Origin of the sequence: Bradyrhizobium genosp. L, from assembly GCF_015624485.1 — a bacterium.
GTDB lineage: Bacteria > Pseudomonadota > Alphaproteobacteria > Rhizobiales > Xanthobacteraceae > Bradyrhizobium.
Window position 1 is genome coordinate 4,686,141 of record NZ_CP061378.1, and the last position, 53,364, is coordinate 4,739,504.

The following is a 53,364-nucleotide window of genomic DNA, read 5'->3' on the forward strand; positions in this document are numbered from 1 at the left end:
TTTATCGCATTCCCTGCCCAGTCGGACCCGCTCGGGGGGCCTTAACAGCGGCGGATTCGACGCCTATGTTAAGTGTCCCATCAACAAAGAAAGGAGGTGATCCAGTGTCTTGTCTCAAGCGCTGTCACCTCGCTGGGATCGCCCGCTAGGCCTTGAGTGATCGGCCTGGCATCGGGGCGCTCTCAGCCCTGGACCAGCGAGACAAAAAGTTGGGGCGCGGCGGAGAGCACCTCCGCCGCGCCTTTTTGCTGCGCGGCCTACCTGTTGGCGGCGATATCCGCGATCCGCGGCCGAAGACCGAAGAAGCTGAGCCATCGCACGAGCCAGCCGGGCTGCCTCCGCGCGCCGCCGGCGGGACGGTTGCCGGCCTGCGCGGTCGGCATCCGTTCGGCGTCACAGATGATTCGGGCCGGCTTTTCCGGCATGACGCTCTCCAAAGCTTTGAAGCAGGCTCGATGCGGCGCTTTGTGCTCTGCGGATGGGTCGTGCCGCCTCGTCGCCCCGTTCAAGGCCGTCGGCCGATATCGGGTTTCCGGACCGTTTCGCGTGATCTCGTCACGCGACGTAAAGTTCGTCCAATTCGGATGTCGGCGGGGCGAGGGCTGAAACGTCCTTGGGCGAGCCGCATCAACAAGGAGAGTGATCGATGCTTTATGCCATCCTGGCCTACCATGTCGAAGCCGAGGTCAAGTCGTGGACCGCGGAGGAAGACGCCTCCGTCATGACCGGCCTGCGCGGCGTCCATGACAAGCTGAAGGGCCGGCTCGGACCCGCGGTGCGGCTCGGTGATACCGCCAAGGCCCGCACCCTGCGCGGCCGCGGCCAGGGCACGGTGATCGACGGCCCGTTCGCCGAGACCAAGGAGCAGCTGCTCGGCCTCTATTTGATCGACTGTGCCGACGAGGACGCCGCAATCGCGGCCGCGCGCGATCTGCGCAACGTCAACCCGACGGCGGTCTACGAGATCCGCCCGATCAGGGTCTATATCCCCGGAACGCCCGTCGCGGAGACCAACGACAAATGCTGGGATTGAAAAGCGGCGCCGGACCGCGGCGCCTCATTCCCCGTCGATTTGCCGTCCCATGATCGCGATCGCCTTCTGATAGACCTGCGCGGCATTCCACGCCTCGATCGCCGCGAAGTTCGCTTCGCCCGGCTGATAGCCGGCGCCGGCGCGCCAGCCATGGGCGCGCAGGAAGTTCGCGGTCGAGCTCAGCGCATTGGCCGACACGTCGAGATTGCCGGTACCATAGGCCAGAATGTTCTTCGGCATGAACTGGGTCTGACCGACCTCGCCATGCATCGAGCCGCGCTGGCTCGGCGACAGCGAGCCGCGGTCGATCAGCTTCAACGCGGCATAGAGCTGGTCGGTGAAGAATTCCGGCCGGCGGCAGTCATAGGCCAGGGTCGCGATCGACGACAGCATGTTCTGGTTGCCGCGCTGGCTGCCGAAGCCGGTCTCCATGCCCCAGATCGCGATCAGCGGTCCCGGCGGCACGCCGTAGCGCTGCTGGATCGAGGCGAACATCGCGGCTTGCGAATGCTTCAGCGAACGCCCGCGCGAGACGATGGTCGCTGCCCCGCGCTTGGCCATGAAGGCGTCGAGCGACAGGCTAAAACTGTGCTGGCTGCGGTCGGCGGCAATGGTCGCGCTGGCGTAGTTGGTCTGCATCAGCGCGCCGAGCGCGGCCTGGCCGACGCCCTTGGCGCCCGCCTCCGCGGAAAACTCCCGCTTCCAGTTCTCGAAGCCGCCCGGACCGTTGCCGCACTGCGCGGCATCGGCCTGTGCCGCGAGCGTCGCAACGAGCGCGGCGCCCGCAAGTGCCGTCGCAATCAGCCTGCCCCTGGTCATCCGAAACCTCCTCCGCGTATTGTGGCGCCGACGATGGCCGGATGCAGATGACCCGGCGATGAACGAGCAACGACGATATGTCGGCGAGGCCGGGTTGGCTATCATCTTGCCGTAGTCCCGGCGAAAACCGGGACGACATCGAGAGAGAAACTGGCACATGACCAAACACCACGACGATCAGGCTCCTGCCCCGCAATCCGCCTTTGCCGGCGTCACGCGCAAAACCCTGCAACGCCTCGCATTGCCTGGCGACGATCGCGAGCTTGTCGTGGCAGAGGTGACCTATCCGCCCGGCGGCGTGGCGCCGCTGCACAGCCATCCGGTCGGTGGCGTGATCTACATCGTCGAGGGCACAGCCGAATCCGCCTACGGCAGCGAGGCGCCGCGGCAATATCGCGCCGGCGACACCTTGCAGGATCGCGCGGATCTTCCGCACACCCTGTTTCGCAATTGTGATCCCGATCGCCCGCTCCGCTTCCTGACCATCTACGCGCTCGAGCCCGGACGTTCCTATACAAAGGCATTGTGATCCCTTTTTCCCGGCTTTCGTGCGTGCATTTCAGGGAACGCCGGTCGCACCCGGCCCGTTGTCATCGGCAATTGCCGGGAATGAACCCCTGGGTGCCGGCGGCTGAGAGCGTTTCGAAGGTGCCTGATCTGCTCAGCCTTCCTGCCTCGCACGAGAGGAAGCAGCATATGGCTGGAACTCTGTCGAATGCGCTGCTGACCAAAATCACCGTGTCCAACAAGCTCGACGGCGACGACATCGAAACGATCAAGCGACTGCCGATCGAGCGACGCGACGTCGGACCACGCGAAATCGTCGTACATGACGGTTCCCGCCCAACGCAATGCTGCCTGGTCGCCGACGGCTTCATGTTTCGATCCAAGACGACATCGGAAGGACAGCGGCAGATCCTGTCGCTGCATATTCCCGGCGACATTCCCGACCTGCAAAGCCTCTATCTCGGCGTGATGGACCACGACCTCGTCACACTGACATCCTGCACGTTGGGCTTCATCCCACATCAGGCGCTGAAGCAGTTGACCAAGGCGCGTCCCGATGTCGCAGCGGCCATGTGGCGGGAAACATTGATCGACGCCGCGATGTTCCGGGAATGGATCGTCAATGTCGGACGGCGCAGCGGCGTGCAGCGGATGGCGCATCTGCTCTCGGAATTGCGCCGCCGGCTCGAGGCGATCGGCCGGACCGCCAATGGCACGTTCCGCCTGCCGATCACCCAGGCGGAGCTTGCCGACTGCCTCGCGCTTTCGACCGTACACGTCAATCGCGTGCTCCAGGAATTGCGCGGCGAAGGCTTGATCGAAGTCGATCGCTCGGCGTTCCATCTGCTCGATCAGAAGAAGCTGGAGGAACGCGGCCAATTCGAGCCGCATTACCTTCATCTCAGTCAAACATCCTAGGAGGGCCGCGTGGTGAAGTTTTTCTTCGACCTGCATGAAGGCGGCAACGTCTTGCGCGACGAGGACGGCCTCGACCTGCCCGACGGGCGGCGGGCCGAGGTCAAGGCCTGGCATACGGCATGCGACGTGGCCAAGGACAGCGCCGGCCACGGCGACGCGACGGTGAAAGTCCTGGTGCGCGATGAACGGGCGGCCGTGCTGACGGTGGAACTCAACGCAAGGGTGAGTTGGAAGGACTAGAGCCTTTCCCGTTCCGATGGAATCGGAACGGGGCTCTAGGTTTCTGTATTGACGCGTTTTCTTCACGCGAACCGGTTTCCACGTCGCTCGAAAACGCTCCAGGTTTGATATCGCCGATCGTCGATTGCTCGGCTGTCTGAGCCGACGCTCGCGCCTATTCGCGCCCGGTAAGAGGTCCGCGAGATGCGCAACACCGGAATCTCGCGGGGCTCGCAACCCAGTGAACAATGGGGAACCGCGCGTCACTGAACTTGTCTATCAAACTAGACAGGTTAAACTGCAGTCGATTCCATTTAAATCTACTGCAGAAATGACGAAATCCTCCAAGCTTGTGGCCGCGAAACGCGGCAGGGTACTTCTGGTTCGGCGCCGTTCAGACGGTTTGTGGATGTTTCCGGGCGGCCGGAGGCGCGGACGCGAGTCGGACAAGGACTGCCTGCGGCGAGAGATCGGGGAAGAGTTACCGAAACTCAAGCTCGGCAGGATCAGCCTCTGGAAGGAAGTGACGGCGCGCAACAAGCGCTCCGGACGCAAGATGAGCGACGCGATCTTCATCGCCAAGAGCGCCAGGGGCCGGCTCGCGATCGGCGACAAGAAGGAGATCGACCGCGCCGCTTGGCAGAAGCCGCGCGGCATTCGCCTGACGCCGACCTCGCGCTACATCCGCGACCGCCTGTTTCCGAGGAAGCAGCGGCGCCGGAGATAATGGTCCTGTTGGCCACTCAATCTCAACTGTCGTCCCGGCCTTCGGGACGACACCGAGATTGTAGCAGCCACAAAGGCCGCCTCACCGCACACGTTGCTCGCCAACGACCGCCGGCCGTTTCGCCGCGAGAACGAACGGCTTTGGCGCAGGCGAGCGGCGCGGCATGACGCTGCCGCTCACAACGATCGGCTCGTAGTCGCCGAGCACCGCCCGCTCTGCCACCAGCCGGCTCATGACCAGGCGCATCTTCAGGAGGTCGCCGGCGACGAAGGCGCAGTCCTCGGCTCGCCTGATCTGCTCGCGCATGATCGCTTCGGCCTCCGTCATGCTGACTCTCAGCGCCCTGATCTGTCTGCGAATTTGACTGATGCGGTTGTCCATGGCGGTCTCCTCTGATGGTCGGGCGACCATAAGAACAAAACATGAACAATAAGTCAATCCCGTAGCCAGACTTCGCCAATCGAATGATCGGACCGCTTGCGCAGCACGACGTCGGCGCGGGTCCGCGTCGGCAGGATATTTTCGCGCAGATTGGCGCGATGATGCTCGCGCCACAACCTGTCGGCAACCTCGCGCGCGTCCTTGGGTGGAAGGTCCCTGTAGTGGTGGAAGTATGAAGCGGGATTGCGGAAGGCGGTCGGCTGCAGTTTGAGGAAGCGCTCGACATACCAGGACTGGATGTCGGCCTCGTCGGCATCGAGGTAGATCGAGAAGTCGAAGAAGTCCGAGACCACCGCGGGCGCGGTGCCGCGCGCCTGCAGCACGTTGAGGCCCTCGAACACCAGGATATCGGGTGGCCGGATCACCTGCTGCGCGGACGGCACGATGTCGCCGATCAGATGCGAGTAAACCGGCAGTTCGAGGTCGCCTTCCGCCGTCTTGGCCGCCGCGAGGAAGCGCAGCATCCGCGGCAGATCATAGCTCTCCGGAAAGCCCTTGCGCCGCATCAGCCCGCGTTCCTCCAGCACGCCGTTGGCGTGCAGGAAGCCGTCGGTCGTCACCAGCTCGACCCGGGGATGATCGGCAGAGCGGGCCAGCAGCGCACAGAGCACCCGGGCAAGCGTGCTCTTCGACGCCGACACTGCCTGCCAGCGCGACGATGTAGGGCGACCGGCGCGCCGGCCGGCCGAGGAATTCTGCCTTGACCTGCATCAAATTGCGCGCCGCCGTGAAATGCAGGTTGAGGAGGCGGGCGAGCGGCAGGAAGACCTCGGCAACTTCAGCCGAATTGATCGGCTCGTTCAAGCCGCGAAGCGCCGCCAGATCGGCGTCCGAGAGCGTCGGCGACGTGCTGGCGCGCAATGCCGCCCAATCGCCGCGGCCGAAGCTCGTGTAGGCGGATAGCTCGTCGGGCTCTGTCATGCGCATCCGTTCTCGGCGGCCTGATGGATCTCCATCAATGTGCCGAGACGAATCCGGATGCGTCAATGCCTACTCTCCGTCTCGCTCAGGGGGAACGGCGGCCTTACGAGCCGGGCTGGATCCCGAAATAGCCCGTGTGCTGGATCAGATCCCATCGATTGCCGTAGAGGTCTTCAAACACGGCCACCATTCCGTAGTCCTCCTGTTGCGGCGGCCGGACGAAGCTCACCCCGCGCGCGGCATATTTGGCATAGTCGCGCGCGAGGTCGTCGGTGTCGATGAACAGGAAGACGCGCCCGCCGGATTGATCGCCGATCTGGTGGCGCTGACGATCGGTGTCGGCTCGGGCGAGCAGGATGCAGCCCTGGCCGCCTCCCGCCGGCGCCAGCACGACCCAGCGCTTCAGATCGCTCAGGCGCTGATCGATGCGCACCTCGAAATCGAGCACACGCACGAAATAGTCGATGGCTTCGTCATAGTCCCTGACCAGAAGGGCGGTGAGAAACAGCCGCTGCATGATTGCCTCTGCCCCGCCGCTTGCGTCACGTGCCCAGCCGGTCGATCTCGGCCTTGCCGGCCTTCATCACCAGCGGGATGTGCTCGCCCTGACCGAGCAGGCAGCTCACGTCGCGCAGCGGGTTGCCTTCGACCACCAGAATATCGGCAACGGCGTCGGCTGCGATGCGGCCGAGCTTGCCTTCCATGCGCAGCACCTCGGCGCCGACAATCGTTGCGCTCGCGATCACCGCCTGCGGGCCGAGCACCTCGGCGCGGATTCTGAACTCCTCGCTCTGCAAGCGCTGCGACGGGCCGAGCAAATCGGTGCCAAAACCCATTTTCACGCCGGCCTCGCGCAAGATCGACAGCGAGCGCAGCCCGGCGTCGCGGACATCGGCGACCTTGGCGACACTCGCGGCCGGGAGGCCGTATTTGGCGCCTTCGGTCGCGAGCGCCTCGTAGGTGACGAGCGTCGGCACGGCATAGGCGCCCTGCTCGGCCATCAGCCGCGCGGTCGGCAGATCGACCAGATTGCCGTGCTCGATGGTGCGCACGCCGCAGCGCACCGCGCGCTCGATCGCCTCGGCGGTGTAGGCGTGGGCGAGCACATAAGTCTGGCGCGCCCGCGCCTCAGCGACGATGGCGCGGATCTCGTCTTCGGAGTAGCCATAGGCGCCGATCGGGTCGGTCGGCGAGGCGACGCCGCCGGAGGCCATGATCTTGATCTGATCGGCGCCCATCTGCAGTTCCTCGCGCACCGCCTTGCGCACGGCATCGACGCCGTCGACCACACGCGACAGCGCGCCGACCCGCACGCAGCAGGAGCATGTCGGATCGCTCAGATAGTCGGAGCGCGCCCGTCCGTCGCCGTGGCCGCCGGTCTGGCTCAGCGCGCGGCCGGACACGAACAGCCGCGGACCGTCGGTCAGCCCGGTGTCGATCGCCTGCTTCAGCGCATAGCCTGCGCCGCCGGCATCGCGCACCGTGGTGAAGCCCCGCTTCAGCATGCCGCGCAACAGCATGGTCGAGCGCAAGGTCACCAGCACGTTCGCCATCCGGGCCTGCGCCGACAGATCGAGCTCGACGGCAACGGCATGGACATGCAGGTCGATCAGGCCGGGCATCAGGGTCTTGCCTCTCAGATCGATGGTGCGATCCGCGGAGGCCTGTATCGGCCGGTCGGAGACTTCCCTGATCAGGCGATCCTCGACCAGCACGTGATGCCCTTCGAGCAGATCGGGCCGCAGCGGATCGAGCAGCGCGGCATTTTGAAAGAGGATAGATGTCATGATGATCTCCAGTCAGGTCACGCGGCTTCGCTCGCTGCAATTTCCTCGAGCGAACGTCCGCGGGTCGGCACGCCCATCAGCACGACGGTGAGCGCGCCGATCAGCAGCACGCTCGTGGTGACGCCAAAAACGCCGGTGAAGCCGAATTTGGGATAGAGGTAGCCGACCAGGATCGGCGACACGATCGCGCCGATGCGGCCGATCGCCGACGCCAGCCCCGCCCCCGTGGTCCGAATCGGCGTCGGAAACACCTCGGCCGTGTAGGCATAGACGCCTGCGTAGGTGCCGTTCATGAAGAACGACAGCAGAATGCCGGCGGCCATGATCTCGCCGTCGCTCGACGCAACGGCGAGCCCGAGCGCGCTGACGCCGCCGAGCAGCATATAGGAGGCGATGGTGGCCTGGCGGCCGATCCGCTCGTTGAACCAGGCGGCGCTGAAATAGCCGGGCACCTGCGCGCAATACATCGTCAGCGAATAGCCAAAGCTCTTGGTGATGCTCATGCCGTTCTGCACCAAGAGGCCGGGGATCCAGACAAAGAAGGAGTAGTAGCTGAACGTGATCGACAGCCACATGATCCAGGTCATGGTGGTGATGCGCGCCTGCCGGCCGGCCAACAGCGCGGCGAGATTGCTCAGCAGTGTTCCTGCGGGCGCCTGCGGCGCAGTCGCCTCGACGACCGGCATCGGCAGCACGCGGCCCTCGCGCGCGAAGCCGGCCTCGATCCGGTCGAGCACCGCTTCGGCCTCCTTCACCCTGCCCCGGCTTTCCAGCCAGCGCGGAGATTCCGGCAGCGAGCGGCGCCACCACAGCAGCATGACGACAGGAACTGCCGTGATCACAAGCACGATGCGCCAGCCGTTCTCGTAGGCCGGCACGATGAAATAGCCGAGCAACGCCGCAGCCACGAAGCCGAACGAGAAGAAGCCGGCGAGCGCGCCGGTGAACGCGCCGCGGTAGCGCCGTGCCACGAACTCCGCGAGATACGGCGCGATGATCGCGCTCTCCGCGCCGGTGCCCATGCCGGCGACCACGCGCGCCGCGAAGAAGGACGGCCAGTTATCCACCGCCGCGCTGGCCAGCGATGCCGCGCAATACAGCGCCAGCGCCGACATCATCACCGCGCGGCGGCCGATCAAGTCGCCCAGCGTGCCGGCGAGCAGCGCGCCGAACAGGAAGCCGACGAAGGTGCTGCTGCCGAGCACGCCGGTCTCGACCGCCGAGAGGCTCCAGGTGGTGCGCAGCACCGGCAGGATGAAGGCCATCACGGCCGCATCCATCGCGTCGAACAGATAACCCAGCCCGCCCATCAGCAGCAGGTGCACATGGAAACGCGAGAACGGCAGCCGCTCGATCCGCGCCGATATCATCGACATGAAAGTCTCCCCCGGTGCCACGGCCCGGCGCGCCGTGATCCCGGGGATGATAGACAAACGTCAATTATCCCAATAATTTATAATTGTGATCCCCTATATCACCACGGTGAATATCGGCGATGTCGTTCCGCACCCTCGACCTCAATCTGCTGAAAGTCTTCGAGGCGCTGATGACCGAAGGCAGCGTCACCCGCGCCGCGAACGCGCTGAAGATGACGCAGCCCGCGGTGAGCAACGCGCTGGCGCGGTTGCGCGATGCACTCGGCGATCCCCTGTTCGTACGCTCCGGCACCGGCATCCGCCCGACCCAGCGCGCCGTGGCGTTGTGGGACCCGATCGGCGACGCGCTGGAACGCGTGCGCGGCGCGCTCGACGAGGACGTCTTCGATTCACGCCGGGCGCAAACCGAGTTCAGCCTGTCGATGTCGGATTACGTCGCCGCGCTGGTGATGCCGCGGCTGTTGAACCGGTTCGCCGAGATCGCGCCGCATGCGCGCATCCGCACCCTGCCGAATACCATCGTCGGCATCGCCGACCAGCTCGAGGACAACCGGGTCGATTGCGTGCTCTCGGTCTACGTCAACGAGGCCCAGCACGCGGCGCTGATCCGTTCGCGCTCGCTGTGGACCGTCGACTATGCCTGCTTCATGCGGCGGGGCCACCCGCTGGCCGACAAGACACGGCTCAGCGTCCGCAGCTTCCTCGGCGCCGGGCATGTCGATGTCAGCCTGGCCGGACGGACCGCGGCGACCTACGACCAGTTCCTCGCCTCGCGCGGGCTGTCGCGGAACCTGGTCGCGATCGTCAATCATTACGGCGCGGCCTACGAGATCGTGCGCCAGTCCGACCTGATCGGCGTGCTGCCGCGCGACCTCCGCGGCCAGTCCCGCCACGCGCCATTCCTGCATGCAGTTCCGCTGCCGCTTGAGGCGCCGCCGCGAATCGTCAGCCTGTTCTGGCACCAGCGCAACGACACCGTGCCGGCGCAACGCTGGCTGCGCGAGACACTGGTGGAGTTGTTTGCGAGGATGGAGTGAGAGTGTGTGATTCGATGGCCGAATCTGTCACATGTTCGGTATGGCTGGTGCAGTCACGCTGACCGCCGTGTCTGCTATTTTCTTTTCGGCCTGTAACAACCGAGCGAGGTTCGCGTAATGAGAGGGGAACCTTGGTGGAGCGAACCCGATGGATCTCCATTTTGCGTGCAACAGCTGCGGCAAGTGCTGCCACGGACATCACATTTCACTGACCCTGCACGAGGCCTTGCGTTGGGTCGACGACGGCGGCCTGTTGATCATCCTGATCGAAGCCTTCCTGGACAACGGCTACGGCGTTCCTCCGGTCCAGCGTAACCACGCGCAGAGCCGATCGCTGAAAGTGCGGTGTGGCGACGCCCATGCCCACGTTGCCATCACGTTCGCTGCGTACAATGTCGGAACCTGTCGCTTCCTCACCAGCGACCACCGTTGCGGGATCTATGATCATCGCCCGCTCGTGTGTCGGATCTATCCGGTCGAGATCAACCCGCATATTCAACTCCGTCCGGAGTACAAGGACTGCTCTCCCGAAACCTGGGACGTGACCGGTCCGCTGGTTTACCGCAACGGCCGCGTGGTCGACGGGCCACTTGCCGACTTGATCGAGCGATCGCGTCAAGCCGATCGCGACGAGATCGGATGCAAGGCCGATATCTGCCGGGAGCTCGGCATCGATGTCACAGCGCTGAAGGGCGATGGATTCGCGGTCTATCTTCCCGACAGCAGTCTGTTGCGCGACACGATCGACTCCGTCATGAGGTCGAGGTCCGCCGCTCGGCCAAGAGAGCAGGAATGGTCGTTCTATTCCACCCGCGCCGAGGTCGTTTCACAACTGACAGCGATGGATGCCGCGGTGAAGGACATGCCGGGGAGTGCGGCGTTCGTCGCCATCTAGAGCTCCGTTCGGGGAATCGGATCGGCTCCAGGTTTTTGTTTCACGCGAACCGGTATCCACCTCGCTCGAAAACGCTCTAACCGGCATACCCACAGCGGACGCGGCTGGGGATGACGCCGCGGTTTGCTCGACGGCGCGCGATCGGCTTGTTAAGCCGCCTGCGCAAGGACAGTTTGAGTCGGGGACATGACGGTCGCGATCGAGATGGGGCAGACGACGGCCGGCGCCCCGGCGGCCATCGACCTTGAGGAGCTGTTGGCCACGCGCCTGCTGGTGCAGGGCAATTCGGGCTCCGGTAAATCCCATTTGCTGCGCCGGCTGTTGGAACAGAGCGCCCGCTGGGTGCAGCAGACCATCATCGATCCCGAAGGCGACTTCGTGACGCTGGCCGAACGGTTCGGCCATCTCGTAATCGACGCCGAGGACCATACCGAACGCAGCCTGCAGGCCGCCGGCGAGCGCGTGCGCATCCACCGTGTTTCCACGGTGCTCAATCTCGAGGGGCTCGACGCCGAGAACCAGATGCGCCGCGCCGCGGCTTTCCTCGGCGGCATGTTCGAGGTGGCGCGCGACCACTGGTATCCGATGCTGGTGGTGGTGGACGAGGCGCAGCTGTTCGCGCCGGCGATCGCCGGCGAGGTGTCCGACGAGGCGCGCAAGCTGTCGCTCGGCGCGATGACCAACTTGATGTGCCGCGGCCGCAAGCGCGGGCTGGCCGGAATCATCGCGACCCAACGGCTGGCGAAGCTCGCCAAGAATGTCGCGGCAGAGGCCTCCAATTTCCTGATGGGCCGGACCTTCCTCGACATCGACATGGCGCGCGCCGCCGATCTGCTCGGCATGGAGCGGCGGCAGGCGGAAGCCTTCCGCGACCTCGAGCGCGGGCAATTCATGGCGCTGGGCCCCGCCCTCTCCCGCCGCCCGCTCGGCTTGCGCATCGGTCCGACCGATACCCAGCCGCGCAACGCAGCGCCGCGATTGCTGCCGCTGCCCGAGGCCGCATTGGAGGACGCACGCGCCATCATCCTCGCAGCCCCGCCGCCCGAGACGAACCGGCCGCAGCGCCGGCCGGCGCCGGATCTGCTCAACCAGCTGATGGCGGCAAGGCAAGCGGCACCGGCGATCGAATCCGAGCCCGAAGAGCAGCCGCTCAGCGCCGAGCAATTGGCGGAGCGGCGCGAGCGGCTGGATCGCATCCTGCGCGCGATCCTGGCGGAGCCCGACGCCGGCTTCCGCGCCATCGGCGTGCTCTATCAGGAATTCGTGGTGCGCTGCCGGATCGAGGGCCTCGGCGCCGTGGTGCCGGAGCTCGGAGAATTCCGCCGCATGCTGACGCGCGCCCGTGCCGGGCTCGGCGCCGACATGGCCGAGGATGATGCGTGGCAGGACGTGCTGCTGCGTGCCGCGATCCTGCCCGACGACATGCAGGGCGTCTTCATGATGATTGCGCGAGCCGCCAAGGAAGGCTGGCCCTGCCCCGGCGATGCGGCGATCGCCCGCGCCTACGGCACGCACTCGCTGCGCCGTGCACGGCATCTTTTGACCTATATCGAGGATCAGGGTCTGATCGTCTGCCAGCTCGATGGGACCGGACGGCGCACCGTGACGCTGGTCGAACTGGCCTGGGCCACGGCAGCCGGCGATCCGAATGCCGACGACCGGACGGCGGAGACGGCCTGCTCCAGCGCGCCTCTCTGATCCAGCAATCAGGACGGCTTCGTGCCGGATCCGGATTTTGATCCGGTCAAGCTGTTCGAAAGGGCATGACGATGCAATTGTTCAGAACGATCGTCGTCGCATTGATCGCAATCATGTCCGTGGGAGAACATGCAATGTCAGCAGATGGATTGATCACTCTCCGCAGCGCCTTCGGCCCGCAGGAGACGATGAACCGGCTCGAGGCGGAGGTGAAGGCCAAGGGCATGACGGTGTTCGCACATGTCGATCATGCCGCCGGCGCCGGCGCCGTCGGGCTGCCGCTGCGGCCGACCGATCTCTTGATCTTCGGCGCGGCCAAGGGCGGCACGCCGCTGATGCAAGCGGCGCAGACCATCGGCATCGACCTGCCGCTGAAGGCGCTGGTCTGGCAGGACGAGGCCGGTACGACGTTCCTGTCCTACAACGATCCGGCCTATCTCACCGGCCGGCACGGCATCGAGCCGTCGGGCAATCCCGTGGTCGCAGCGATGACCGGCGCGCTGAAGGCGATCGCGGCGAAGGCGACGGCGCCGTAACGCGAGAGGGCGCCGGCACAACCGGAGGCCGGCGCCACGCGTCTCGTCTTCAGCGGACAGCCGTCTGGCCGGCCATCTGCCGAATGCTGATGACGACGAACTCGGCCGGCTTGAGCGGTGCAAATCCGACCAGCACATTCACCATGCCTCGGTCGATGTCATCCTGCGTGGTGACCGTGTTATCGCATTTGACGAAGTATGCATCATTTGGCGACGTGCCCATGAAGGCCCCCTGCCGAAACAGAGTCTGCATGAAGGCGCCGACGTTGAGCCGTATCTGAGCCCATAGCCGCTCGTCGTTGGGTTCGAACGCGACCCACCGCAGACCTCGATAGAGGCTTTCCTCGATGAACAGCGCGGTGCGCCGGACGGGAATATACTTGTAGTCGTCGGCGAGTTGATCGGCGCCACGCAGCGTCCGGGCGCCCCACACCACGCACCCCGCGGCAGGAAAGGAACGCAAGCAATTGATGCCGAGCTGATTCAGCTGAGCATTCTCGGCATCGGTGATGACCGTCGTCAATTGGGAAACGCCGTTGAGCGTGGCATCCATTCCGGCGGGCGCTTTCCAGACTCCCGTTGCCGCATCGTTCCGCGCGAACACGCCGGCGACCGCGCCGCTCGGCGCAAAGTCCTCGACCTGATTGTTGTGCAGCGGGTCGAGTATCCTGAGCCGTGGAAAGAACAACGCGGCATTCCTGCTCCGGGTGCCGACGAAATCGTCGGCCGTCGACGTGAACTTCGCCTGCGCGATCGTCACGTCGATCCAGTCACTGGGGGAATCGACCAGCAACATCGCGCGCCGCTGCTCGCAATAGCTTGCGGCGATCGAGACCAGGCCGGTTTCGACATCGTCGGTCGCCGTGTATGGCGGAATGCACAGCAAATTGAACAGATCGGTTTTGTCGAGCGCGTAGAGACCATGCTTGGCGGCCTGCGCTTCAGCCGGGCTGAAGCTATCCTTCAGCGTCAGCAGAACGCCATCCGAGGCCTCGATCGCTGTCGTAGCCGTGGCGAGCGCCTGCCGGGCGTTGTCGATATCCTCCTGCACCGGAGGGATGGCTGCATTCGCTGCGGCCAACTGCCTTTCGGCCTTGGTGACGTCATCATCGGCGGCAGCGATCACGGGCAACGGGTCGGGAGGCCAAGGTCCACGCCAGCGCACCAGTTGCGACTGCGCCTGCAAGACCTTGTCGACGCGTTGCGGACCATCCTTGATCGTGAGATTTCGAAAATCCTCGCGCACGACGACGTTCTCCGACGCATCCACCTCCGTCACGGTCAAGTTGAACAGGTCCTGCGACGCGAGGTCCATCTGCGCAGCAACGTCGGCGGAAACATCAGTGTCCGTACTTGCCCGCAGGTTTGCGCCCCAAGCCCCCTTGTCTGCGGCTTCGAGATGGAGATTGCCGACATTCAGCGTGCTGTTGGCAGGCCTGGCGTCGGCACTCACATCATCGTTGTAAAGCCGCACAACGATCGCCTGAGTTCCGCCGTTCTGGAAAAAATCGCGGACTGCGTATCCAAGCGTGCTCCCCGTCCAGAGGCCGCCGAAAATCCGCTCAAAGTCGCCGTAGCTGCTGACCGCAATGGGTTCGTTGTCCGGACCACGGAGCGCGCGGCCGATGAATGCGGTCACCGACGTCGCGACGCCCGTTATCGCATGAACGCCGCTCGGAATTTCCTGAATGAAAACTCCGGGATCGCTGACCTTAGCGGCCATCGGACATTGTCCTTGTCGAGCTGACCTGCGACCATCAATGGCTTGCCAGGCTGAGTCAAGGCGAAGGCGCTTGCGACGTCCATGAAGACCTCCGACCTCCAAGACGTGCCGAAACTGTCAGTCGCTGGGCAAGGTCGAGTCCAACGTCTCGCTAGTCTGCATCCGGATCCTTGGTAAACGTCCTGCGCAGCCGGAGGCTGGCTGCGACGAGGTGAGCGCGCATCGCATTCCCCGCTCCATCGCAATCACGGGCGGCGATCGTGTCGGCGATCGCTCGATGTTCCGAAACGGTCCGCTCTTTTGTTTCGGGGATGTAATACGTTCTCGGGTACCAGATCCGCACGATCGACTGGATTGTCGATCCGATGTTTTCGAAGATCGGATTGCTGGCGGCACGGGCGATGGCCAGATGGAATCGTGTATCCGCGTCCATGAAGGTCCCGTGATCCATGGGTTCGGCGCCCATCTCGTCAATGCATCTGCGTAGCTGGCCCGACAGTTCGTCAGTGCAGTTCGCGGCAGCGCGACGGGCACATTCCACTTCGATATGAGCGCGCACGTCGACGAAGTCGTCGAGATTGCCCTCGCTCAGGAGCACGCCCCAGCGGAATGCGCCGGAGAGAAGTTCGGAGGTCGGCTCGCGCACAAACGATCCTTCCCCCGCCCGCGCCTCCAATACGCCGAGAACGACGAGGCTCTTCACCGCCTCGCGGATGGTCGACCGCCCGACGTCGAAGCGGATCGCCAGCTCCTTTTCGGACGGGATCAGGTCGCCGGGTTTCCACACCCGCTTCATGATCAGATCGGTGAGCGCCTTCACGATCTCCTGCGGCAGCGTGGCGCGGCTCACCGGCTTGATGAGCATCGTCGCGTCCGTCGTCGGCGCGTCCTGACCTGACCGTGCTGTCATCGTCAAACCGCCGCAAGCATGCGGGCTTTCGCGTGCCGTTGCCGCATCGAGCTCACGTCCTCAACAACTGGAGCGAGCATAGAGCCTCCTGAAACCGCCTTGACACATCATAATTCATAATATCAGATATTATGAATAACAAGAACTGGGATGAGATGTCCAAGCAGCCTCTGAATTGCGGAGCGCAGCAAGGAGGGCCGATCGGTCAGGTTGGCCTGAGAACGGGCTGCGTCATCGTCTCGGCTATCAGCACCGACCGCCCGGCGTCGGCGCTCAAGTTACGCCGCCATGGACGCTTGAGCGTCGTCGTCACCAAAAGCATTGCACCAACGCTAATCCAGACCCCGCGCGGGTCCCGGCAGGCCCCGCATGTTTGCGGCACGAGGGCCTCCCCGCCGCGGGTGAGATCCCGCGCTGCAGTCGACAGCTCACGCAACCAATGAAGCAATCAAAAAATCTATCGGGAGGAGTCCATGCTCAAGCGACTGCATAAACATGTTTTGGAAGCCAGGTTGGCGCGGCTGGCCGCGCTCGGCGCGGCGCTCATCCCGGCAACCTTCGCAGCAGGATCCGCGCTCGCCCAGACCCGCGCGGAACCGTATCCTGCATGGCCGGAGCCTGTCATCCAGGAGAAGCTCTCCGTCGATGAGGCAAAGGCAATCGTTGCCGAGCGCACCAAGCCGCAGACCGAATGGAAGGGACCGACGAGCGGTCCGAAGGCACCCGCGGGCGATGTCACCATCGCTTATGTGTCGCCGGACCAGTCCTATACGCCGCACGTGCTATGGGGCAAAGGCGTGGAGGAAGGCGCCAAGGCGCTTGGATGGAAGGTCATGACGTTCAACGGCCAGGGCACGGTGAGCGGTACGTTGTCCGCCATGCAGCAGGCCCTCGCCGCGAACCCGACCGCGATCGTCACTCCGGCGGACGCCAATGCGCTGCAGAAACCGATCAAGGATGCAGTCGCCCGGCACATCCCGGTGATCGGCATTCACGCGACCGCTTTCCCGGGCCCCAGCCCCGAACTCGGCCTCTATCACAACATCGTCTCGAACCCGGCCGAGATCGGCCAAACCGAGGCGGCCTACGTGATCGCGATGTCCGCGGGCAAGGCCCACAACATTCACATGGTGGACAACAACTACGCCATCGCCCGCTTCAAGGCCAAGGCGACGACAACACCGATCGCCAACTGTCCGGACTGCAAGATGCTCGAGACCATCAACATGCCGCTCGGCGATGCCTCCGCCCGCATGAACGCGGCGGTGTCCGGCCTCCTCGCCCGCTACGGCGACAGCTGGTGGATGACGACGTGCTGCGACGGCTATTACACCAACGTCGCGGCCGCCCTCAGGGCCGCGGGTGCCTCGACCGACAAGATCAAGCTTGTGGGCGCCGACGCGCCGCCCTCCGCTTACGACATGATCCGCAAAGGTGGTTTCGAGGTGGCAAGCGTTCCCGAGCCGAGCTCCCTGTTCGGATACATGGCAGTCGACGCCGTGGTCCGCGCCATGGCCGGTCAGGAGCCCGCGCACTTCCTGCAGCCTGTGTTCCTGATCGTGAAGGACAACGTGGACAGCGAGGGCGGCAAGAACAACGAGTTCGTGCCGAGCAACAACTTCGCCTGCCACTACGTCAACATCTGGAAGGGCAGCAACACCGCGTGCAAGTGACGGCGGCCGCGGTGGGGACGGAGCGGCACGTATGCCCTCCCCTCCACCGCCCCTCCAGGACATTCTCAGGCTAAGGCACAATGGCAACCGATCCGCAGCCCGCGATTGCGATCCGGGGCGTGACCAAACGTTTTCTGAGCACGCTCGCCCTTGATGGCGTCGACCTGACGATCGGCCGCGGCGAGATCCATGCGCTGGTCGGCGAGAACGGGGCCGGCAAGTCGACGTTGATCAAGATCCTCGCGGGCATCTACCCACCCGACGACGGCGAGATCGTCCTCGATGGCCGCAGTCTCAATCCGCACCTCGAGCCCGTACCGATCGCCTTCGTCCATCAGGACCTCGGTCTCGTGGACGAGCTCAGCATCGGGGAGAACGTGGCGCTGGTGGCCGGCTTTCCGCGGCGCGGCGGGCTGATCTCCTGGAAAGACGTCTGGCAGCAGACCGAGCGCATTTATGCCAGCATGGCGATCGATCCTCCCGATCCCCGGGCGCCCGTCGGATCACTGAGCGCTGCCGGCAAGGCCATCCTCGGCATCGTGCGCGCGCTTTCGCGCGATGCACGGATCGTGGTGCTCGACGAGCCCACCGCATCGCTGCCGGGACCCGACGCATTGCACCTTTTCGAGGTGTTGCGGCGCCTGCGCGCGTCGGGCACGAGCATCCTGTATGTCAGCCACCGGCTCAACGAACTGTTCGGCCTGGTCGACCGCGTCACAGTACTGCGCGATGGCCGGAATGTGAGTTCCAGCCCGATCGAGGGGCTGACCACCGAGACGATCGTGCGCGACATGCTCGGCCGCGACCTGCAGGTCGACCACGTCGCTGCCGCAAGGGCGCGCGAGGCGGTGCCGCTCCTCACCGTCGAAAACCTGTGCGCCGGCAATCAGGGACCGCTGTCGTTCACGGTCGGCAAGGGCGAGATCGTCGGCCTCGTGGGGCTGCGCGGCGCCGGACACGAAGTCATCGGCCGTGCGATCTTCGGAGCCCATCCTCACTCCGCCGGCACGATCCGGCTTGCGACAGATACCATTCCTGCCGATCTGCCGATCAGCGCACGCATCGGCAAGGGCATTGCCTTGCTCGCCGGCAACCGCCTCAGCGAAAGTACGCTTGGCGGCATGTCGGTGCGCGAAAATCTGTTTCCCAACGTTCGGGCCGTATCAGGCGCACTGTTGAGGCCCATCGATACGGGAGCAGAACTGAAGGCCGTGCGGGATCAACTCGAGCGCTTCGACGTTCGCCCGCGCAGCGCCGCCGCGCTGATCGACTGGTTGAGCGGCGGAAACCAGCAGAAGATCTTCGTGGGCCGCTGGCTGGCAACGGGCGCGAAGCTGTTCATCATGGAGGAGCCGACCGCCGGGGTCGACATCGGCGCAAAAGGCATCATCCATCGCACGCTGCGCAACATCGCAGACGATGGCGCGGCTGTACTGGTCGTTTCATCCGACTTCGAGGAAGTCGCCGCCCTTTGCGATCGCGCACTGGTGATGGGACGCGGCAAGATCACGTCCGAATTGACCGGCTCGACGCTGACGCTCGAAGGGCTTCTCACCCGTTCTTCCATGGCGGGCGGTCAGAGCGAGCGGGTGCATTGATGGCAGAGAGGGATATGACGGAGAGCACATTCCAGCACAGCGCGGCGCAGCCTCCGCGCCAGGCAGCGCCCTCAGGCATGCTATCCAATCTGGTGGCCACTTACGGCCTGGTCTTCGTCTTCGCGCTGGTCATGCTGGTGTTCGGCGTGCTGAGGCCTTCGAGCTTCTTCAGCGCCATCAACATCAACACGATCCTGGTCAGCCAGTCGGTGACGGCAATGCTGGCGCTCGCGGAAATGGTGCCGCTCGCCACAAAGCAATTCGACCTGTCGATCGGCTACCACCTTGGCATGGCGCAGGTGCTGGCCGTCGGCTTGCAGGTCAACGAGGGCCTGGGCTGGCCGGAAGCGGCGGCACTGATCCTTCTGCTGTCGATCATGGTCGGTCTCTGCAACGGCCTGCTGGTCAGCGTCTTCCACATCGACTCCTTCATCGCAACGATGGGAACGGGAACGCTGCTGTTTGGCGTGACCAACTGGTATTCCAACGGCGAGCAGATCAGCGGCTTGAATCTTTCGGTCACCTTCACCGACCTCACGCAGATCGTCGATGGCATCCCGTTGCCGGCGGTCTATGTCGCAATCATCTCCATCGCGCTGTGGATCGTGACCGAATACCTTCCGATCGGCCGCAATCTCTACGTGATCGGAGCCAACGTCCGGGCGGCCGAACTCACGGGCATCAACATTCGTCGCCACATCATCGGCGCCTTTGTCGTATCTGGCCTGCTCAGCGGCTTCGCCGGCATCGTGCTCGGCAGCATTCTGCAAACGGGGACCCCGAGCGTCGGCCCCGAATACCTGCTGCCTGCGTTTGCGGCGACGTTGCTCGGCGCGACCTCGATCAAGCTCGGACGCGTCAACGTGATCGGAACGCTGCTGTCGGTGCTGTTGCTGGCCTTTTCCTTCTCGGGAGTCCAGCAGCTCGGAGCGCCGTTCTATATCCAGTACTTCTTCAACGGCGGAATTCTCATCGTGGCGGTAGGCCTCTCGGTCTACGCCACGCGACGGCGTCAACGCGCCGCCACGACCACCCGTTCGCCCAACAACAAGACCTGACAACAGGACCTGACAAGGAGGACGCCCATGGATCCATTCGAGGTCTACGACAAGCGCTTCGCGCAGTACACGATACCAATCGTTTTCCTGGAGAAGCTGCATACCGGCCTGCGCTGGGCCGAAGGACCGGTCTATTTCGCCGACCAGCGCAGCCTCCTGTTCAGCGACCTGCCGAGCAACCGGATGCTGCGTTACGATGAGGAGACCGGGCAGGTCTCGGTGTTCCGCAGCGATTCCAACTTTTCCAACGGCAACACCCGCGACCGCGAAGGACGGCTGGTCACCTGCGAGCATCGCGGACGTCGGGTGACGCGGACCGAATATGACGGCACCATCACGGTGCTGGCCGATCGTTACGAAGGCAAGCGGCTCAACTCGCCCAACGATATCGTGGTGAAGTCGGATGGCACCGTATGGTTCACCGATCCCACCTACGGCATCAGCGCCGAGTATGAGGGCAGCAAAGCCGAAAGCGAGATCGGCAGTTGCAACGTCTATCGCTTCGATCCGCGCGACGGGAGCTTGCGTATCGTCGTCGACGATTTCAAGCGACCCAACGGACTTGCATTCTCGCCGGACGAGAAGATTCTCTATGTTGCGGATTCCGGCTTCTGGCCCAATCCCGACTGGCCTCATCACATCCGGGCCTTCGACGTGGCAGGTGACGGGCAACTACGCAACAGCCGCGTTCTCGCCGAAATCGCCCCCGGCATCCCGGATGGGTTCCGCGTCGACGTCGACGGGAACGTGTGGACCAGTTCCGGCGATGGCGTGCGTTGCGTCACGGCGGGCGGAGATATCATCGGCCGGATTCCCGTGCCGGAGAAGTGCGCCAACGTGTGCTTCGGCGGACCGAAGCGCAATCGCCTCTATATCTGCGGCCACACCTCACTCTACGCGATCCATGTGAACACCCGCGGCGCGCAGACGCCCTGAGCGCCTCCGCGTTACAATCAGGATAAATTCATGACACGGATTGCATTGATCGGGGCCGGCGTCGTCGGCTCCTCATGGTCGCTCGTCTTCGCAAGAGCCGGCTTCGAGGTCGTCGTCTACGACGCCGATTCCAACTCTGCTGCGCGCGTACCGGACTTCGTGCGGACGGCAGCGGCCGGCCTCGAGGCGCTTGGCCTCACTCTGCCCGATCCTGCCGAGACGATCGCCGCGCGGGTCAGGTCGACGAAGAGTATCGAGGAAGCGCTCGCTGGCGTGGACTACGTTCAGGAAAGCGTGCCCGAGCGGCTTCCGATCAAGATCGAGCTCTACAAGACGCTCGACGCGCTGGCCGGGCCACAGGTTGTTCTCGCGAGCTCCACGTCCGGTCTCCCCGCCTCCGCTTTCACCGAGACGATGGCAACGCGCGAGCGTTGCCTCGTCGTCCATCCGATCAATCCGCCCCACCTCATCCCACTGGTGGAGATCGTGCCGTCGCCCTGGACGAAACCCGATGTCGTGGAGCGCGCCCGAACGCTGATGCTGCGCATCGGCCAGTCCCCGATCCAGCTCAGGCGCGAGATCAGCGGCTTCGTGGTCAACCGCCTGCAGAGCGCGCTGCTCGGCGAAGCCTTCCGTTTGGTGGAAGACGGTATCGTGAACGCGGAAGAGGTCGACCGCGCCATTGCCGACGGCCTCGGCTTGCGCTGGAGCTTTATGGGTCCATTCCAGACCATCGATCTCAACGCCAAGACCGGCATCGCGGAATATTGCCGCAACCTGGGTCCGATGTATCACGGCCTTGCCAAGGAACAGGCGGATCCACGGCCCTGGTCCGACGCGCTGGTCGCAACGATCGAAGACACGCTGCGCAAGCAGACGTCAGCCGAGGACATTCCAGCGAAGCAGCGATGGCGCGACAATTTCCTCGCCAAACTGGTCGACTTCAAGAGCCGCTTGACCGTTGCAGCGGCCGGATCGTCCGACGCTTCGTGAGGCGCACGCTTCGCTGATTTCCCATACGCTTCAGGCACAACCGAGGCCGGCGCGACGAGCCTCGTCTTCATCGAACAGCAGTCTGGCCCGCCATCTGCTGAATGTTGATGACGACGAACTCGGCCAGCTTGAACGCTGCAAGTCCGACCTGCACATTCACCACGCCGCGATCGACGTCGTCCTGTGTCGTGACCGTGCGGTCGCATTTGACAAAGTAAGCATCGCTCGGTGACGCGCCCTGGAAGGCGCCCTGCCGAAACAGGATTTGCATGAGCGCGCCGACGTTGAGCCGGATCTGAGCCCACAGCGGCTCATCGTTGGGCTCGAACACGACCCATTGCAAACCCCGATAGAGGCTCTCCTCGATGAACAATGCGGTGCGCCGGACGGGGATATATTTGTAGTCGTCGGCGAGCTGATCGGCGCCGCGCAGCGTGCGGGCTCCCCACACCACGTACCCCGCGGTCGGAAAGAAACGCAGGCAATTGAGCCCGAGCTGATTCAACTGACCGTTCTCCGCGTCGGTCACGACCGTCGTCAATTGGGAAGCGCCGTTGAGCGTGGCATCGAGGCCCGCAGGCGCCTTCCAGACTCCCCGTGCCGCATCGGTCCGCGCGAAGACGCCGGCGATCGCGCCACTCGGCGCGAAGTCCTCGACCTCATCGTTGTGCAGCGGATTGGGCATCCTGGCTTTTTCGAGCGCATAGAGACCTTACTTGGCGGCCTGTGCCTGGGCCGGGTTGAAGCTGTCCTTCAAGGTCAGCGGCAGGCCATCGGAGGCTGCCATCGCGGTCTTTGCCGCAGCAAGCGCCTGCCGGGCGTTGTCGATGTCTGCCTGCACCGGCGGGGTGCCCGCATTGGCTGCGGCGAGCTGCTTTTCGCCCTTGGTGACGTCGTCATCGGCGGCAGCGACAACGGGCAACGGGTTGGGAGGCCAGGCGCCACGCCAGCGCACCAGTCGAGATTGCGCCTGCACGCGACCGCCCGTGATCGCATGAACGCCATCAGGTATTTCCTGAATGAAAACGCCGGGAGAGCTGACGTGATCAGGCATCGGACGCCGTCCACCTGTCGACCTGACCTCCGGCGTCTAACGCCGCATCGTCCCCTTTGTGCAACCGGAATATGTCTGCTCACAATCCGACTTGCACTGTTTCAATGTTTCTCCGGTCAATTGGCCATGTGCCGCGAATTCGTTGCAGTGGCGTTTGCACACACAAGAACCGTTAGACACGCGGTTCGTTGTACCCTGATCATAAGGCCTGGTTACCGATGTCGCGTTACCGGGAAACGTCGCCCCGAACGAAACGAGGAGCACGAACACGACAATCATCGCCCTGATCATTTCTTCACTCCGAAATGGATGTCGATGAAAGTCTGCCCGACCTCGAACGTAATCGTCAAGGTACGATTACAATCTACAGCTGCGTCAGCCACTGCGCCTGCCTTTTCACCCAGCGAGTTGCTTCAGCGTACTACTGCCGACCACAAACGTTTGGGGGCCTCCAACTTTTAGCGATTCCGGGGCTCCAACCGGCCCATGGGAAAAATTCGCGTATCCGCACGGGACCGATCCGACGCCGGGTCATCCAGATCGAAACACTTGAAGTACGGCTGACAGAGCAAGCAAAGGACTTGCGCGAACGCGCTTCGGCGCTTCCTGCCGGTGTCGAGAGACAGGCCCTCCTTCGACTGGCGCGGCAAGCCGATGCTGGCGCGCAAATGACTAAGTGGCTGACCGCAGAGCGGGATTGAGATTGGCGAACTGGCTGCGGCGCCCCTGTCTTAGGGCATGCCGATCACTCGAGGGGGTATCAGGTTCCCGTCAGCTTCAGTGCATATCCCTTTCCGAAGAATCATCGATTCCCTGCGGATGGTATGCTGCAGAGCTGAAAGAATTCGCGCTGGTCGGACGGCGACGATCTCGCATTGTTGACGCTGTGCGAGCAGCCAAATTCCACCTCTTCGAGATTGCGCGAGCGCTCGATCGAACCGAAGCTGCGGCGACCCTTCGCTTGGCGTCATTGATCAGCCGGCTGGCTAGCGCGGGGTTGTTGCTTCCGCCCGAACAATTGCATCATCAAGACCGCCCGCCCGCACTCTTCGGGCTTCGGCGAGGCAGCCTTCGCTCACTTTACTCCGATGGAGGTCTGCTGGCTTGCCAAGCCGTAGCTCGCGACGCGAGCGAAGGCTGGTGGGGGAAGAAGGAGTAGAATAGTAAAACAAATCCAAGGCCTTAGTTCAAAGGTGCGGGCGACAAATACATATTGATTTCTCAATGTTAATTTGCTCGCTCCCCGTACCGACGATTACGAGTTGTGGATTGCGGTAGTAACTCCGGATGCCCTCGCGAATCACGGGTATCTTCCTCCCCTCACTCGCAAAGGGGGAATCAATGACCACATCTAAGCGCGACGCGTCCAAAGCATCGAAATTGCTCCGCACGAGCAAGAGCCCGACCGTCAAATCCGTAGCCGGATCGGATCTGGCTCAAGCGAAGCACAAGCCGAAAAAGAAACCAAGCAAATGACAACAACTCATCGAATCATCTGCGCGGCCTGCAGAGTAGACTTGAACGGACCAGAGGATCCGAGCCCCGCCGATATCTGCTCATGTCCGCAATGCGGCGTCAGCGACACCTACGCCAATATAATCGAAGAAGTAAAAGCGTATGCAACGGAGCATGTTGCTCGAGGTCTTCAGTCGCAGATGAAAGATATCGTGGCCGGTTCCAAGTCGATGACCTACAAACCAGGGCACATCGAAACTCGAAACTATCGTTTCGTCCTGTCGGAGTGATGCTCTTATGGCAAGCGACAATAGTGAGACCGAAAAGCTGCGGAAGGAATTTGAGACTTACAAGCGCGAGGTGGAGAAAGCGTTCGTCAATCTCACGAAGCGAATTGAGACGCTGGAACGACGAGACCAGTTCAAAGGCCGATAGCGGAGCGCGACGATCCAATCCCGGCGGCGCGAGCGTGTGCCGCCGGAGTTATGTTATCGGCTTTTCCGTGGATACACGTCATGTCGAAAACCAAAATCGAGGAAAAGTACTGGGGTAAATACATCCCCATCGTTCTGTATTGGGATGACGTCTCCGATATTTTCGAGCTTCTACAGGCGAACACCAAGAACGTCGAACTAGAGACAACGACCTACAAGTTCGGGACCTTGGCGGCGGCCAAGGAGCATTTTGGCGAGGCGCCGCAGTTTGACGTAAAGCTTACGTCGACATCACCATATTGCTCAATCGAACCTGGAAGGCTGTACGTAGGATCAGGACCAACGTCCGCCGTTTTATTTTTGGGTATTGATCGCATCCTCAAGGACAGCCAGCGACGACCGCGCTGGCTTTACAACGCTTGGATCGTCGTTCCTCTTTTGACGATCATGGGCTTCGCAGGTTTTGCTCCGTTCGACGAAACCCTGAAGGTCGTCGTACTGGCCGTGCAACTCACACTCTTGCTGGCATACGCCTGTGCAACGTATATTTCCATCCGACGCTGCATTGTCGTGCACCCACAGCGGAGAGCAGATGTTCGCGGATTCTTCCAACGGAATAAGGATCAGCTCCTGATGTATGCCATAACGGGCGTGATTGGCGCTCTTGTAGGATTCGGCATCAGCCAGATCAAAGATCGATACTTCCCGGCTATCACCCAGTCGATGAAGCCCTAGCGCCCCGACTTCACACCGCCAAACAACGCATCGAAAAGTTGCGGTGAGAGTGGCCGGCTGCTGACCGCGGGTTTGTTGGGATCCTGTACTCTCTCCGCGCATTCCTTCAAAAACGCTTCATCGAGCGCGCGGATCACGTCTAGTTCGAACGGCCGCACCGGCTCACGTCGCATTAGTGACCAGGCTTCAATTTCCCCGTAACTGATCGGCGCTGGTCCCATCCCGCCGCCACGAGTGCGGTTGAGGTCCAGAAAGATGCCCCAAACGCGTCGGCCGGCCACAGGAATCTCAGGACCGTCTTTGGCGGCCATTGATGGCCAGCCCCTCCCCGGTGCTGCGTCGCGCATCCTGACCTCGTCGCTCGAATGGTTGTGGGACAGATACAGAGAATCCGGAGAGTGGGCTGCGCTTGCCCAGTCGACGAGACGGCAGCGTGAAAACATCATGCTGCATGTTCTCAAAGAAAACGGGACGAAGGCTTATGCAGCGCTTCGCAACGATCACATCGTAGCCGGCTTAGACCGCCGATCGAAGACGCCCTCTGCGGCGCGCAATTTTCTCGACACGATGAAGGGCCTTTTCGGCTGGGCACTCAAGCGTAAGCACGTCAAAATTGATCCCACGATCGGTGTCGATCCGCCCAAAAGGAAGAAGGGCCTCGGATTTCCGAAATGGACTCGCGAGGACGTGGCTGCCTATCAACGGAAGTTTCCGCTCGGTACGCGGCAGCGCGTCTGGCTCGACGTCATCTTATTCATGGGTCCACGGCGTGGCGATGCCGCCAGAATTGGGCGGCAGCACGAAAGGGAGATCGGTGGCATCCGAGTGATTCAGTGGCAGACCGAGAAGAGTGGAGAAACGATCACGGTGACGCTTCCGATTTTGGACGTCCTGCAGCGAACGCTCGACGCCGGTCCCATCGGAGATCTGACATGGGCATGCGGTGCGCGGGGCCTGCCCTTCACAAAGGAGAGCTTTGGCAACGCATTTTCGGAAGCCGCGCGACAGGCCGGGGTCCAGAAGAGCGCGCATGGCGTCCGCAAGATTGCTGCGACGATCGCAGCCGAGAACGGTGCGACCGCTCACCAGCTCATGGCGATTTTCGGATGGACGAATATCCGCCAGGCGGAGGTCTATACCCGCGAGGCAGAGCGCGCGAAACTGGCTGCGCAAGGTATCAACACGTTGGACGAAAGCCGAACGTCTATTCCCGCACCTTCGTCTCAGGTGCGGGCCGCAGGCGAGATTTCATAATAAAATCAATATCGGATTTGAAGGCTGGTGGGGGAAGAAGGACTCGAACCTTCGAAGTCATAAGACGGCTGATTTACAGTCAGCTCCCTTTGCCACTCGGGACACTCCCCCGTTCCAACAGCGCCCAACCGGCCGTGCGAGTGGCAGCGGACCGGGTCATCTAGATGACGCTGGTAACCCTGCGGGGCCGAAGCGGCCGCGCGGTCGGGCGCGTTTATGGGCGAAGCCGGTCCCCAAAGTCAACCAAGCAGGCCGGCTATTTGCCGGTTAAATTGCCATTCTGCGATATCAGTGACACAAGCTTCAGATGAGCGATCGCGACCGCAAACCCAATTTCCGAAGCAAGGGCGGTAAACCCTTCCAAAAAGGGCCGAAATCCGGCCGTCCGCCGGCCTGGCGGGACCGCGAGCATGGTTCCGACGGACCCGTGATTCTCTATGGCTGGCACACGGTCGCGGCCGCACTTGCCAACCCACATCGCGAGATCCGCAAGCTCTATCTGACCGAGAACGCGGCCCGGCGGCTCGCCGAGGAGAACATCCCAACCCGTGTCACGCCGGAGATCGTGCGGCCCGGCGACATCGACCGCCGCCTTACCCCCGATGCCGTGCACCAGGGTCTGCTGGCGGAGGCCGATCCGCTGCCCTCGCCCGGCATCGACACGCTGGCGCTGGAGGGCATCGTGCTGGTGCTCGACCAGATCACCGATCCGCACAATGTCGGCGCCATCCTGCGCTCGGCCGCGGCGTTCGCGGTGAAGGCAATCGTCACCACCGCCCGCCACAGCCCGGAGGCCACCGGAGTGCTGGCGAAATCAGCCTCCGGCGCGCTCGAGCTGGTGCCTGTCGTCACCGTGCAGAATCTCGCGCGTGCCCTGAACGAATTGAACGAGCACGGCTTCCAGACCGTCGGCCTCGACAGCGAGGGCACGGAGGATCTCGGCAAGGTGGCGTTGCGTGCACCGCTGGCACTGGTGCTCGGCGCCGAGGGCAAAGGCTTGCGGCAATTGACCCGCGAGACCTGCAGCACCGTCGCCCGGCTCGACATGCCCGGCGAGATCAAGAGCCTGAACGTCTCGAACGCCGCCGTGCTCGCGCTCTATGTCGGCGCCAACCGGCTGGGGCTCATGTAGCGTTTTCGAGCGAAGTGGATACCGGTTCGCGTGAAGAAAACGCGTCAAAATAACAGTCCAGAGCTCCGTTCCGATCCCATCGGAACGGAAAAGCTCTAGCAAAACGCCCGCTCGCGAATATCGCGAACGGGCGCTGATCTGCTCTTGCGGATATTCCGATCAGTAGTAGCGGCGCAGCACCGGGTGGCCGTAGTGATACGGCGCATAGTGATGCGGCGCGTAGCCGTAATGGCGATAGCCGTAGTGCGGGCGGTGGTACCAGGGACGATAGTGCTGGGCGTAGCCGTAGTGGCGATAGCCATAGCCATAGTGGCGATAGCCATAATGCGGCCGGCCGTAGCCCTCGCGGTAATACGGACGCGGCGCCCAATTGCCCGGGCCGGTGTAGGTCGGGCCCTGGTTGACATAGTAGTATTGCTGCGCGGCGCCGGGATAGGCCGCATCCGGATCGGGCAGACGCTCGACGGCGCCGTAGCCGTAGCCGCCGCAACCACCACATCCATAGTTCACGACGGGCGCGGAATAGACCGGCACGCCGCAGGGATTGAAGCCGCACGCCATTGCGGGCGCGGCCACCAGCACGGCCGCAGCCGCAATCAGTCCTTTGATCATTTGACGCATTACTCTCTCCTGTAGGTCTCTTTTCTTTGGTCGCGTAGTTCTTGAAGGCTGGTTGTGGGCTCTACGGCCCCCTGGTCAGCGGTCTCCGCCGCGCCGGAGCCTGTTGCGTGCCGTTGAACTGCGGCGCGTAGATCACCGGCGGCGGATCGGTCGGGACATTGGACTGCGCCGGCAGCGGCGCCGACTGCGCCGACCATGACTGGTGGTAGCTCTCGGCCGGCTGCGGCAGCGCGCGGTTCTTCGGCGGCTCGATCTCGAGCCGGCCGTAGCCCGGCATGTGGCCGAGGCTCGGATAATAATGGCCGACATTCGGCTCCGGATCGACCGGCCGGCCGCCATAGACGGTCGGCACCATCGACTCGTTGCGGGCAAGGCCCATCGCGCTCTCGACCACGGCGTAGGAGGCGTCGACACCGTTGATGATGATGGGCACGCCGGGCCGCGAGGGCACCACGATGTCGAATCCGCCGCCGGCCGCAGCCTGCGATGTCATCGCAGCCAATATCGCCAGTGCAAGGCCTGCGCGCATATCACCCGTCGTCCCGATGTGTTCCACCTGCAGCCTAATCCAACGTCTTGGCGGAAGGGTTAAGGATGCGCGCGAAACTGCCGGTAAGCCTAACGCGTAAGCATCGGCGGCCGGTCAATGCGGTCGAAGGCGATCAGGAATCGTTAACGGGCCTTCACCGGCGCGCCGGGCGTCAGATGAAGGCGTTCTCGATGATCGCATGCAGGCCGATCGCGATGGTGACCGCACCGACCGCCACCTGCAGGCCGCGATTGGCCCAGGTCAGCCAGCGCGCAGAGGCCGCCAGCGGCACCGCGATCACGCTGGACAGCGCGCCCATCCCGATCATCGAGCCGACGCCGAACAACGCGACATAGCCGAGCCCGATCACAGGACTTGGGGCCTGCGACACCGTCAGCACCAGCAGCGCCGCCGATCCGGCCATGCCGTGCATCAGGCCGACCAGGAGCGTGCGCCAACGGAAGCCGTGCTCATGGCTGTGCGGCGCGCGGGCATGCGGCAGGGTTTCGCCGGCATGGCTATGGGCGTGGAGATGACTGGTGCCGTCGCCATGGCTGTGGGCATGGAAGTGCACGCGGTCGCGCCACAGCCGCCACCACAGATGGCCGCCGAGGCCGACCAGCATGATGCCGACCGCGGTCTCGATCGGCTGCGTTACCGTTTCCGGGATCGCGCACCCGAGCAGGATCGCGGCGCCGGCGAACACGAACAGCGTCAGCGTGTGACCGAGGCCCCAGGTCAGACCGTGCTTGACGATGTCACCGACATGGGTGCGGCGCGCCGCGATGCTGGAGACGGCGGCGATGTGGTCAGGCTCCAGCGCATGCTGCATGCCGAGCAGAAAACCGAGACTCAAGATTCCGAACATCGATCCCCCGCCCACGCGTGAACCCTGGGAACTTCACACCGGTTTGAACGGGAAGCAAGACACGACAGGAACAGGCGCGGCATCGCGAGATTAGCTCTCGACCACGACGAGAGGAGATCTCCCATGACGCAACTCAAGATCCTCGGCGCCGCCGCGCTGCTGGCCTCGGCACTGGCGACCCCCGCAATGGCACAGCAGGCGATCGGCACGCCGGCGCGCTGCTCGAACGCCAATCCGGACGCGCGATGCCAGACAGTCGGACCGGGCTATGCCGGCACCACTTATCGTGAGCGCAGCACCCAGCGCGATCGCGACTGGCAGGACCGTGACTGGCAACGGAGCTACAACCGCTATGACCCCGGCCCGGCGGACGTCGCGGCCGGCGTGGTCGGCGGCGCGGTCGGAACCGCAGCCGCAATCGCCACCGCCCCGTTCCGCGGTCCCGATTATTATGCCCGCGGCGGCGAGGACTATGCGCAACGGAACGGTTTCGTCTGCACCCCCGGCACCTGGTTCCGCGGCAGCGACGGCCTCCGGCATCCCTGCCAGTAACGAGCCCGACCTGCATCGAGGGTGGCAAAGGGCGGCCCAAAGGCTGCCCTTTCGCTGCCGAGGGAGGCCGCAAGCCACCGCCGCACAGGTGGTGGTGCCGGCTGAGGGGATTGAACCCCCGACCTTCAGTTTACAAAACTGCTGCTCTACCGCTGAGCTAAGCCGGCGAATGCGAGGGATTTGCGCGCTCGCATAGCAGACTTGGCGGGCAAGAGCCAGAAGCAGAACCAGCTTCGCTTGCCCGTGCCGCCGGCCGCCAAGTTCATGCCCGCGGCGCGAAGGTCGCGCGCTACGGCGGCGAAGAACCGCCAGCGCCGGACTTGCCGCGTTCCGGAGCTATCTCCCGCTCGATCATGGCTTCGGCGGCGCTCCACGCCCTGCTGGCGATGGTCGGGTCATGAAACGCCCGGGCGTCGATCGTTGCACCATCGAGCAGCATCATCAGGACCGACGATATCCGCGTTGCCGCATGCTCCGGCATCACGCTCTTCAACATGTCGCCCATCCATGCCGTCATGGTCGTCTTGTATCGGATAGCGACGGCGGAAATTTGCGGATAGTCCGTGCCAAACTCGGCCAAGGCACGCTCGAACAGGCAGCCGGAAAATTCCGGTGAGCCGAACCACCTCTCGTGCCAGGCAAAGACAGCTCTCAATTGCTCCTTGGCCGAAGCCGTCGGCGCGACATCGGCGCGAAGGCTGGCCAGAATATCCTCGTAGCGCTGCGCGAGGACGGCGCCGATCAGGTCATCCTTGCCCTGGAAGTGGTTGTAGAGCGTCATGCGGGCGACGCCGGCTTCAGCCAGAATCCGATCGACGCCGACCGGGTGAAAGCCGTGCCGTGAAAACAGGTCGGTCGCGACCTTGATGAGCTGCTCTTTCTTCGAACTCATCGATCTCTCAGATCAAATTTCTCCAACGATTTCCATATGGACTTAATATACTGACCGTTCTATCCATCGCACCGATGGACTCCGGCTGGACGGAGTTCACCGAAGGGCATGAGAAATTTTCATGAGCATGGTGACGAGACTGTCGGTTCTGCTGCTTTCAGCGGCCGCAATCGCAAGTTGTGGCGTGGCTGCGAAAGCTCAATCGGCTGAGGAGTGGGCCCAAGTTATCGCCATGGATCGGAAATTGGTGCAATCGGGAGCATCCCCTGAGCTTATCCAGATCGACATGACCATCGCGAAGATGATTCCCGAGGGGCAGGCAATCGTCGCATCGCATGACCAGGCCAAAGCACGGCAATGGTCGCAAAAATTCCATGCGCTGATGGCTCGCAAGGACCAGATCAGTCGGAAGTATCTGGCGGAACATCCGTTCAAATATGCAGGGCCGAAGGCTGACCCCTGCCTATCGCCGATGGGCAAGAACACCTGCGCGCCTCCCCCGACACCACAGCCTCGGCGAATGTGTTCGATCAACTACGGCTCTACGGTCGGTCTGATCCCCTGCGACTAAAGGGCGAGAGCACTTACGCGCTGGAAATGCATGCGGTCGTTCCCCGCCGGCGGCGAACGCGCAGATACGAGCCGCCGGATGAAGGGCCCGCTCCGAGGGGTGAGATCGGAGCGGGAGTCACATAGGGGCCGCGGATGGGTTTCCAGTTCAGCCGCAGCCCGAGCAGCGTAGCGGAGCCGGCTTACATCGAACTGACGGCGACCCACATCACGGTCCGCGGAATCGCCGCGCGCCACGCGTTTCCCTTGAACCTTCACTGCTGCAGCAAAGACACACCGATGCTGGGGATTTCAGGGCCCAGTATTCGGCGCAGCGCCGCGGGACGATCATATTCCGTCCACGCGGCGCTGTTGCTTTTTTGGAATTCAACCTTAAGTTTGCTGCCAACAGTTGACGGCTCACGCCCTGAATCTTCCCCAGTCCGTCAACTGGGAAAACCCCGCATCCAGCCTGCGGGGTTTTCTTTAGGTGCCGTTCCCCGGCAGGTGCCCGTCGCGGCGCCTGTCTGGGCGGCCACCATGGGCCGAAGCCCGTTCCATCCCCTCACCCGACCACCGCGCACGCCGCGCCATTGGCAGGATTCGTGGGAACAGTCCCGTAGGATCACGCATCATCTTGATTGCGCCTGTCCCCGTCGCGCAAAATCGTGTATGCAATCGTGGGGTGGACCCAAACAATGACCTATTTGATCCTTGCCCGTGATGGCACCAGCCGAATCGTGCTGAAGCGCGACAGCGAAGACGCGGCCGAGAAGAAAGCGCACGAGCTGCGGCAGATGGGCTGGTTCGAGGTCGAGATCCGCGAAGACAAAGCTGGCGTAATCCCGGCCGAGCTGGCGGATCGTTCGCAGACGCTGCAATGAACCTTTGACGACGGCTCCTTACATATTTTGTGAGGAGCCACCATGTCCGATACAGCTCACTACCGCTTCCAATCCGATCAGGCGAAACGGCTGGCCCGTCAGGTCTCCGACGCTGCGCTGCGCGAGCAACTGCTCGAGATGGCCGAGGAATACGGCCGCTATGCCGACCTGATCGAGACCCGCACCTCCGCTGAGCCGACCCCCGCCGAGGCGGCGGCCTGATCAGGCGGTGCCGCCGTCCGATCGAATCGGAACAGGCCGTTAGATCCCGCTCTTGACGCGATGCTTCACGCCCGAGCCACCGTGCTCGAACCGCGCCTGAGCATTTGCTCGGAAACTTAAGCGCCCGCACGCGGTTCTCTCATCATGCGCGTGCGCCAAGCCAGTCACCCCATCCTGCTCCTCAGTGCCTTCATGCTGCTGAGCCTGACAGCTGCCGGCGTCGTCGCCGCGCTGGACCCAGTCTCGGCACCGGATGCGAAGCCCGCCGCCGTGTCCGTGGTCAACCAGACGCCGGTACGGATCATCGGTACCCCGTTCATCCCCAACACCAATCCGCGCCAGCGCTGAAGGCACTCCCGCACAGGTGGTGTCACAATTTTGTCACCGTGCCTACCAAACAGGCGTCTTCATCAACCATCATCATGACGAGTGCTTGCTTCCGCGGAGTTGCTTTGCTGGTATCCGCCCGTTCAGGGTGCGCCATGAAGTGGATGAAGGAACGCGATCTCCTGATCGCGCAGACAATGGCCTTCGTACAGTCGGTGACGGGCAAACGGCCCGACATCGAGACGCTGACGGCTGCGCCGGCCAAGGTCGCGCCACTCGCCGTCCCGCCCGCCAACGGTGCTCCGCAGCCCACGGCCCCGAAAGCAGTGCCCGAGACGTCCGCTCTGACCGAGACGAAGCCTGCCGCCGAGACGGCGCTCGCCGTACCGTCGGCGTTGCCGGTGCCGACCGTGTTCGAAGTGCCGCCCGCCGTGCCGCATCGCCCAGCCGCCCCGACGACAGCCGGCATCGCTGCGCCCGCGCCGCCGCCGGATCTGCCGCATTTTGCAAAGCTCGACATCCGCGGCGATTTCCAATCCGAGGTTCGGAGCCGCGTCGCCAACTTCCGCGCCAATCAGCAGCGCTTCCTGAAGGAGCGCGAGGAGTACTGCTCCTCCACCATGGCCAAGGTGCGCGCCGCGATCAGCGAGCTGCCGCGCTCCGACAAATAGGTCGTCGTCCCAATTGTCTTCCACAACTTTCATCCCGGCGAAAGCAGGAACGACACTGAGGATGTTGCACGAGTCGTGACTCGTACCCTCACCGTCGGCCGATCTTCTCCAGCACCGGCAGCAGATGCTTGAGGAATTCGCCGGGATTTTCGCTCATCGGGAAATGGCCGAGGCCTTTCATGATGGTGACCTCGGCACCGGGAATGCTGCTCGCCACCGCAAGCGTCTCCTCCGGCGTGCAGGAATAATCGTACTCGCCTGACAGCAGGAACAGCGGGCAGCGCGTGGTGTCGATCTCGGCGACGCGGGCGCGGATGTCGCCGTCGATCTTGTAGAAATAGAGGTCGCCTTTGAACACGCCCGGCCCGCTCTGCATGTAGTGCCACAGCGTCTCCCATTTTTCCGTCTCGGGTGCGTCGGGCCCGACCAGGCCGGAGACGATGGCAGCGGCGACTTCGCCGCCATGGACGTCCGGTCGGTGCAGGAAATTCAGGTCGTAATAGGGGTCGACATGCGCGCCGGCCTGCAGGCCGATAATGGCGCGGAAGCGTTCGGGATGCTCGAGCGCGAGATGCAGCGCGATGCGGCCGCCGATCGAGCAGCCCATCACGATCGGCCTGTCGAGCGCGAGCGCGTCGATCACGGCCAGGATCATCGTCGTGTATTGCGCCGAGGTCAGCTGGTACTCCTCGTCGTGCCAGCCTTGCGGCGGCGACGACTTGCCGTGCCAGGGCATGTCGAAGGCAATGACGCGATGCCGGCGGGTGACGCGCGGATCGTTCATCAGGCCGCGATATTGCCGGCCGTCGCTGCCCGCGGTGTGCAGGCAGACCAGCGGCGTGCCCTCGCCCGCTTCCTCGACATAGAGGCGGTGCGCCCGGCCGAACAGCTCGAGCTGCATGTAGCGGCCGATGATCGGTTCAAATGTCGCGCTCATGCCGCCACCCCGTCGCGGCGCAGCTTGGCGAGCGCCTCCTTGAAGTAGCGCAAGTTGGCCATGAAGATCTTGAGGTCGCCCTCTGCCTTCAGCACCCGCCGCTTGATCAGCGCCATGAGGTCGTTGGACCCCGGCGGCGGCCTCGTCTCGCAGAACTTGTCCCATGCCTCGTCCGAGGTGCGCAGCGCAAAGGACCAGGACGGCATCACGAACGGGCCCCTGGTGACGGACAGGATCCGGCCCTCATGGATCGCGATCAGCCACGCCGCGCTGCCGATCTCGAGCAGAAACGTCGTGGTCAGATAGCGGCCGCGCCGCACCAACCCCGCGTCGCCATTGACCCGTTCCTTGAGCGCTTCGATCATGTCCGTTCCCCACCCAATCGCGGCCCCGTCCGCATGGCGCGGCGGTACTTGTTATGGGGCGATATGATGGAAGGATTGAGCGGACGGTCAATCGCCGCCCGCGCCGGGCGGGCTCGGCGTTTGCGCTAGAGCCAGGCCCAGACCAGCGCCACGTTCGCGGCGCAGGCCGTCAGCAGCGCAACGACCAGCGCGAACTGCACGCGTTCATCAGATGTCTGCCGGATCGCCCTCATGACGCGGAGCATCCGGCGATTCTACCGGAGGAGTCCCGGGGATTCTTTTTTTCGGGATTTACCACTCGTTAAGAGACTCAGGACCGCCGGAGAAAGGTCCGAAATGACTCGCATTTTCAATCGCTTGCTCACGGTTCCGTGACTGGAACGGAGGTGCGGCGACCTGAAACCGGCAGCCGGTCTCGGCGTTGTCGGTTTTTGGGGGGAGACGACGAAATGCCCTACGCGCTGTTCTACCAGGACGCCAAGCTCAGCAAGGCCTATCCGACCGAGGCGGACGTCTGGAAGCTCGCCAAGAAATCCGGCCTGGTGGTCGACACCGTTTCCGAGGAAGAAAAGGCCGCGCCGCGTCCGGTGCTGGACAATGATTACGAGATCCGCTCCTGCCAGCTCGAGCCGAACGAGGACCCGGATCAGAACAAGGCGGAGGCCGACCGCGAGGCGCGGACCGAGCCGCGGTTGAATTGACGATGGTGCCCTCCCCGGCACGCATCAGCGAGCCGGGTCGAGGTCCGATCGCCGCCCTGCCCTACGGCGTCGCCGTCACCAGCGAAGCCTGCTCGGAATCGAGCGGCACACAGACCTTCCGCCGATGCAGACCCCGGATCGCGCCCGTTACCTTGAGCACCTTGCCGGTCGGGCAGGACGCATCCTGCACGAGGACAACCTCATAGGGCGCGAGGACGAGGGGTTCGGACTTGAGAATGGTCTGGGCAAGGCACGGTACAGCGACCGCAGAGAAGATCAGCCCTAACGCGAGACTACGCATGTTTGTTTGTCCACCAACCCCGGCAGCCGCATAATGGCACAGCTCGATGAAAGTTCCTTGCAATGCAGGAATTAATTTTTTGCATTGCACATTCGGGGTGAACGACCGCTGAATGCCCACTCCGCGCAAACAAAAAGGGCCGGCAGAGCCAGCCCTTTTGCGTCGATGAGACGATTTGGCGATTAGTAGCGCGATCCCTGCGGGCCACCCCAGCCGAAGCGGTAGTTGATGCCGAGCTTGACGGTGTGCTCGTCGTTCCGGAAGCTCGCGCCGACGATATCGGGCGGACCGCTGGTGATGTTGGTCTTGCCGAAATTGTAATACTGGTACTCGGCCTTGGCCGACCAGTTCGGGGCGAACATGTATTCGAGACCGGCGCCGACCGTGTAGCCGTCCTTGTGGTTGCCGTCGGTGGTGAAGGCCGCAGGCACCCCGCCGACCGTGGCGCTGATATTGTTGTTGTCGCGCCAGGCATAACCGCCCTTGGCGTAGAGCAGCGCCGGACCCCAGGTGTAGCCGAACCGGCCGGTGACCGAGCCGATCTGGTCGGTGTTGCCGGTGACCAGCGTGCCGCCCGGGAACAGCAGGCCGTTGTTGGAGCTGCCGGGCAGCCAGGAATACTGCGCCTCGACGCCGACCACCCAGTTCGGCGCGAACTGGTAGTCGAAGCCGCCCTGCACGCCGCCCATGAAGCGCGCGTCGCTGCCCATCAAATTGTTGCCGTCGGTGAAGGCGCCGCCGACATGGCCGCCGATGTAGAAGCCGGTCCAGTTGTAGACCAGCGCCGGCGCGGTATAGGGCGGCGGTGCTTTGGTATAGGTGCGGGCCGGCATGTCAGCCGCAAACGCAGGGCTCGCAAGGGCGGCCAGCGCGACTGTGCCAAGCAAAAACTTCTTCATCTCTGATCCCCGTTACTTACGTTGCGCTACCAAGACAAACAACGTGACTTCAATTGGGTTGCTTTGGGGCAATGCCTGAACCGTGATGTTTCGGAACTGTGTCAGGGTCGCCACAACGCCTATTTGTTCCTAGCCACAGAGGCTTTTTCACCGGTTAAGCAGCCGCATTACGGCTGCAAGTAAGTCGCAAATGACTAAAGGGAAGTTCAGCGTTCCCCGAAAAGTGATCGGATGCCACTAACGTTTTGCTGATGCCCGCCCTGCGACAATTCCTCGCGCCGCGGGAGGCTAGCGGGCCAGCTTCTCCAGATCGGCAAACGGCCCGTAGGACGCGCCTGCGCAGGGCTCGCCGGCGTTCTCCAGGATGCGATCGAGCCGGCCATCGACGAACACGACGCCGCGCTCGCGGGCCGGGCGGTAACTGCCGTCGGAATCCTTCGCGCCGTAGCGCAGACACACGACATAACGCAGCCGGCCGCCGACCGTGCGCTGCACCGGCTCGGCAATGGTCGCGTCGCGCACGCCCACCGGATTGTTAAGATAGGTGCGCATGAAGGCCAGGATCTGGTCGCGGTAGCGGTCCGGAAACGGCTGGTTGGCGACGCCGCGGTCGTCGGTGAAGGTGGTCGGCCCGCTGCTGTCGTCGCTGGTCAGGCAGCCGGCAAGCGGCAGCGACAGCAGCAGCGCTGCTGTCAGTTTTGCTAAGATCCCCAGGCGTCGCGGTTTCATGATCCCCTGCCGCGTTTCTTAGACCGACCGGCACCGGAAGGGAATTCGCAACTCGGTTATCTCTGTGGTCAGGACAGGCCGGCGCCGACAATTGTCGTTATCGCGCGGCCTTCGAACGCACGCCGGCCCGCCGTCATTGGGGAAGCAATGACGGACGGGCCGGGTCTGACATCCAAACGGCGTGGCGGGGCAATGTGGATCGAACCGCGCCGCAGGAATCAGAGTCGGCGGATCAGATTCAGCCGCGCTTGGCCGGCGCGACGTGCTTGATCGCGACCTTGGCGCGGCCGTGCTTGGCAGCGTGCTTGATCACGTGCTTCGGCGCCTTCACCTTCAGCATGCCCATGTGCTTGTGGTGACGATGATGGCGATATTGCTTGTGGTGATGGCGGCCCATCTTCGCGTTCGCGTTCGCGACCTTGGCCGGCAGCTGCTCGCTCTTGACGACGGGCGCGGCGTTGGTGCCGGTCTTGCCGGCCTCGGCAGCGAGTGCCGGCGCCGCGATCATGGAGATGGCAACCAGCGCAGCGGAAATGGTCTTCAACATGGGAATCTCCTCTTGGTGATCGCGAGCTGTGTCGACCGGATGGTCGGTCTCGTCGATCGATGCAGGTGCGACCTTAGGGGTGGCGCACTGAACCCGTTCTGAAGGAAGCTTTTTGAATTCATTCATGTGAATGAATTCGGCGTCATCTTCGCCATGTCCGCGGCCGTCGGCTGTGACCACGATCACGCCGAATCGTGCCGCGGCCGGGAATGTTCCGGGGCCATGGGTGTTCAAGTCGTCAGGCTTCGGTGTAGGATTACGGAAGCGCGATCAAAACGATCAGGAGCGACAACCCCATGAGCAAGACACGGTTTTTGACACTCGCAGTGCTCGCGACGGCCCTCGCGGCCGGGCCCGTCATCAAGGCCTACGCTGCGGGCAGCGACAACCCCTCGCCGCCAGCCTCCGACAGCGGCTCGAGCAAGGGCAAGAAGGCGACCAAGAAGGACAAGAGCTCCGCGATCGACGACCAGAAGTTCCTGGCCGGTTACCGCACCGCCTACACCACGATCTATGATCGTCACGACTACACCAGCGCGATCGATCAGCTCAAGGCGCTGGGCCAGGACGACCGCGCCGACGTCGCCAATCTGATCGGCTACTCCTATCGCAAGCTCGGCGACTACAAGGTCTCGCAGATCTGGTACGAGCGCGCACTGAAGGCCGATCCCAACCACGTGCGCACCTGGCAGTATTACGGCCTGTGGCAGCTCGAACAGGGTAACCGCGACCAGGCCGAATATCACCTCAACAAGATCGCCCAGCTCGCCGGCACCAACAGCGACGAATACCGCTCGCTCGCCGCCGCGCTGGAAAAGCCCCCGGGCACCGGCCTGGTGTACTGAGCGCGAATGCAGGGTGGGCAGAGCGCAAGCGTGCCCACCATACTTCTTGTAGGAGGGATCTGGTTTAGGAACTACGGATAATGCTCCAGACGTCGGTCCGGCTTCGGACGGCTCACGCCGACGGTCTTGCCCTCCGTTGCGGCCTCGGGCTTCGCGGCCTTCTCGACCGCAGGCCCGCTGTCGCCGGTTTTCTGGCCGCTGTTCGAGGCCTGGACCGTCGTCGTCACATTCGCGGCCTGGTTCGCCTCCTGCCCGGCCTGTGCGGGGCTGACGGCCGAGGGGCCGGAGCTCTGCGCCAGGACGGTCCCAGAAAGCACCAGCGCTGCCATCAGCATTGCCGCGTTGAGTTTCATGGGAGGCCCTTTTTGCACACGAACGATGCACTGCAACGCACCAGCGCCGATCGCGTTCCCACGGCCGTGCCCGCCAGTGCGGCAAAGTTAATGCCGCCCGATCACAGAAGACCGAACCGGTGCAGCAGCCCGGCTCATGTCGCCTTCTCGATCCGGGTCACGGTGTAGCCGGCATCGCCCTCCTCGGCCGTTTTCAACGCATAGCCCTTGACGATGGCAAAGATCGCCGGGATCACGATCAGCGTCAGCAGCGTCGACGAGATCATGCCGCCGATCATCGGAACCGCGATGCGCTGCATGATCTCGGAGCCGGTGCCGGTGCTCCACATGATCGGCAACAGCCCCGCCATGATGGCGACCACCGTCATCATCTTGGGCCGGACGCGCTCGACCGCGCCTTCGATGATCGCATTGGTAAGGTCGTCACGGTCGACCGCTCGTCCCTCCGCGGCACGGCGCGCGGCGATGTCGGCCAGCGCGTGGTTGAGGTAGATCAGCATCACCACACCGGTCTCGGCAGCGACGCCGGCGAGCGCGATGAAGCCGACCGCAACCGCGACCGACAGGTTGAAGCCGAGCGCCCACATCAGCCAGAGGCCGCCGACCAGCGCGAACGGCAGCGACAGCATCACGATCAGGGTTTCCGCGATGGAGCGGAAGTTGAGGTAGAGCAGCAGGAAGATGATCGACAGCGTCACCGGCACCACGATCCTGAGCCGCGCGGCGGCGCGCTCGAGATACTCATACTGGCCGCTCCAGACCAGGTAAGTGCCCGGCGGGAACTGGATGCTGGCCTGCACCGCGCGCTGCGCGTCGGCGACATAGCCGCCGAGGTCGCGATCGCGGATGTCGACATAGATGTAGGTCGCGAGCTGCCCGTTTTCGGTCCGGATCGAGGTCGGCCCGCGCGCCGGCACCACGTCGGCGACCTCGCCGAGCGGCACGGCGCCGCCCGCCGGCATCGGCACCAGGATGTCGCTGGCGATGGTCTGCGGATTGTCACGCAAATCGCGCGGATAGCGCATGTTGACGGTGAAGCGCTGGCGGCCCTCCACCGTCGTGGTCACGCTCTGGCCGCCCAATGCGGTTGCGATCGTGTCCTGCACGTCCTGCACCGCGATGCCGTAGCGCGCCAGCGCCGCGCGGTTCGGCGTGATCTCGAGATAGTAGCCGCCGAGGCTGCGCTCGGCATAGGCCGACGAGGTTCCGGGAACGGTCTTGAGCACAGGCTCGATCTGGCGCGCCAGCCGGTCGATGACCGCGAGATCGGGACCGATCACCTTGATCCCGACCGGCGTCCTGATGCCGGTCGAGAGCATGTCGATCCGCGCCTTGATCGGCATGGTCCAGGCGTTGGAGACGCCAGGGAATTGCAGCGCCTTGTCCATCTCGGCAATCAGGCCGTCCAAGGTCAGCCCCGCCCGCCACTGCTGCTTCGGCTTGAGGTTGACGATGGTCTCGAACATCTCCGGCGGCGCCGGATCGGTTGCGGTCGCGGCGCGGCCGGCCTTGCCGTAGACCGACGCGACCTCCGGAAATCCCTTGATGATGCGGTCCTGCATCTGCATCAGCTCGGCCGCCTTGGTCACCGAGATTCCCGGCAGCGTCGTCGGCATGTAGAGCAGCGTGCCCTCGTTGAGATCGGGCATGAACTCGGAGCCGAGCTGCCGCGCCGGCCAGACCGAGACGGCGAGCGCGCCGAGCGCGAGCAGGATCACCACGGTTTTCGCACGCAGCACGGCGTTGATCACCGGCCGGTAGATCCAGATCAGGAAGCGATTGATCGGATTCTTGTGCTCCGGAATGATCCTGCCGCGGACGAAGATCGCCATCAGCGCCGGCACCAGCGTCACCGACAGCAGCGCCGCCGCCGCCATCGCAAAAGTCTTGGTGAACGCGAGCGGCCCGAACAGCCGCCCCTCCTGCGACTCCAGCGTGAAGATCGGCACGAACGACACCGTGATGATGAGCAGGCTGAAGAACAGCGCCGGTCCGACCTCGCTGGCGGCCTCGATCAGGATCGAGATCCGCGACTGATCCGGCCTGGCACGCTCCAGATGCTTGTGGGCGTTCTCGATCATCACGATGGCAGCGTCGATCATCGCGCCGATCGCGATCGCGATGCCGCCGAGGCTCATGATGTTGGAGCCGATCCCGAAAAACTTCATCGCGGCGAACGCCATCAGCACGCCGACCGGCAACATCAGGATCGCGACCAGCGCGCTGCGGACATGCAGCAGGAACACGACGCAGACCAGCGCGACGACGATGCTCTCCTCGACCAGCGTCCGCTTCAGCGTGTCGATCGCGGCATAGATCAGGTTGGAGCGGTCGTAGACCGGCACGATCTCGACCGACTTCGGCAGGCTCGATGCGATCTCGCCGAACCGTTTCTTGACGTTCTCGATCACGTCGAGCGCGTTCATGCCGAACCGCTGCAGCACGATGCCGCTGGCCACCTCGCCCTCGCCGTTCAGCTCGGTGATGCCGCGCCGCTCGTCGGGTCCGAGCTCGACATGCGCGACGTCGCGCAGCAGCACCGGCGTGCCGCCATCGGTCTTCAGGACGATGTTGCCGAGGTCGTTGATGTCCTTCAGATAGCCCTTGCCGCGGATGACGTATTCGAACTCGGAGAGTTCGACGGTGCGGCCGCCGACATCGGCGTTGCTGGCGCGGATCGCATCGCGCATCCGCTGCATGGTGATGCCGCGGTCGCGCATCCGCTGCGGATCGAGGATGACGTTGTACTGCTTGACGAAGCCGCCGACGCCGGCGACCTCGGCGACACCTTCGGCCTTGGCGAGCGCGAATTTCAGGTTCCAGTCCTGGATGGTGCGGGTATCGGCGAGGTTCAGCTGCTTCGACATCACGGCGTACTGATAGACCCAGCCGACGCCGGTGGCATCCGGACCGATCGTCGGCGTCACGCCGGCCGGCAGCCGCGAGGCTGCACCGTTCAGGAACTCGAGCACCCGCGAGCGCGCCCAGTAGATGTCGGTGCCGTCCTCGAAGATGACGTAGACAAAGGACACGCCGAAGAACGAGAAGCCGCGCACCACCTTGGATTTCGGCACCGTCAGCATCGCAGTGGTCAGGGGATAGGTGACCTGATCCTCGATCACCTGCGGCGCCTGTCCCTGATATTCGGTGTAGACGATCACCTGGGTGTCGGAGAGATCCGGGATCGCATCGAGCGGCAGATGCAGTAGCGCATAGAGGCCGGCGGCCGCAGCAAAGCCGGTGCCGAACAGCACCAGCAGCAGGTTGCGCGCCGACCAGGCGATGATGCGGGCGATCATCGTTGGCCCCCATTCATCGCGCCCTCGCCGGCCTCCGCCATCGGCGCCGCGCCGGCGGCAAAGCCCTTGGTCGCTGCCTTCAGATTGCTCTCGGCATCGATCAGGAAGGTCGCCGAGGTGACGACGGCATCACCCTGCGCGATGCCGTCGCGGATCTCGACATAGCCGCCGCCGCGCCGCCCGAGCTTGACCTCGCGCGGCTCGAACTTGCCGTTGCCGCGGTCGAGCAGCACGGTCTGCCGGCTCCCGGTGTCGAGGATCGAATTGTCAGGCACGGCGACAACCGGCGCCGGGCTGCCGGTGTCGATCTCGGCATCGACATACATGTCCGGCAGCAGCGCGAGATCGGCGTTCGAGAGCTCGATGCGCACCCGTGCCGTGCGTGTCTCCTTGTTGACCTGCGGATAGATCACGCTGATGCGGCCGTCGAAGCGGCGGCCGGGGTAGCTGCGCGCGCGCACCGTCACCGCCTGCCCGACCGCGACGCTGCCGAGATCGCGCTCGGCGACATCGACCAGCGCCCACACCAGCGAGACATCGGCCACCCGGAACAGCACGTCGCCCGGCTGGGCACGCATGCCCTCGATCGCGGCGCGTTGCAGCACGATGCCGTCGCGCGGCGACGACCACGGAATCGAGATCGGCACGTTGTGGCTCTTCTCCATCTCGGCAATGACCGCCTCGGGAACGTCGAGATTCACCAGACGCTGCCGCGAGCCTCGCCCATACGGCTCGATCCCGGCGGTGGTCTTCGAGCCGATGGTCGCGACATATTCGGCTGCGGCGGACGACACCGCCGGGCTGTAGATATCCATCAGCTTTTGGCCACGCGTGACGCGGCTTCCGGTGGTGACGTCGGCGACCCCCTGCACATAGCTCTCGGCCCGCATCGCAATGACCGAGACGCGACGCTCGTCGAGCTGGATCGTGCCGGGGGCACGCACCAGCGTCGCGATGCGGCGCAGCTCGGCCGGCTCGGATGCGACGCCGGTGCGCTGGATCTTGCCGGGCGAAAGGGTGACCGTGCCGTCGTCGCTGTCTTCGCCGTCATAGACCGGGATGTAGTCCATCCCCATGGAGTCCTTCTTCGGGACTGGCGAAGTATCGGCAAGCCCCATCGGATTGCGATAGTATTTGACCTTGCGCTCGCCCTTCGCGGCGGCGCCGCGGTCCGCGGAGCGTGCGGCGTCGCCGGGCGCGGCATCGGCTTCCGCTCCGACCGGCAGATAGTCGCGTCCGTCGGGCGTCTTCGTTGGCGTCGCCGAGTACAGCGGCTTGCCGTCGGGATCGCGGTAATAGATCGGCGCATCGCCCTCGGCCGCGTGCGTGGCAGCCACGATGGCAGCGGTGGCTGGCTGCGGCGGCAGGCCGCGGCCGGCCCATGCGACACCAGCCGCTGCGACGATCGCAGCGGCGGCGCCGGCCCATGCGAGGCGGCTCATTGCTGCGCCGTGACGACGAGCTTGCTTTCGACCGAGCCGGTCTCGCCCTGCACTTTCGCGCCGAGCGAGAGCTGCCAGCGCCCGGCCATGCCGAACGTGGCCTTGAACCGGTAGGTGCCGGGCTCCGTGCCCGGCATCGGCGTCACCTTGGTGACCATCTCCTGCATGCCGTCCGGCGCCATGTCGAGCCGCGCCGCGAAGATGACCGCATCGGGCACCGGCTTTGCGGTGGTCTTGTCGACCAGCCGGACCGTGACGATGCGGTCGGCACCGACCTGCACGGTCGGTTGCGCAAGCTGGAATTCGTAGTTCTTGATTTCGGCATGGGCCGGCACGCCGGCCAGCGCAAGGCCGATCAGCGCGGCCGCAGCGGCGCGCGCCAGGTTGAATTCAGTCATTATGTTGTCCTCGACAGGTCTGATGAGCCGCATGAGCGGCAAACGACGACACGCGCGTCACCAGACGCACGCGTCAGCGATCGGGCGCTTGCGCGCTCTTCAGACGTTGGATCGAGGTGGATGGTCCGGAGGCTTGGCGCCGAGGCCGTCGAGCAGAAGGTCGTCATGCGCCGCGAATTGGCCGCGCAGCGGATGGCGCTCGATCAGCGCCGCAGCCCCTGATGGCACCGGCAGCGGCACGCTGAGCAGACAAAGTGCCGCAAACGGGCAACCGTCGCAGGTCTTGCTCTTGGTCTGGTCCGGGCAGCACGGCATGTCGTCCGACATCGCCGGCATGTCGGCCTGCACCTCGCCGGGCATCGCCTGCGTCACGCTTGCTGCATCAGCCGGCACCAGCCTGGCAAATGCCGGCGCCACGGGCGCGAGCAAAAGCCCGGCCGCGACGACAAGCAGAATCCAGAGATTGGCGATGCGCCTCACATGCATGGGGCGTTTGTCGCATGTTCGCGTGCAACCTGCAAATCCGGCCGACATCACGATCGCGCCAGCCGCATGGAGACTTGATGGGGGCGATCAGCCCACGATATGAAAGATGAGCCAACGGACCCGCGCCGCATGCAACTCGTCTCGACTCTCACCTGCCCGGATTGCGGATTCGCCGCCAACGAGACGATGCCGACCGACGCCTGCCAGTTCTTCTACGACTGCAAGGGATGCGGCATCCGCCTCAAGCCCAAAGCCGGCGATTGCTGCGTGTTCTGCTCCTACGGGTCGGTGCCCTGCCCGCCGGTCCAGGCCGGCGGAAGCTCGTCCGGCTGCACCGTTTCGAGAGATTGCAGCAAGGCCTCGAACCGCCCCGAATAGAAGCCCTTCGACAGACGTCGCATCTGCTCCGCATAGGCGTGAACGAGTTCGTAATAGTCCGGGCGGCCGTTCAGCCTGGCCACGATCGCGCCGGTCGCGCACCGCAGCCAGGACGAGCCGCGATGTGGCGTTGGTGTGGCCGGACTGAAATTCAACTCCTTGTCGATTGCCGGCACTGTGCCGAAGGTCTCGAAGTAAGGCAGCGCAAACCGTTCGAATATATCGACGATGCCGTCCACCGCGGATGACAATTCGCTCTCGTTCTCCATGAGGAACTCGCATGCGCGGTTATTTTCCGCCGTCAACATCCCGATCGAGCTTCCGATCGTCGGGGTGTCCTTTTGGTATTTCGCTTCGAAGCCGGACGTCTGGTGAAAAATCGTCTCCACCCGCTCGATCCGCACGCCAACATTCGGCTGGATGCGAAAGCCCGGCTTGGCGTCCAGGCAAACCAATTGAAACATGTCGGTCGCGCCGCCCGTGTTGCGAAGGAAGGTGTCTTTCGCCGCCTTGAGCGCAAAGCCGTCTTTCGCCAGAGCGGAGCCAACCCGTTCGAACAGCGCCCGCCTGAGTGGTCTCCGGTCTGTCATTCACGCCGGCTCCGCAACGCCCAGGCGACGCAATTCCTGCAGACCGTGGAGCAGATCGTCCCTGCGTTGCTTCGGCGCATTGAGTGGCGTGACCAGAACCACGTCCTCGTCTCCGGCAGCGAGCAATTGTCGGATCATGAACGGCCATAGCGTATTCGACGGGCTGAGCGCCTCGCGCCACCCCTCCTGGAGCGCACGCGCCCGGGTGACGACAGCCTGGCTCTCCGGATCGATCCGGAACAGCCGCGCCGGAATACCGCGCGCATCGAACCCCGCAAAGCGGGCACGACTGATATCCAGCGCCCAGTCGATCGAGCCGTAAAGCTTCACCCTGTCGTCATCGAATGGCTGCTGGACCGCGGCTGTCCTGTCGACGAAATGAGCCTGCTGATTGATCTTGATCTTCCCGATATCACCTCGCAACGTCACATGCTTGAACGTTGCGGCCCAAATGATCAGCAGATCACCCGTGCTCAGGCCGTCGATCTCGATATCTTCGAGTATGGCAGGGCCCACATTGCATGCATTCGCCTCGCAATTGCGAAGCCTGACGTTTCGTACCGTCGATCGCCGATCTCGTTCCTTGGTCCGCGAGATACTGCAATTGAAGAAGGTGCATGAATCAAAACTCATGTCCTCCAGCCGGAGCGCCTGTCCCCGATCGACCAGCGAATGAAATATCCTGTCGTTGTACTCAATCATGTCGGGTGGCTGGATGTGCAACCGATCTCGATCTGTGGCCAGGAAGGCCTTGAAGGAATGGCTTGAGCAGGTTGCCACAACTGACTTCGGCACGCAAAGGATGCTACCGATAGCGGCGCAACGCACCCGACAGCACGATGGTGGATGGTAAATCGAGACCCGCCCCCAACGTCGTCCTGGCGAAAGCCAGGACGACAGCGATGAATGCGGCTCGCCTTCGTGCTCCCCACACCCCTCACTTCATCAGCGCCTCGACCTCCTTGCGGAACGCCTGGCGCGAGCCGTCGCGGGAGTAGAACATGTGGCCGCCGGGATAGACCGCGAGCTTGGTGCGGTCGCGCGCTCCGAAGGCCGGCAGCTGGTCGAGGATGATCTGCGAGGCGAAATACGGCGTGGCGAGATCGAACAGGCCGTGGCCGATCAGGAGCTTCAGCCTGGGGTCGAACGCCAGGATCTGGCGCAGTTGCGTCCCCGACTCCGTCGGATTGATGCCGTGGCCGAACTCCCACGCCTTGTTCACGCTCTCGCTGAGCAATTGATAGGAGCCGTCCGGCCGCCAGTTCAGCTTGCGCGTGGTGAGGTCGACCGCGGCGCTGGTCAGCGGCGCCATCAAGGGATCGCCGGAGGGATCGTTGAAGTGGAAGTAGCTGGAATCGGGATAGGGATCGAAGCCTTCGACGGAGGCGTCGTAGCGGCCGGTCACCTTGCCGTTCTTGCGGTCGAACTCCCTACGGAATTCGCCGACCTCGAAGCGGCCGGCGAGCCTTCGGCTCACCGCCTGATCGATGCCGGTGAAGCTCGCGACCTTGTCCGCCAGCCGCGCGGTCGCGTCCGCATCGGCCTGGCCCTTGACGAGATCGAGCAGGAAATCAGAGCGCGCGTAGCGCTCGACCTCGGCGAGATCCTCGCGCTTCACCGGGCCCTTCGCCTGCCGCGCCACCGCCGTCATGGTCGGCAGGCTCGCGACATATTGCAGGATGCTGGAGCCGGCATATTCGCGGAAGTCGATCACCGGCGAGATCAGGACCAGGCCGCGGACGCCGACGCCCTGCTGCATCTGCAGATTGCGCACCACCTTGGGTCCGCGGATGCCGCCATAGCTTTCGCCGACGACATATTTCGGCGAGGTCAGCCGGTCGTATTTCTCCAGCCAGCGCCGGATCACCAGCGCGACCGAATTGGCGTCGCCGTCGACGGTGAAGAAACGCTTGCGCGCGTCCTCGGACGAGGTGACGAAGCGGCTGTAGCCGGTGCCGACCGGGTCGATGAAGACGAGGTCGGTGAAATCGAGCCAGGTGTCGGCGTTCGGCTGCAAATCCGGTGCGGCCGAGGACACCGCGCCCTCGCCTTCGAACGACAGCCGCCAGGGTCCGACATTGCCGAATTGCAGCCAGGCCGACGCCGAACCCGGACCGCCGTTGAACAGGAACGTCACCGGCCGGCTGGTCTTCTCGGCGCCGTCGAGCTGGTAGGACGTGTAGGCGATATCGGCGAGCGGCTCGCCCTTGTCGTCGAACACCCGGATCGAGCCGGCGGTCGCGCTGAACGACAGCGCGCGGCCGGGCAGCGCCACCGATTGTTTTGTCGTGGAGTCCGGCGGCAGGCGATGCTGTTCGGCGGTGGACGTGTTGGCGGAAGCGCTGGCGCCGGCATTCGGACCTCCCTCGCCGCGCCCTGCCCGTCCCTTCTGGCCGCCGGGCAGCTGCGCGCTCGGGGACGGCGATGGCTGCGGCGCCTGGTCCTCGGCCCGAACAGCGCTCGCCAGGCAGGCGACCAGCAGCGCAGCGGCGAGCCGTGTCGCAAAACTGTTAGCCATGTCGTTCACTCCCTGCGCCCGGATTTACGCTTTCGGGCCGCAAACTGCGATATCCTGGCGAGGCCCGCAAGCGGACGGACCATCTCGACAAGGACGCCGAGGATGTATAGACGAGCGCGGCGTATTCCGGGCCAAACGAGTTCGTGAGCGATGTCCTCATCCAAGCGGTACGACAAGATCGCCTTTGTCGGCAGCGCCTCCACCGAAGCGCAGGCGGCGCTCGAGCAGCTCACTACGGCCTATGGCAATCATCCGATCGACGACGCCGACGTCGTGGTCGCGCTCGGCGGCGACGGGTTGATGCTGCAGACGCTGCACGCCAACATGCGCTCGGGAAAGCCGATCTACGGCATGCACCGCGGCACCGTCGGCTTCTTGATGAACGAGTATTCGACGCACGACCTGCGCGCGCGGCTGGCCGCGGCGCGGGAATCGCTGATCAATCCGCTGCTGATGCGCGCCACCGACATCCACGGCGCCGTGCACCTGCATCACGCCATCAACGAGGTCGCGCTGTTCCGCCAGACCTACCAGGTGGCGAAGCTGCGCATCCTGATCGACGAGCACGAGCGGATGCCGGAATTGATGGCGGACGGCATCCTGGTGGCGACCCCGGCCGGATCGACCGCCTACAACCTCTCCGCCCAGGGACCGATCCTGCCGATCAACGCCGCGCTGCTGGCGCTGACCCCGATCAGCGCGTTCCGGCCGCGGCGCTGGCGCGGCGCGCTGCTGCCGAACTCCGCCTTCGTGGTGATCGAGGTGATCGAGGGCGAGAAACGTCCGGTCGCCGCGGTCGCCGACCATGACGAGGTCCGCGACGTGCGCCGCGTCGAGGTGCTGTCCGACAAGACCATCGCGATGCGGATGCTGTTCGACCCCGGCCACTCGCTGGAAGAGCGGATTCTGCGCGAGCAGTTCGGCTACTGAAGGCGGAGCCTGCCCGCCCAGCAACCATTCATTAACCGCGGGCGGGATATGGTTAACGTCGGGTAATACCGCGCCTTCGCGATATGCCCGCTCGGGGCGTGACCATGTATCGCATCGATTTCAACAAGCTGCGATTTCTGATTTGCGACGACAATCCGCACATGCGCCGCATCCTGCGGACGCTGCTGCATTCGTTCGGCGCACGCGAAGTCTATGAGTCCGAGGACGGCGCCACCGCGCTCGAAATGTACACTCATTACGTGCCCGACATCGTCATCACCGACTGGTCGATGCCGATCTTCGATGGGCTCGAGCTCGCGCAGATGATCCGGCAGCCGGAATCCAAGGGCAATCCCTACGCGCCGATCATCATGCTGACCGGGCACTCCGAGAAGCGCCGCGTCACGGTGGCGCGCGACGCCGGCGTGACCGAATTTCTCGCCAAGCCGATCTCCGCCAAGGGCCTCTACCAGCGCATCATGAACGTGGTCGCAAGTCCGCGACCGTTCATCAAGACCAAGACCTATTTCGGGCCCGACCGCCGCCGCAACACCACCAACACCTATATCGGGCCCGAACGCCGCGGCAGCGGCGAGGTCGAGATTCTTCAGCAACCGTCGTTGCTCGATAAGGCGCGCTCCGCCATATAGGAACCGTCATGGCCAAGGACTCTTCGAAGGACAAATCCGGCACGATCGAGGTCAAGAACTGCGACACGCATTACGTGATCACGCAGCCCAACCCGTTGCGCAAGGTGCTGCTGCGCGTGCCCGAAAGCGATCTCGACGATCCGGTCGGCCGCGCCGAGAAGGCGCTCGCGGGGCTGTCCGGCGAATTCAAGCAATGGATGACGATCGAGGCCGACCGCCTCTCCGCCGCGCATGAGGCGATCAAGCGCGACGGCTTCAACGCGCAGAGCCGCCAGGAACTGTTCCGCGCCGCCCACGACATCAAGGGCGATGCCGCGACGTTCGGCTATCCGTCCGCGGCCGTGGCGGCCGAGAGCCTGTGCCGCATCATCGAGCACGCCCCGGATCTCGACGCGGTGCCGGCGCAATTGATCGCGCACCACATCAATGCCGTGCAGGCGATCGTGCGCGAACGCACCAAGCTCGACACCACCGTCGTGGCCGGCGTGCTGAGCAAGCAGTTGCGCGGCATCACCGACGAATTTCTGACCTACGCCAATCGCGATCGCCCCGAGCATCTCGAGGCGATCCTGGCGCCGAGCATCGTGCCGAACGAATAGGCGCGATTGCAGCTTACGCCGCGATCAGGTCGTCGTAAGCCTCATCTGCCTGCGCGTCTTCCGCGGCGAGCTCATCGCAGAACATCCGCGCATCCTCCCGCGCCGATTCCGTCGCGAAGCGGCGCAGCAGGATCAGCAGCGGTTCGGCGGCCGAACGGTCGGTTTCGCAATGCGTCAGCACCCGCTCCACCATGCGGCGATGCAGCCGCGCCGCGCCGTCGCTGGAATCGACGAACCCGATCTCGTGGCAGGCCTCGAGCGCGAAGCGGAATGCCGCGAAGGTGGTTTCCGGCATCCCGGCGCGCTTGAGCAGCGCCTGCAGCCCGCTGCCGCCGCGGTCGTTGATCAGCGCGGAGACCCGGCCAAAGGGCAGCCCGGACAATTCCGCGAGCGCGGCGCCGAACAAGTCGAGATTGCCCGACAGCAATGCGCGCAGGATCAATCCCGCGGTGAGCTGGCCGGTCGCGCGCAGATGGGTGATCAGGTTCTGCATGTCGCCGCCAAAGGCGCGCGACGCGATATTCACGGTGGACCGTTCGCGCGCCTCGTCGGCGATCCGTTCGGCGCGGTCGGCGCCGAGCCAGTTCCGCGCCACCACGAATTGCGCCAGCGTGTCGGAGAGCTTTGCGACCAGCGCCATCCGCGTCGCGGACGGCAGATCCTCCAGCTGCAGCATCGATTCCCTGATCGCCGCGAGATGGCCGTGGCGCTCGACGATGCGGTCCCAGGAGAACGGTGCCAGCCCCGCATAGGGGTTCTCGATCAATTCGAGTGCGGCCGCGGCCGAGCCGACCTCGGCGATCGCCGCGGCGACGGAGGCCGGCAAATTGAGGCGGCGCGCGATCGCGCATTGCATCTCGTCGCTTCCGGTCGCGACGATGTCGACGAGATCGGCATCGATCAGAAGTGGCGAATGTTCCAGCACCGGCAGCGCGATCGACGGCTGGTCCGCCGACAGGGCCCGCACGATGGCGGCCGGTGCCTCGGCGCTATGCGCAAACGTCTCCGCCATCGCCTGGCGCACCAAGGGCGACGGATCGTCGAGCAGCATCAGGAGCGCGCCTTCGGCCGCGATGCGGTCGTCTTCGGTGAGATCTGAAATGAGCCAGGCCCGCGCCAAGGCTCGGGTGGCCTCAGCCCGCTCGCCTGCGGGAGCGGTTCTAATCCAACTAATGAACTGCCGAACGATCATGGTCCTGCCGGCTTACGCAACGAGACGGCATCGGAGAGCGACGCCACTATAGGAGAAAATAAACCATGACGCTTAACAAAGGGTTCACCATAAACGTTTGGGATTGTTGCCGTTTCGTTAACGGCCGAAAGGCGCACCAGAGCGTTTCGAGCGAAGTGGATACCGAAGCTCTAGCCGCTGCTGTAGGAGCCGGTCGGATCGCTGAACAGGTCGAGCCGGCCGGTCGCGCGGCCCGATGGCACGGCCGAGGCCGTGGTCGACGACGGCGCGCCCCACAATTCCTGCACCGCCGGCGAGACCGCCTGCGGGCGGTCGCCGACCTGGTACAGCGAGCGGAACACCGGCGCCTGCTGCGCCGAGGCGGTCGTCGACGACGCACCGCCGACTGGCGTCACCGCGCGGGAATCTGGGAAGCCCGAGAGATAGGACGCGGTGTCCATGGTCAGCGCCGGCGTCGGCACGGCGCTTGCGACCGCCGTAGAGCTCATCGCGTCGCCGCCGGCCGCAGCGTAAGCGGTGCGGGTGTCCTTGGCATTGGCCGCCGCGACATAGCGCGTGGTCAACACCGAATAGACCTGCGAGACGCTGCGTGCGCTGCCCGACTTGTCGTAGAAGATCGAGTAATTGGCGGACGCAGCCTTCGGAAACATTGCCGCCGCATTGGCGCTCGGGGAGTCTTCGGCGCTCGAGATCAGCTTGGCGGCGCCGCCGACGCCCATGAAATGCGCCATATAGAGTTCGGAATCGGTCGGGCGGCGGCCGATCATGCCGGTCAGCTTGAAGCTGTTGGATTGCGTCAGGGCAGCTGCCATCGACGACGACGCATTGGGATCGTCGCGCAGCTTCATGATGGTGTTGCGCGCGCTGGCGTCGCTGACCGAATAGCTGCCGTCGGAATTCCTGCTAATGGCGTCGGCATATTGGCCGTAGCCGAGCTGGGGACCCGCTTCCTTGACGGTGCCGAGCCAGGTCTGGTCGATGAACTGGAACAGCCCATGCGCCGACGAGGTCGAGGCGCCGGCCCGCGGATCGAAATTGGATTCCATCTTCGCGGTGGTCAGCAGATATTCGAAGCTGGTCCCGGTCGTCGACGCGGCCTGCTTGATCGCGCCCGCCACCTTCAGGCGCGAGGGATCGACACCTGCCGCCGCCGAGGCATTGATCGTGTCGACCGCCATTGATCCGGTGCCTTGTCGGGCGCCGGCAATCGGCACCCTTGTC

At 64.1% G+C, this 53,364-nt stretch carries 61 protein-coding genes, 2 tRNA genes and 1 pseudogene; 30 read left to right on the plus strand and 34 right to left on the minus strand.

Going from position 1 to position 53,364, the window contains the following annotated elements:
* Positions 1–257: 257 nt before the first annotated feature.
* Positions 258–425, minus strand: a complete 168-nt coding sequence (locus IC762_RS22260; protein ID WP_195784365.1) for a hypothetical protein — start codon at positions 423–425, stop codon at positions 258–260.
* A 221-nt stretch (positions 426–646) separates the two neighbouring features.
* On the opposite strand from IC762_RS22260, the gene IC762_RS22265 reads away from it, so the two are divergent.
* Entirely contained in the window at positions 647–1,033 is a 387-nt protein-coding gene (locus tag IC762_RS22265) for a YciI family protein (RefSeq protein ID WP_195784366.1), read from the plus strand.
* Between the two features lie 24 nt (positions 1,034–1,057).
* Here the strand turns inward: IC762_RS22265 and IC762_RS22270 are convergent, their stop codons facing one another.
* Entirely contained in the window at positions 1,058–1,852 is a 795-nt protein-coding gene (locus IC762_RS22270) for a lytic murein transglycosylase (protein WP_195784367.1), read from the minus strand.
* Between the two features lie 157 nt (positions 1,853–2,009).
* Here IC762_RS22270 and IC762_RS22275 point away from each other — a divergent pair, with 157 nt between their 5' ends.
* From IC762_RS22275 to IC762_RS22290, 4 genes are all read left to right on the plus strand, one after another.
* Positions 2,010–2,381: a cupin domain-containing protein gene (locus IC762_RS22275; protein WP_195784368.1), complete on the plus strand. Its 372-nt coding sequence runs from the start codon at positions 2,010–2,012 to the stop codon at positions 2,379–2,381.
* 167 nt (positions 2,382–2,548) lie between these two features.
* Positions 2,549–3,277 (plus strand): Crp/Fnr family transcriptional regulator, encoded by a 729-nt coding sequence (locus tag IC762_RS22280; RefSeq protein ID WP_195784369.1) that lies wholly within the window; start codon positions 2,549–2,551, stop codon positions 3,275–3,277.
* 9 nt (positions 3,278–3,286) lie between these two features.
* The gene (locus IC762_RS22285) at positions 3,287–3,517 is read left to right on the plus strand and encodes a DUF6894 family protein (RefSeq protein WP_195784370.1); all 231 of its coding nucleotides are present in this window, start codon (positions 3,287–3,289) and stop codon (positions 3,515–3,517) included.
* A 310-nt stretch (positions 3,518–3,827) separates the two neighbouring features.
* Positions 3,828–4,223, plus strand: a complete 396-nt coding sequence (locus tag IC762_RS22290; protein ID WP_195790237.1) for an NUDIX hydrolase — start codon at positions 3,828–3,830, stop codon at positions 4,221–4,223.
* Between the two features lie 81 nt (positions 4,224–4,304).
* Here IC762_RS22290 and IC762_RS22295 read toward each other — a convergent pair whose 3' ends face one another.
* From IC762_RS22295 to IC762_RS22315, 5 genes and pseudogenes are all read right to left on the minus strand, one after another.
* The gene (locus IC762_RS22295) at positions 4,305–4,604 is read right to left on the minus strand and encodes a hypothetical protein (RefSeq protein ID WP_195784371.1); all 300 of its coding nucleotides are present in this window, start codon (positions 4,602–4,604) and stop codon (positions 4,305–4,307) included.
* Positions 4,605–4,657: 53 nt separating this feature from the next.
* Positions 4,658–5,591: pseudogene (gene coaA / locus IC762_RS22300) on the minus strand (type I pantothenate kinase).
* Between the two features lie 97 nt (positions 5,592–5,688).
* Positions 5,689–6,102: a VOC family protein gene (locus IC762_RS22305; RefSeq protein WP_195784372.1), complete on the minus strand. Its 414-nt coding sequence runs from the start codon at positions 6,100–6,102 to the stop codon at positions 5,689–5,691.
* 25 nt (positions 6,103–6,127) lie between these two features.
* Entirely contained in the window at positions 6,128–7,372 is a 1,245-nt protein-coding gene (locus IC762_RS22310; protein WP_195784373.1) for a metal-dependent hydrolase family protein, read from the minus strand.
* Between the two features lie 17 nt (positions 7,373–7,389).
* Complete coding sequence (locus tag IC762_RS22315; protein WP_195784374.1) at positions 7,390–8,748, minus strand: MFS transporter; 1,359 nt, start codon at positions 8,746–8,748, stop codon at positions 7,390–7,392.
* 119 nt (positions 8,749–8,867) lie between these two features.
* On the opposite strand from IC762_RS22315, the gene IC762_RS22320 reads away from it, so the two are divergent.
* The 4 genes from IC762_RS22320 (at position 8,868) to IC762_RS22335 (ending at position 12,914) form a co-directional block, all read left to right on the plus strand.
* Positions 8,868–9,785 carry a LysR family transcriptional regulator gene (locus IC762_RS22320; protein WP_195784375.1) on the plus strand — a complete coding sequence of 306 codons (918 nt, stop codon included), beginning with the start codon at positions 8,868–8,870 and terminating at the stop codon, positions 9,783–9,785.
* Between the two features lie 148 nt (positions 9,786–9,933).
* On the plus strand, positions 9,934–10,680 hold the full coding sequence (locus IC762_RS22325) for a YkgJ family cysteine cluster protein (RefSeq protein WP_195784376.1): 747 nt from the start codon (positions 9,934–9,936) through the stop codon (positions 10,678–10,680).
* A gap of 186 nt (positions 10,681–10,866) precedes the next feature.
* Entirely contained in the window at positions 10,867–12,378 is a 1,512-nt protein-coding gene (locus tag IC762_RS22330; RefSeq protein WP_195784377.1) for an ATP-binding protein, read from the plus strand.
* A gap of 134 nt (positions 12,379–12,512) precedes the next feature.
* The gene (locus IC762_RS22335) at positions 12,513–12,914 is read left to right on the plus strand and encodes a DUF302 domain-containing protein (protein WP_195784378.1); all 402 of its coding nucleotides are present in this window, start codon (positions 12,513–12,515) and stop codon (positions 12,912–12,914) included.
* A gap of 49 nt (positions 12,915–12,963) precedes the next feature.
* On the opposite strand, the gene IC762_RS22340 is transcribed toward IC762_RS22335, so the two are convergent.
* The gene (locus IC762_RS22340; RefSeq protein ID WP_195784379.1) at positions 12,964–14,637 is read right to left on the minus strand and encodes a phage tail sheath family protein; all 1,674 of its coding nucleotides are present in this window, start codon (positions 14,635–14,637) and stop codon (positions 12,964–12,966) included.
* A gap of 151 nt (positions 14,638–14,788) precedes the next feature.
* The gene (locus tag IC762_RS22345; RefSeq protein WP_195784380.1) at positions 14,789–15,502 is read right to left on the minus strand and encodes a FadR/GntR family transcriptional regulator; all 714 of its coding nucleotides are present in this window, start codon (positions 15,500–15,502) and stop codon (positions 14,789–14,791) included.
* Positions 15,503–16,020: 518 nt separating this feature from the next.
* Here IC762_RS22345 and IC762_RS22350 point away from each other — a divergent pair.
* The 5 genes from IC762_RS22350 (at position 16,021) to IC762_RS22370 (ending at position 21,805) form a co-directional block, all read left to right on the plus strand.
* Positions 16,021–17,220, plus strand: coding sequence for a substrate-binding domain-containing protein (locus IC762_RS22350; protein WP_195784381.1), 1,200 nt, complete (start codon positions 16,021–16,023; stop codon positions 17,218–17,220).
* An 80-nt stretch (positions 17,221–17,300) separates the two neighbouring features.
* Complete coding sequence (locus IC762_RS22355; RefSeq protein ID WP_195784382.1) at positions 17,301–18,818, plus strand: sugar ABC transporter ATP-binding protein; 1,518 nt, start codon at positions 17,301–17,303, stop codon at positions 18,816–18,818.
* A 14-nt stretch (positions 18,819–18,832) separates the two neighbouring features.
* Positions 18,833–19,876, plus strand: coding sequence for an ABC transporter permease (locus IC762_RS22360; RefSeq protein ID WP_195784383.1), 1,044 nt, complete (start codon positions 18,833–18,835; stop codon positions 19,874–19,876).
* Between the two features lie 27 nt (positions 19,877–19,903).
* Positions 19,904–20,812: an SMP-30/gluconolactonase/LRE family protein gene (locus tag IC762_RS22365; protein ID WP_195784384.1), complete on the plus strand. Its 909-nt coding sequence runs from the start codon at positions 19,904–19,906 to the stop codon at positions 20,810–20,812.
* 30 nt (positions 20,813–20,842) lie between these two features.
* Positions 20,843–21,805: a 3-hydroxyacyl-CoA dehydrogenase gene (locus IC762_RS22370; RefSeq protein WP_195784385.1), complete on the plus strand. Its 963-nt coding sequence runs from the start codon at positions 20,843–20,845 to the stop codon at positions 21,803–21,805.
* Between the two features lie 67 nt (positions 21,806–21,872).
* Here IC762_RS22370 and IC762_RS22375 read toward each other — a convergent pair whose 3' ends face one another.
* Together IC762_RS22375 and IC762_RS22380 are read right to left on the minus strand one after the other, a co-directional pair.
* Complete coding sequence (locus IC762_RS22375; protein ID WP_195784386.1) at positions 21,873–22,490, minus strand: phage tail sheath family protein; 618 nt, start codon at positions 22,488–22,490, stop codon at positions 21,873–21,875.
* Positions 22,491–22,517: 27 nt separating this feature from the next.
* Complete coding sequence (locus IC762_RS22380) at positions 22,518–22,859, minus strand: hypothetical protein (protein WP_195784387.1); 342 nt, start codon at positions 22,857–22,859, stop codon at positions 22,518–22,520.
* A gap of 1,517 nt (positions 22,860–24,376) precedes the next feature.
* Here IC762_RS22380 and IC762_RS22385 point away from each other — a divergent pair.
* On the plus strand, positions 24,377–24,604 hold the full coding sequence (locus IC762_RS22385; RefSeq protein WP_195784388.1) for a hypothetical protein: 228 nt from the start codon (positions 24,377–24,379) through the stop codon (positions 24,602–24,604).
* 225 nt (positions 24,605–24,829) lie between these two features.
* A complete protein-coding gene (locus IC762_RS22390; protein ID WP_195784389.1) occupies positions 24,830–25,483 on the plus strand; it encodes a hypothetical protein in 654 nt (217 codons plus the stop codon).
* On the opposite strand, the gene IC762_RS22395 is transcribed toward IC762_RS22390, so the two are convergent.
* Complete coding sequence (locus tag IC762_RS22395; RefSeq protein ID WP_195784390.1) at positions 25,480–25,794, minus strand: phage tail assembly chaperone; 315 nt, start codon at positions 25,792–25,794, stop codon at positions 25,480–25,482. The genes IC762_RS22390 and IC762_RS22395 overlap by 4 nt on opposite strands.
* On the opposite strand from IC762_RS22395, the gene IC762_RS22400 reads away from it, so the two are divergent.
* Positions 25,784–26,737 carry a tyrosine-type recombinase/integrase gene (locus IC762_RS22400; RefSeq protein ID WP_195784391.1) on the plus strand — a complete coding sequence of 318 codons (954 nt, stop codon included), beginning with the start codon at positions 25,784–25,786 and terminating at the stop codon, positions 26,735–26,737. The genes IC762_RS22395 and IC762_RS22400 overlap by 11 nt on opposite strands.
* Positions 26,738–26,762: 25 nt before the next feature.
* Here IC762_RS22400 and IC762_RS22405 read toward each other — a convergent pair.
* Positions 26,763–26,848 (minus strand) — tRNA-Tyr (locus IC762_RS22405).
* A gap of 196 nt (positions 26,849–27,044) precedes the next feature.
* On the opposite strand from IC762_RS22405, the gene rlmB reads away from it, so the two are divergent.
* Positions 27,045–27,869, plus strand: coding sequence for a 23S rRNA (guanosine(2251)-2'-O)-methyltransferase RlmB (gene rlmB, locus IC762_RS22410; protein WP_195784392.1), 825 nt, complete (start codon positions 27,045–27,047; stop codon positions 27,867–27,869).
* Positions 27,870–28,028: 159 nt separating this feature from the next.
* Here rlmB and IC762_RS22415 read toward each other — a convergent pair whose 3' ends face one another.
* From IC762_RS22415 to IC762_RS22425, 3 genes are all read right to left on the minus strand, one after another.
* On the minus strand, positions 28,029–28,490 hold the full coding sequence (locus tag IC762_RS22415; RefSeq protein WP_195784393.1) for a hypothetical protein: 462 nt from the start codon (positions 28,488–28,490) through the stop codon (positions 28,029–28,031).
* 61 nt (positions 28,491–28,551) lie between these two features.
* A complete protein-coding gene (locus tag IC762_RS22420; RefSeq protein WP_195784394.1) occupies positions 28,552–29,019 on the minus strand; it encodes a hypothetical protein in 468 nt (155 codons plus the stop codon).
* Between the two features lie 172 nt (positions 29,020–29,191).
* Positions 29,192–29,887 carry an urease accessory protein gene (locus IC762_RS22425; RefSeq protein WP_195784395.1) on the minus strand — a complete coding sequence of 232 codons (696 nt, stop codon included), beginning with the start codon at positions 29,885–29,887 and terminating at the stop codon, positions 29,192–29,194.
* 123 nt (positions 29,888–30,010) lie between these two features.
* On the opposite strand from IC762_RS22425, the gene IC762_RS22430 reads away from it, so the two are divergent.
* Positions 30,011–30,439, plus strand: a complete 429-nt coding sequence (locus IC762_RS22430) for a hypothetical protein (protein WP_195784396.1) — start codon at positions 30,011–30,013, stop codon at positions 30,437–30,439.
* Between the two features lie 92 nt (positions 30,440–30,531).
* On the opposite strand, the gene IC762_RS22435 is transcribed toward IC762_RS22430, so the two are convergent.
* A tRNA-Thr gene (locus IC762_RS22435) sits at positions 30,532–30,606 on the minus strand.
* Positions 30,607–30,728: 122 nt separating this feature from the next.
* The gene (locus tag IC762_RS22440; RefSeq protein WP_195784397.1) at positions 30,729–31,331 is read right to left on the minus strand and encodes a TetR/AcrR family transcriptional regulator; all 603 of its coding nucleotides are present in this window, start codon (positions 31,329–31,331) and stop codon (positions 30,729–30,731) included.
* Between the two features lie 121 nt (positions 31,332–31,452).
* Between IC762_RS22440 and IC762_RS22445 the strand changes: the two genes are divergently transcribed.
* From IC762_RS22445 to IC762_RS22465, 5 genes are all read left to right on the plus strand, one after another.
* The gene (locus tag IC762_RS22445; protein ID WP_195784398.1) at positions 31,453–31,902 is read left to right on the plus strand and encodes a hypothetical protein; all 450 of its coding nucleotides are present in this window, start codon (positions 31,453–31,455) and stop codon (positions 31,900–31,902) included.
* A gap of 676 nt (positions 31,903–32,578) precedes the next feature.
* A complete protein-coding gene (locus IC762_RS22450) occupies positions 32,579–32,764 on the plus strand; it encodes a hypothetical protein (protein WP_195784399.1) in 186 nt (61 codons plus the stop codon).
* Between the two features lie 42 nt (positions 32,765–32,806).
* The gene (locus IC762_RS22455; protein ID WP_195784400.1) at positions 32,807–32,986 is read left to right on the plus strand and encodes a hypothetical protein; all 180 of its coding nucleotides are present in this window, start codon (positions 32,807–32,809) and stop codon (positions 32,984–32,986) included.
* 144 nt (positions 32,987–33,130) lie between these two features.
* On the plus strand, positions 33,131–33,334 hold the full coding sequence (locus IC762_RS22460; protein WP_195784401.1) for a hypothetical protein: 204 nt from the start codon (positions 33,131–33,133) through the stop codon (positions 33,332–33,334).
* Positions 33,335–33,468: 134 nt separating this feature from the next.
* Entirely contained in the window at positions 33,469–33,984 is a 516-nt protein-coding gene (locus IC762_RS22465; RefSeq protein ID WP_195784402.1) for a hypothetical protein, read from the plus strand.
* Between the two features lie 88 nt (positions 33,985–34,072).
* Here the strand turns inward: IC762_RS22465 and IC762_RS22470 are convergent, their stop codons facing one another.
* Entirely contained in the window at positions 34,073–34,921 is an 849-nt protein-coding gene (locus IC762_RS22470) for an alpha/beta fold hydrolase (protein WP_195784403.1), read from the minus strand.
* Complete coding sequence (locus IC762_RS22475; RefSeq protein ID WP_195784404.1) at positions 34,918–35,286, minus strand: hypothetical protein; 369 nt, start codon at positions 35,284–35,286, stop codon at positions 34,918–34,920. The genes IC762_RS22470 and IC762_RS22475 overlap by 4 nt, the downstream gene beginning before the upstream one ends.
* A 449-nt stretch (positions 35,287–35,735) precedes the next feature.
* On the opposite strand from IC762_RS22475, the gene IC762_RS22480 reads away from it, so the two are divergent.
* Positions 35,736–35,987, plus strand: a complete 252-nt coding sequence (locus tag IC762_RS22480) for a hypothetical protein (RefSeq protein WP_195784405.1) — start codon at positions 35,736–35,738, stop codon at positions 35,985–35,987.
* A gap of 61 nt (positions 35,988–36,048) precedes the next feature.
* Here IC762_RS22480 and IC762_RS22485 read toward each other — a convergent pair whose 3' ends face one another.
* The 4 genes from IC762_RS22485 to IC762_RS22500 form a co-directional block, all read right to left on the minus strand.
* Positions 36,049–36,288 (minus strand): DUF6719 family protein, encoded by a 240-nt coding sequence (locus IC762_RS22485; protein ID WP_195784406.1) that lies wholly within the window; start codon positions 36,286–36,288, stop codon positions 36,049–36,051.
* Positions 36,289–36,470: 182 nt separating this feature from the next.
* Complete coding sequence (locus tag IC762_RS22490; RefSeq protein WP_195784407.1) at positions 36,471–37,187, minus strand: outer membrane protein; 717 nt, start codon at positions 37,185–37,187, stop codon at positions 36,471–36,473.
* A 288-nt stretch (positions 37,188–37,475) separates the two neighbouring features.
* Positions 37,476–37,916 (minus strand): hypothetical protein, encoded by a 441-nt coding sequence (locus IC762_RS22495; RefSeq protein WP_246801160.1) that lies wholly within the window; start codon positions 37,914–37,916, stop codon positions 37,476–37,478.
* A 238-nt stretch (positions 37,917–38,154) separates the two neighbouring features.
* On the minus strand, positions 38,155–38,463 hold the full coding sequence (locus IC762_RS22500; RefSeq protein ID WP_195784408.1) for a His-rich protein BRANT: 309 nt from the start codon (positions 38,461–38,463) through the stop codon (positions 38,155–38,157).
* 296 nt (positions 38,464–38,759) lie between these two features.
* On the opposite strand from IC762_RS22500, the gene IC762_RS22505 reads away from it, so the two are divergent.
* Positions 38,760–39,308, plus strand: coding sequence for a tetratricopeptide repeat protein (locus IC762_RS22505; RefSeq protein ID WP_195784409.1), 549 nt, complete (start codon positions 38,760–38,762; stop codon positions 39,306–39,308).
* Positions 39,309–39,379: 71 nt separating this feature from the next.
* Here the strand turns inward: IC762_RS22505 and IC762_RS22510 are convergent, their stop codons facing one another.
* From IC762_RS22510 to IC762_RS22530, 5 genes are all read right to left on the minus strand, one after another.
* A complete protein-coding gene (locus IC762_RS22510; RefSeq protein ID WP_195784410.1) occupies positions 39,380–39,661 on the minus strand; it encodes a hypothetical protein in 282 nt (93 codons plus the stop codon).
* 134 nt (positions 39,662–39,795) lie between these two features.
* Positions 39,796–42,960, minus strand: a complete 3,165-nt coding sequence (locus IC762_RS22515; RefSeq protein ID WP_195784411.1) for an efflux RND transporter permease subunit — start codon at positions 42,958–42,960, stop codon at positions 39,796–39,798.
* Positions 42,957–44,402 (minus strand): efflux RND transporter periplasmic adaptor subunit, encoded by a 1,446-nt coding sequence (locus IC762_RS22520; RefSeq protein WP_195784412.1) that lies wholly within the window; start codon positions 44,400–44,402, stop codon positions 42,957–42,959. Before IC762_RS22520 ends, IC762_RS22515 begins: the two co-directional genes overlap by 4 nt.
* Positions 44,399–44,800 carry a FixH family protein gene (locus IC762_RS22525; RefSeq protein WP_195784413.1) on the minus strand — a complete coding sequence of 134 codons (402 nt, stop codon included), beginning with the start codon at positions 44,798–44,800 and terminating at the stop codon, positions 44,399–44,401. The genes IC762_RS22520 and IC762_RS22525 overlap by 4 nt, the downstream gene beginning before the upstream one ends.
* 99 nt (positions 44,801–44,899) lie before the next feature.
* A complete protein-coding gene (locus tag IC762_RS22530; protein WP_195784414.1) occupies positions 44,900–45,286 on the minus strand; it encodes a hypothetical protein in 387 nt (128 codons plus the stop codon).
* A 129-nt stretch (positions 45,287–45,415) separates the two neighbouring features.
* Here IC762_RS22530 and IC762_RS35335 point away from each other — a divergent pair, with 129 nt between their 5' ends.
* Complete coding sequence (locus IC762_RS35335; RefSeq protein WP_246801162.1) at positions 45,416–45,664, plus strand: GDCCVxC domain-containing (seleno)protein; 249 nt, start codon at positions 45,416–45,418, stop codon at positions 45,662–45,664.
* Here the strand turns inward: IC762_RS35335 and IC762_RS22535 are convergent.
* The 3 genes from IC762_RS22535 to IC762_RS22545 form a co-directional block, all read right to left on the minus strand.
* On the minus strand, positions 45,565–46,068 hold the full coding sequence (locus IC762_RS22535) for a hypothetical protein (RefSeq protein WP_195784415.1): 504 nt from the start codon (positions 46,066–46,068) through the stop codon (positions 45,565–45,567). The genes IC762_RS35335 and IC762_RS22535 overlap by 100 nt on opposite strands.
* Before the next feature lie 186 nt (positions 46,069–46,254).
* Positions 46,255–47,049 (minus strand): hypothetical protein, encoded by a 795-nt coding sequence (locus tag IC762_RS22540; RefSeq protein ID WP_195784416.1) that lies wholly within the window; start codon positions 47,047–47,049, stop codon positions 46,255–46,257.
* A 142-nt stretch (positions 47,050–47,191) separates the two neighbouring features.
* A complete protein-coding gene (locus IC762_RS22545; RefSeq protein WP_195784417.1) occupies positions 47,192–48,772 on the minus strand; it encodes a S10 family peptidase in 1,581 nt (526 codons plus the stop codon).
* Between the two features lie 150 nt (positions 48,773–48,922).
* Here IC762_RS22545 and IC762_RS22550 point away from each other — a divergent pair, with 150 nt between their 5' ends.
* The 3 genes from IC762_RS22550 (at position 48,923) to IC762_RS22560 (ending at position 50,951) form a co-directional block, all read left to right on the plus strand.
* A complete protein-coding gene (locus tag IC762_RS22550; protein ID WP_195784418.1) occupies positions 48,923–49,702 on the plus strand; it encodes an NAD kinase in 780 nt (259 codons plus the stop codon).
* A gap of 104 nt (positions 49,703–49,806) precedes the next feature.
* A complete protein-coding gene (locus tag IC762_RS22555) occupies positions 49,807–50,352 on the plus strand; it encodes a response regulator (RefSeq protein WP_195784419.1) in 546 nt (181 codons plus the stop codon).
* Positions 50,353–50,360: 8 nt separating this feature from the next.
* Positions 50,361–50,951, plus strand: coding sequence for an Hpt domain-containing protein (locus tag IC762_RS22560; RefSeq protein WP_195784420.1), 591 nt, complete (start codon positions 50,361–50,363; stop codon positions 50,949–50,951).
* Between the two features lie 13 nt (positions 50,952–50,964).
* On the opposite strand, the gene IC762_RS22565 is transcribed toward IC762_RS22560, so the two are convergent.
* Positions 50,965–52,143 carry a DUF2336 domain-containing protein gene (locus IC762_RS22565; protein ID WP_195784421.1) on the minus strand — a complete coding sequence of 393 codons (1,179 nt, stop codon included), beginning with the start codon at positions 52,141–52,143 and terminating at the stop codon, positions 50,965–50,967.
* 170 nt (positions 52,144–52,313) lie between these two features.
* Positions 52,314–53,321 carry a transglycosylase SLT domain-containing protein gene (locus tag IC762_RS22570; RefSeq protein ID WP_195784422.1) on the minus strand — a complete coding sequence of 336 codons (1,008 nt, stop codon included), beginning with the start codon at positions 53,319–53,321 and terminating at the stop codon, positions 52,314–52,316.
* Positions 53,322–53,364 lie beyond the last annotated feature (43 nt).

Bases quoted from the DNA above. Each gene is read 5' to 3' on its own strand.
- IC762_RS22260 (WP_195784365.1), bottom strand. From the start codon at position 425: ATGCCGGAAAAGCCGGCCCGAATCATCTGTGACGCCGAACGGATGCCG.
- IC762_RS22265 (WP_195784366.1), top strand. From the start codon at position 647: ATGCTTTATGCCATCCTGGCCTACCATGTCGAAGCCGAGGTCAAGTCG.
- IC762_RS22270 (WP_195784367.1), bottom strand. From the start codon at position 1,852: ATGACCAGGGGCAGGCTGATTGCGACGGCACTTGCGGGCGCCGCGCTC.
- IC762_RS22275 (WP_195784368.1), top strand. From the start codon at position 2,010: ATGACCAAACACCACGACGATCAGGCTCCTGCCCCGCAATCCGCCTTT.
- IC762_RS22280 (WP_195784369.1), top strand. From the start codon at position 2,549: ATGGCTGGAACTCTGTCGAATGCGCTGCTGACCAAAATCACCGTGTCC.
- IC762_RS22290 (WP_195790237.1), top strand. From the start codon at position 3,828: ATGACGAAATCCTCCAAGCTTGTGGCCGCGAAACGCGGCAGGGTACTT.
- IC762_RS22295 (WP_195784371.1), bottom strand. From the start codon at position 4,604: ATGGACAACCGCATCAGTCAAATTCGCAGACAGATCAGGGCGCTGAGA.
- IC762_RS22305 (WP_195784372.1), bottom strand. From the start codon at position 6,102: ATGCAGCGGCTGTTTCTCACCGCCCTTCTGGTCAGGGACTATGACGAA.
- IC762_RS22310 (WP_195784373.1), bottom strand. From the start codon at position 7,372: ATGACATCTATCCTCTTTCAAAATGCCGCGCTGCTCGATCCGCTGCGG.
- IC762_RS22315 (WP_195784374.1), bottom strand. From the start codon at position 8,748: ATGTCGATGATATCGGCGCGGATCGAGCGGCTGCCGTTCTCGCGTTTC.
- IC762_RS22320 (WP_195784375.1), top strand. From the start codon at position 8,868: ATGTCGTTCCGCACCCTCGACCTCAATCTGCTGAAAGTCTTCGAGGCG.
- IC762_RS22325 (WP_195784376.1), top strand. From the start codon at position 9,934: ATGGATCTCCATTTTGCGTGCAACAGCTGCGGCAAGTGCTGCCACGGA.
- IC762_RS22330 (WP_195784377.1), top strand. From the start codon at position 10,867: ATGACGGTCGCGATCGAGATGGGGCAGACGACGGCCGGCGCCCCGGCG.
- IC762_RS22335 (WP_195784378.1), top strand. From the start codon at position 12,513: ATGTCAGCAGATGGATTGATCACTCTCCGCAGCGCCTTCGGCCCGCAG.
- IC762_RS22340 (WP_195784379.1), bottom strand. From the start codon at position 14,637: ATGGCCGCTAAGGTCAGCGATCCCGGAGTTTTCATTCAGGAAATTCCG.
- IC762_RS22345 (WP_195784380.1), bottom strand. From the start codon at position 15,502: ATGCTCATCAAGCCGGTGAGCCGCGCCACGCTGCCGCAGGAGATCGTG.
- IC762_RS22350 (WP_195784381.1), top strand. From the start codon at position 16,021: ATGCTCAAGCGACTGCATAAACATGTTTTGGAAGCCAGGTTGGCGCGG.
- IC762_RS22355 (WP_195784382.1), top strand. From the start codon at position 17,301: ATGGCAACCGATCCGCAGCCCGCGATTGCGATCCGGGGCGTGACCAAA.
- IC762_RS22360 (WP_195784383.1), top strand. From the start codon at position 18,833: ATGACGGAGAGCACATTCCAGCACAGCGCGGCGCAGCCTCCGCGCCAG.
- IC762_RS22365 (WP_195784384.1), top strand. From the start codon at position 19,904: ATGGATCCATTCGAGGTCTACGACAAGCGCTTCGCGCAGTACACGATA.
- IC762_RS22370 (WP_195784385.1), top strand. From the start codon at position 20,843: ATGACACGGATTGCATTGATCGGGGCCGGCGTCGTCGGCTCCTCATGG.
- IC762_RS22375 (WP_195784386.1), bottom strand. From the start codon at position 22,490: ATGCCCAATCCGCTGCACAACGATGAGGTCGAGGACTTCGCGCCGAGT.
- IC762_RS22380 (WP_195784387.1), bottom strand. From the start codon at position 22,859: ATGCCTGATCACGTCAGCTCTCCCGGCGTTTTCATTCAGGAAATACCT.
- IC762_RS22390 (WP_195784389.1), top strand. From the start codon at position 24,830: ATGTCGAAAACCAAAATCGAGGAAAAGTACTGGGGTAAATACATCCCC.
- IC762_RS22395 (WP_195784390.1), bottom strand. From the start codon at position 25,794: ATGGCCGCCAAAGACGGTCCTGAGATTCCTGTGGCCGGCCGACGCGTT.
- rlmB (WP_195784392.1), top strand. From the start codon at position 27,045: ATGAGCGATCGCGACCGCAAACCCAATTTCCGAAGCAAGGGCGGTAAA.
- IC762_RS22415 (WP_195784393.1), bottom strand. From the start codon at position 28,490: ATGCGTCAAATGATCAAAGGACTGATTGCGGCTGCGGCCGTGCTGGTG.
- IC762_RS22420 (WP_195784394.1), bottom strand. From the start codon at position 29,019: ATGCGCGCAGGCCTTGCACTGGCGATATTGGCTGCGATGACATCGCAG.
- IC762_RS22425 (WP_195784395.1), bottom strand. From the start codon at position 29,887: ATGTTCGGAATCTTGAGTCTCGGTTTTCTGCTCGGCATGCAGCATGCG.
- IC762_RS22430 (WP_195784396.1), top strand. From the start codon at position 30,011: ATGACGCAACTCAAGATCCTCGGCGCCGCCGCGCTGCTGGCCTCGGCA.
- IC762_RS22440 (WP_195784397.1), bottom strand. From the start codon at position 31,331: ATGAGTTCGAAGAAAGAGCAGCTCATCAAGGTCGCGACCGACCTGTTT.
- IC762_RS22445 (WP_195784398.1), top strand. From the start codon at position 31,453: ATGAGCATGGTGACGAGACTGTCGGTTCTGCTGCTTTCAGCGGCCGCA.
- IC762_RS22450 (WP_195784399.1), top strand. From the start codon at position 32,579: ATGACCTATTTGATCCTTGCCCGTGATGGCACCAGCCGAATCGTGCTG.
- IC762_RS22455 (WP_195784400.1), top strand. From the start codon at position 32,807: ATGTCCGATACAGCTCACTACCGCTTCCAATCCGATCAGGCGAAACGG.
- IC762_RS22460 (WP_195784401.1), top strand. From the start codon at position 33,131: ATGCGCGTGCGCCAAGCCAGTCACCCCATCCTGCTCCTCAGTGCCTTC.
- IC762_RS22465 (WP_195784402.1), top strand. From the start codon at position 33,469: ATGAAGTGGATGAAGGAACGCGATCTCCTGATCGCGCAGACAATGGCC.
- IC762_RS22470 (WP_195784403.1), bottom strand. From the start codon at position 34,921: ATGAGCGCGACATTTGAACCGATCATCGGCCGCTACATGCAGCTCGAG.
- IC762_RS22475 (WP_195784404.1), bottom strand. From the start codon at position 35,286: ATGATCGAAGCGCTCAAGGAACGGGTCAATGGCGACGCGGGGTTGGTG.
- IC762_RS22480 (WP_195784405.1), top strand. From the start codon at position 35,736: ATGCCCTACGCGCTGTTCTACCAGGACGCCAAGCTCAGCAAGGCCTAT.
- IC762_RS22485 (WP_195784406.1), bottom strand. From the start codon at position 36,288: ATGCGTAGTCTCGCGTTAGGGCTGATCTTCTCTGCGGTCGCTGTACCG.
- IC762_RS22490 (WP_195784407.1), bottom strand. From the start codon at position 37,187: ATGAAGAAGTTTTTGCTTGGCACAGTCGCGCTGGCCGCCCTTGCGAGC.
- IC762_RS22495 (WP_246801160.1), bottom strand. From the start codon at position 37,916: ATGAAACCGCGACGCCTGGGGATCTTAGCAAAACTGACAGCAGCGCTG.
- IC762_RS22500 (WP_195784408.1), bottom strand. From the start codon at position 38,463: ATGTTGAAGACCATTTCCGCTGCGCTGGTTGCCATCTCCATGATCGCG.
- IC762_RS22505 (WP_195784409.1), top strand. From the start codon at position 38,760: ATGAGCAAGACACGGTTTTTGACACTCGCAGTGCTCGCGACGGCCCTC.
- IC762_RS22510 (WP_195784410.1), bottom strand. From the start codon at position 39,661: ATGAAACTCAACGCGGCAATGCTGATGGCAGCGCTGGTGCTTTCTGGG.
- IC762_RS22515 (WP_195784411.1), bottom strand. From the start codon at position 42,960: ATGATCGCCCGCATCATCGCCTGGTCGGCGCGCAACCTGCTGCTGGTG.
- IC762_RS22520 (WP_195784412.1), bottom strand. From the start codon at position 44,402: ATGAGCCGCCTCGCATGGGCCGGCGCCGCCGCTGCGATCGTCGCAGCG.
- IC762_RS22525 (WP_195784413.1), bottom strand. From the start codon at position 44,800: ATGACTGAATTCAACCTGGCGCGCGCCGCTGCGGCCGCGCTGATCGGC.
- IC762_RS22530 (WP_195784414.1), bottom strand. From the start codon at position 45,286: ATGCATGTGAGGCGCATCGCCAATCTCTGGATTCTGCTTGTCGTCGCG.
- IC762_RS35335 (WP_246801162.1), top strand. From the start codon at position 45,416: ATGCAACTCGTCTCGACTCTCACCTGCCCGGATTGCGGATTCGCCGCC.
- IC762_RS22545 (WP_195784417.1), bottom strand. From the start codon at position 48,772: ATGGCTAACAGTTTTGCGACACGGCTCGCCGCTGCGCTGCTGGTCGCC.
- IC762_RS22550 (WP_195784418.1), top strand. From the start codon at position 48,923: ATGTCCTCATCCAAGCGGTACGACAAGATCGCCTTTGTCGGCAGCGCC.
- IC762_RS22555 (WP_195784419.1), top strand. From the start codon at position 49,807: ATGTATCGCATCGATTTCAACAAGCTGCGATTTCTGATTTGCGACGAC.
- IC762_RS22560 (WP_195784420.1), top strand. From the start codon at position 50,361: ATGGCCAAGGACTCTTCGAAGGACAAATCCGGCACGATCGAGGTCAAG.
- IC762_RS22565 (WP_195784421.1), bottom strand. From the start codon at position 52,143: ATGATCGTTCGGCAGTTCATTAGTTGGATTAGAACCGCTCCCGCAGGC.
- IC762_RS22570 (WP_195784422.1), bottom strand. From the start codon at position 53,321: ATGGCGGTCGACACGATCAATGCCTCGGCGGCGGCAGGTGTCGATCCC.